The sequence below is a fragment of the Acidovorax sp. 69 genome (genome assembly GCF_002797445.1).
Classification (GTDB): Bacteria; Pseudomonadota; Gammaproteobacteria; order Burkholderiales; family Burkholderiaceae_C; genus Acidovorax.
Genome location: NZ_PGEP01000001.1, coordinates 281,255 through 337,270 on the forward strand (window position 1 = coordinate 281,255; position 56,016 = coordinate 337,270).

The window sequence follows — 56,016 nt, forward strand, 5'->3', positions numbered from 1 at the left end:
ATTTTGAAATTATCTATTCTTGAATTCTCATAGACATATGAATTGATAGATGATTTTGTAAAAAATATCTATTCATATAATGATTCATGAGCCGTCTCAATGATCTGCCCCCCAAAGCCCTGCAAGCCCTGCGCCGCCAGGGTGGCGTGCTGACCAGTGCGGAGCTGCAGGAGCTGCTGGGCGTGAGCCAGCCCACCGTGTCGCGCGCGCTGGCGCCGCTGATCCAGGCGGGCCAGGTGCAAAAGGTGGGCGCAGCGCGCTCGCAGCGCTATGTGCTGCCCCGCACCGTGCCCGGCGTGGGCAACGAGGTGCTGGTGATGCACATTGATGCGCAAGGCCGCCCTTCGCCGTTTGCGCGTTTGGTGCCGCTGGAGGGCGGGGCGTTCTGGGTGGACGAGGTCGATGGCGAACATCGCCGCCATGATGGCCTGCCCTGGTTTCTGGACGACATGCGGCCCCAGGGTTTCATGGGCCGCACCTTTGCCCATGCCCACCCCGAGCTGCAGCTGGGCCATGACCCGCGCCACTGGAGCGACGACGACGTGCTGCGCGCCATGACGCTGTATGGCGACGACCTGCCGGGCAACCTCATCATGGGCGAGGCCGCGTTCCAGCGCTTTCACACCCTGCCCGCGCGCGCATCGCGGGTGGCGTCTGCCGCGGACTACCCACAGCTGGCCGAGCAGGCCATGCGGGGCACCCACCCTGGCTCATCGGCGGGCGGCGAGCAGCCCAAGTTCTGTACCATCACCGCCGGGCGGCATGTCATCGTCAAATTCTCGCCTGCGGGCGACGCACCCGCCGACCAGCGCATGCGCGACCTGCTGGTGTGTGAGCACCTGGCACTGCGCACGCTGGCACAGGCGGGCCTGCCCGCTGCGCCCACGCAGATCTTCACCGGCGCGGGGCGCGTGTTTCTGGAGTCGGAGCGTTTTGACCGTTCATCGCTGCCTGCGAACGATCCGCAGGGTCTGGGCGGACGCATCGGCATGGTGTCGCTGCAGGTCTACAACGCCGAATACGTGGGCGAGATCGACAACTGGGCCGCCACCGCCAACCGCATGGCCGCGCGCCATCTGCTGACGCAGGCCGATGCCCGCACCCTGCGTTTGCTGGAGGCCTACGGCCAGCTCATCGCCAACACCGACCGGCATTACGGCAACATCTCGCTGGTGCTCCAGGGCGACGACTGGGCGCTGTCCCCCACCTACGACATGCTGCCCATGTTGTATGCGCCGGTGGGCGGCGAACTGGTGCCGCGCGATGTGGCCAGCCGCCCGCAGCAGCCCTCTGCCGCCACGCTGGGTGAATGGACCGAGGCGCAGGGCCTGGCGCTGGCGTTCTGGCAGGCGGCGGCGCAGGACGAACGGGTGTCGGCAGACTTCCGGGCCATTGCAGCCCAGAATGCGGGCCATATCGGCCGCTAGCGCTGATTCATAAAGCGCTGGTAGCTATCATTATTGAATATCTGGGGGCTCAGCGCCCCACCACCGACCAACCGGCCTTCTGGTTGTTCTTGTCGTTTTCATACTCCCACCCCGTGCCGCAGCGGTCGCACACGTAGCGGGTGATGGTGACGTTGCCGTCGTCGCGCTCTTCCTTGCGGTTGCCGCGCTGCACCAGCTCGGCGTGGCCGGGGGCTTTGCGCCAGTTGCGCTGGATGCCCTGGCAAGGCTCGCACAGCACCATGGGTTTGAGATCGTTCTGTCGGACTATGTCTTTGGTCAGCATGTGGGGGCAGCCCTGGTGGGCTGTAGTGTGTGGACGAGCGGGCGGGTTTGCGTGCTGCGGGCGGCTACTGTAAGGCACCTGCGCCCGGAATGACACTGCGCGGCCATGAGAAATCAAGCCAAATTGGCCTCTAGCGCTTTATCCGTAAGCGCTGTCAGCTATCAAATCAGGACTCAGTCTCCTGCAGGAGCCAGGGCCTTGGCCATGCACGCATTGCGCAGCACCGCGCCCGCACGCACCCCTGGTGGGCGCTCCCTGGCCCGCTGCACCGGACCAAACGGCGTCAGGCCGCTGTTGCCATGCGCAGCCTGCGCGCGGCGTCCTCATCCCGCGCGTCGTCGATCTCGCGCATCACGGCTTGCATGTCCACGTCGGCATGTGTGGGCGCGTACACGCCGCTCAACGGGGTCTCGTTGCTCAGCAGGCCGCTTTGGTACAGGCTCCAGATCTCGGGGCCGTATTGCGTGCTGCGCAGCTCGGGGGCGAACTGGCCGAAGAAGTCGCGCAGGTTGGCCACGTCGCGCAGCAGCATGCGCTGCGCGTGGTTGTTGCCCGCCGCGTCCACCGCCTGGGGCAGGTCGATGATGACCGGGCCGGCGTGGCCCTCTTCACCGTCCACGCCCGGCAGGTGCGCCAGCAGGATGTTGAACTCCGACAAATCGCCGTGCACCACGCCCGCACACAACATGCGCACCACCTCGGCCACGAGCGTCGCGTGGTGCGTGCGTGCGTCTTCGGGGGTAAAGCTCACATCGTTCAGGCGCGGGGCAGCATCGCCGTGGGCGTCGGTCACCAGCTCCATCAGCAGCACGCCGTCGTGAAAGTTGTAGGGCTGTGGCACCCGCACGCCGGCAGCGGCCAGGCGGTACAGCGCATCGACCTCGGCGCTTTGCCAGGCGGCTTCTTGCTCTTGGCGGCCAAACTTGCTGCCCTTGGCCATGGCGCGGGCCGAACGCGAGTTCTTGACCCTGCGGTTCTCGGTGTAGTCCACCGCTTGCCGAAAGCTGCGGTTGTTGGCTTCTTTGTAAATCTTGGCGCAGCGGGTGTCGTCGCCACAACGCACCACAAAAACCATGGCTTCCTTGCCGCTCATGAGCTGGCGGACCACGGTGTCGATCAGGCCTTCTTCGATCAGGGACTGCAGGCGGGGAGGTGCTTTCATGCGTGCATTTTGCGCCCGGGGCGCATTCCCCTCAGCCGCCAGCGGTCAGGCTGCGCAGGCGCTCATGCTCGGCCCCTTGCCAGTCGGGTGGCAGCTGGTGCTTGGCCTGCAGGTAGTGGTGGGTGAACACATCGAGGTAGGCCTGCAGCGTCTGCGCGGCCAGCGGCTCACCGGCCAGATCCAGGCACAGGCCCGCCACCTCCGAGGTGCAAAAGTGGTCGTCCCGGCGTGAGCGGCGCAGCCGATAGCGTGAGAGCTGCTCGGGCTCCAGGCTCAGCACCGGAAAGCGGTCGATGTAGGGGCTTTTGCGGAACATCTTGCGTGCCTCGGGCCAGGTGGCGTCGAGCAGGATGAACAAAGGGCGCTTGGCCAACGCAGGTTCGACCCCGGCTCGGGGCACCGCCACACTGTCCATCGCCACTTCGGTCACCACCCGTTCAGGCGCCACGAACTCACCGGGAAAGACCACATACGGCTGCCATTGCGGGTCGGCCAGCAGTGTGAGCAGTGCCGGGTCTACCTCGGTGCGGGCCCAGCCAAAGGCGAAGGTATCGGGCACCACATCGGCAATCAGCCAGCCGGTGTTGCTGGGCTTGAGCGGTTCGATGTCGGCCATCAGCAGGCACACACCGGCGCGCGTGGGCACCATGGGGTGCACACCACACAGGCAATGGCTGGGCACCAGGCGGCAGCCGGGGCAGCGCTCGCCGCGCGGGCCGCCGCGCGCCAAAAAGGGCTTGGCGCTGCGCGCCAGCCGCGCTGCACGCAGGCGCGAAACGGCATGGGGAAGGGCGCTGGAGGTGGCGGGTGGCATGGCTCGGGCCGCTGCGTCGGGCACAGACGGGCTCACTGCCCGCCTGCCCGTTCCAGCGCAAACAGCGGTAGCTCGGCCCGCTTGCTCAGCCACACGCCACCGCCCAGCTCGGTAAACCCTTCGCCCAGCGTGCGGCGATAGAGCTGCGCAGGGTGTTTGAACATGCGCGGGTCGGTCACTTCTTCGTCCACCACATCCTGCTCCCAGTCCTCGCGCGCCACGGCCTCCACATACAGCGCGCCCCGGCTCAGGCGGGCCAGGTTGCGCAGGGCCTTTTGCACGTCAGCCTCGTTCAGGTAGGGCAGCACGCCCTGGCAGATCACCAGGTCATAGGGCGTGCGGGCCTTGTAGTCCACCACCGAGCCGCGCTCCCACCCAAAGCGCCCACACAGGTATTCGCTGAACTCCACGCCATGGAACTGCGCCTGCGGAAAATGCCGCGCAACCACATCGCGCCAAAGCCCAATGCCGCAGCCCACATCCAGCACGCGCAGCACCGGCACGCGCAGGTATTGCAGGTAGCTGCACACAAACGCGCCCAGCCGCTCGGTGTGCGCCGGGTCCACCACGCTGGTCTTCTTGTCGAAGTAAAACCGCTGGTAGTACGCCTCGTCAAAAAGGGTTGCTTGCGCACTGGCCGGGGCGTTGCCCACGCCTTGCCCGCCCGCGCTGCTCACTGGTTTCACTGGCTGTTCCTTCCGCCACGGCCCGCCCTGCAAGGGCAGGCGCCGGGCACCTGTTGTTCATTGCGGGGGAGTATCGCGCAGTGGGTGCCCGCCCGGTACCGGGTGCCCGGAGGTGGTGTGTGTGGTGTGGCCCGAAGGGCGCCATGCCGCACCGCTGTGGCAGCGACCCGGGCTGCGCCCTTGAGGCCTGCGCCCCTGTGTTTACTGCGCAGGCCGGTGCAGCGCGCAGATCTTGTTGCCGTCCGGGTCGCGCAGATAGGCCAGATAGAGCTTGCCACCAGGGCCTTCACGCAAGCCCGGTGGGTCTTCGCAGGTTGTGCCGCCGTTGGCCACGCCGGCGGCATGGAACGCATCGGCCTGCTCGGGCGACTGCATGGCAAAGCCGATCGTGCCGCCGTTGCCAAAGGTGGCGGCCTCGCCGTTGATGGGGGTGGTGATGCCAAACGTGCCCGTGGGCCCACGGTAAAAGTAGCGGTTCCTATTGGCCACACCGGGGGGCACACCCAAGGTGCCCAGCAGCGCGTCGTAAAACTTTTTGGACACCTCCAGGTCATTCACACCGACCATCACATGACTGAACATATTGCTTGTCTCCATTGGGGCCCAGGTAGGGCAGTTGAAAGGCGAAGCGATGTTACCGGCTGGCCACCGGCGCGCTGTCGCACAACAGACGGCCGCCAGCGCCACATCACCGGTGCGGCACCACCACGCAGGGTGTGTTTTGCGCCAAAATGCCCCGGAGCGCTTGTTCAATCTTCGCTGTTAGCTATCAAATACAGAGTAATCGCATTCCTCCAGACGAAATCTGCGGCGTGCAGACATCCGCCTTCGCACTGAACACACCATGCCTTCAGCCACCCATCCCGCGCACTTCACCCCCGTCCCGCTCGACAAGGCTTACCGCCTGCTCAACCACGGCCCCACGGTGCTGGTGTCGGCCACGCACGCAGGCCAGCACAACGTGATGGCCGCATCGTGGGCCTGCGCGCTGGACTTTGCGCCGCCCAAGGTGACGGTGGTGCTCGACAAAGCCACCCGCACCCGCGAACTGGTGGAGGGCAGCGGCACCTTTGCGCTGCAGCTGCCCACGCTGGCCATGGCTGCGCTCACCGTGGCCATCGGCACCGACAGCGCCAAAACCCACCCCGACAAACTGCAGCAACACGGCGTAGAGCTGTTCCACACGCCCGGCCACGCCGTGCCGCTGGTGCAGGGCTGTGCCGCCTGGCTGGTGTGCCGCGTCATCCCCGAGCCCCACAACCAGCAGACCTACGACCTATTCATTGGCGAAGTGGTGGCCGCCTGGGCCGACGCGCGCGTGTTCCGCCACGGGCACTGGGAGTTCGACACCGCCCCGACGCACTGCGCACGCTGCACTACGTGGCGGGCGGGCAGTTTTATGCGACAGGCGCTTCGGTGAGGGTATGAAGGTGCGGTGAACGTGCGGTGCACATCCGGGTGAAGGCCCGCGTGTGAGGGCAATGGCAGAAACTTCAAGCCAAATCGGCCCTTGGCGCTGATCCATCAAGCGCCAGCAGCTATCAAACCATGAGCATTCGGGCGCAGCATCGTGCGCCCCTCAACCGCCCAACCAGCCCCCTCCCACCCCCTGGTGAACGGGTGTGTCTTTCACCGCCCTGTGGGGGGCTGGCTGACACAGCCGGGCAAAAAGCAGCCTGCGGCGCAGCGGCATCTACCCGCCAATCGACTGGGGCGGCCCCCGGCATCACTCCATGTCTGACAGCCCCACCTGCTTCAATTCCGCAAACTGGGCTGCCATCGTCGGGTTGCCACGTGTCAGCTTCTTGATCGTGAGGTCTTCGGCCTTGTCGTTGGCCAGGCGCAAATTGTTGGCCGATTTGTGCAGGGCCTCCTTGGTCTTCTCCAGGTCTTTGATGGCCTCGTCAATGCGCTTGACGGCCTCTTCGAACCCGTCCGACGCCAGGCGCCAGTTGCGCCCAAAGGCGCCCTTGAAGTCCTCCAGTTGCGCTTCAAACTTGGTGATGTCCAGGTTTTGCGCCTTCACCAGCGCCAGCTCTGACTTGTACTGCAGCGACTTCATGGCGGCGTTGCGCAGCAGCGTGATGATGGGGATGAAGAACTGCGGCCGCACCACATACATCTTGGGGTAGCGGTAGAACATGTCCACGATGCCGGTGTTGAACAGCTCGCTCTCGGGCTCCAGCAGCGACACCATCACGGCGTACTCGCAGCCCTTTTCGGTGCGGTCCTTGTCCAGCTCTTTCAAGAAGTCTTCGTTGCGCTTTTTGGTGGCCGTCTCGTCGCTCTCGTTCTTCATCTCGAACATGATCGAGACGATCTCGTTGCCCGACTCGTCCACGTCGCGAAAGATGAAGTCGCCCTTGCTGCCGCTGCGAGCGTCGTTGTCCTTCTCAAAGTACGCGCGCGGAAACGCCGTGGCGCGGATGCGGTTGAACTCCGTCTCGCAGTGCTGCTCCAGCGTCTCGCCCACCATCTTGGTCGACAGCCGCGCCTTCATGTCCCTGAGGCGCGCAATCTCGCCGTCGCGGTCACGCAGCTGCAGGGCGTACTGCTCCTTGATGGCGTTTTCTTCCAACTGCTTTTTCACGACCACCAGGTTCAGATTGTTTTGGAGCTCGTCACGCTCGCGCGCCACCACCGTCACCGCCTCAGACACCGCCAGCCTGCGCGCCACCTCGCCCGCATCCAACTGTGCTTTCAGGTGCTGGATCTCGGCGTCTTTTTTGGCCGCCACGCCTTGCAGCTCCTGCGCCAGCCGGGCTTGCGCCAACTGATCCGCCGTTTGCTGCGCTTGCCGCACGCGATCCAGCTCGTTCGCCATGGCATCGCGCTGCTTTTCCACCGCGCTCAGCGCCTGCGCCACCGCCAGGTCGCGCTCCACCGCGCCCGCACCCAGCTGGGCCTTCAGGGCTTGAATCTCGCTGTCTTTGGCGGCCGCCGACTTCTGCAACTCATTGGCCACCTGGGCTTGCGCCAACGCCACCGCATTGCGCTTGTCCTGCTCGGCCAGCTCCAGCCGCTCGTGCAACTGCGCGCTGAAATCCGCGTCGCGCACCTGCTTGAGGATGTCGGCATACCCGGTCTCGTCTACCTTGAAGGCTTTGTTGCAATGGGGGCAGATGATGTCGTGCATGGCGGCTACCGTGTGTCGTGTTTGGTTGGTGGGGGAGCATAGCGGGCACCAGGCAAAGCGACGTGGCGCCGGACACGCTCACGCCCTCGGGCGATGACGCTTTCCGGTCAGCCTACTCTGTGGCACCGCGTAAAGCGGTGAAAGGCACACCTATTCGCCGCACAATTTGCGGTGAATAACCATCATAATCGCCGCATGTGGACCGACAAAGCCCCCCGCCGCCGCACCTACCTGTGGCAACGCCCTGACTGGCCGCAGTGGCGTTTTGACGCGGCCGCACTGGCCGCCCCCCTGGCAGAGGTGCACCGCGCCCAAGGCCACCTGGCAGGGCGCATGGCTGACGTGGGGCTGGCGCAGCGCGACCACGCCACCCTGCAAGCCCTGACGCAAGAGGTCATCACCACCAGCGCCATCGAAGGCGAGGCGCTGGACTTGGACGCCGTGCGCTCCTCCATCGCCCGCAGGCTGGGGGTGGACATTGGTGCGCTGGCCCCGGCAGACCGGCATGTGGACGGCGTGGTGGACATGGTGCTCGACGCCACCCAGCACTACAGCCAGCCACTGACGGCAGAGCGCCTGTTTGGCTGGCACGCCGCTCTGTTCCCCACCGGCTACAGCGGCCGCACGCGCATCCAGGTGGGCGCGTGGCGCAACGATGCCGCAGGCCCCATGCAGGTTGTCTCTGGCCCTGTGGGCCGAGAAAAGGTGCACTACGAAGCCCCACCCGCTGCGCAACTGCCCGCAGAGACCGCCGCCTTTTTTCAATGGTTCAACGCCGCGCCCACCGGCGACCCGCTGATTCACGCCGGTCTGGCCCACCTGTGGCTCGTCACGCTGCACCCCTTTGACGACGGCAACGGCCGCATCAGCCGCGCCGTGGGCGACATGGCACTGGCGCGCGCCGAAGGGACTGCACAGCGCTTTTACAGCCTGAGCGCCCAGATCCAGCGCGAGCGCAAGCACTACTACGACCAACTGGAAACCACCCAGCACGGCCCGCTGGATGTAACGCCCTGGCTGAGCTGGTTTCTGGGCTGCCTGCTGCGCGCTGTACAAGGCGCAGCAGGCTTGCTGGCCGGCGTGCTCGGCAAAGCACAGTTCTGGCAACGCTGGGCCGACGTGCCAATGAACGCCCGGCAGACGCTGGTGCTGAACCGCGTGCTCGATGGCATGGAGGGCAAGCTGACCAATGCCAAGTGGGCGGCGATGGGCAAGTGCTCATCGGATACGGCGCTGCGGGATATCAACGACCTGTTGGAGCAAGGTGTGCTGGCGCGGCTGGAGGGTGGTGGACGGAACACTGCCTATATTTTGGTCAAATAGGCCGCTAGCGCTTATGCAGAAAGCGCTAGCAGCTATCAAAATGATATTCGGCGTACTGCCTGCGTCTTCCACGCCGCAAACCCCGACGGCCGCAGACCGTACCGCGCCAACACCCCTTCATGCAAGCGACACAGTTCATCCACGATGAGCAAATGCACGGCAGCGCCGCCGGGCTCGGGCACCCGCGCGGCTACGGCGTGGGCGATAGCGTGCAAGGCGTCTTTGCCCGAGTGCATCACCACCGCGTGGGTGGTCTGCTTGATCAGATCGGGGTAGGCCAGCCGCAACGGCTCGGTCGGGGTCAAATTGATCGGCTGCCTTGGCTGGTTTGCACTAACTGTCGGTTAGCAGGCTAGTTGATGCATGTGGCGCGATTTCAGACGTTGTGGCGCGATTTGGCGAATTGCGCCATTGGCAGCTCTGCGGAGGCGGAGCCTTACAGATACGGCCGCATGACATTGGCCACGCGGCACACGTTATCAAACCACGACGGGTCGCCTGCGGTGGCGACATGCTTGGCCTCCGCCAACTGCGCAGCAGCTTGCTGCGCGTCGCGCGCATGATCCAACGCGTTCGCCAACCCATCGCGCTCGTTGCTGACCGCGCCCAAAGCCCCCAACACCGCCAGCTTGCAGGCGCACCTCACCGGCAGCGGGCTGGGCCTGCAAGGCCTGAATCTCTGCATCTTTGCGGGCCGCTGCGCTTTGCAGCTCATGGGCGAGCTTGGCCTCAGCCAAGGCAATCGCGTCGCGTTTTTACCGCTCGGCCAGCTCCTGCCGCTCGTGCAACTGCTTGGCAAAATCGCCATCGCCCACCTGCTTGAGGACTTTGGCGTATTCAGCTTCGTCGCTCTTGAAGGCTTTGCTGCAGTGAGGGCAGATGTTTTCACGCATGGCGACTGAGCCTTTTCTTGTTGAACGGACTGGCAGAGGTTGTCACTTAATCATCAGCGCGAGGCGGCGTACAAAAGCTATTCTTGAGAAATTTGCGTCTACCTCTCGCCGAATATTTATAACCAGCGATCAAAAGCGCCGTGGTTAAGCCACGTGCCCGCAGAATTTGACCAGAAAGTCATTTTTATCGGCCACATAGGCACTCGTATGGACCCTGTACACCATCTTCAGATACGCGTAGGCGTGGCAGTCTGCGGGTTCTGGAAAAGCTATTGCCTTTGTATGGGACCGACTAAAAGTCCAAGATCACAAACACACTCTTTGCAGTGTCATAGAGGACGAGAATCGAGTAAATAAATGAAGCCGTCAATGCTGCTTGAAATACATCTGAAGATACTAGGATAGGTAAATTCTTCGCGGACTCGAGCGCAAGAATTAATAGCGAAATCGCTATCAAAGTGACTTGCTCTTTGATCGATAGAAACATCTCTCTCCTAGTGGAATTGAAAATTTCTCGCTGTCCGGTTTTATCAATTATTTCTCTAATTTTTGTGAGTACTATGCCGAGTGTTGCCGTGTTAACAGCCAGAAGCGCAACTTGTATATTTGTAATATTTGATTTCAAAAAATCAAATATAAAACTTGACTGCACATAATTTAATAAAAATTGCACTGCGCATGCAATTCCCAAGCAAGCAAAAGCCGTTTTCAACACATTAGCGCTCATTTCAAGGCGGCTCGAATTATTTCGACAATTTCATTGGCATCGGCTGTTATCTCAATTCCCGATAGATGTACTTCTCGTCTCGAAGTAGACGTTTGAAATCGCTTTCTAATACCCTTAATTTTCAGCTTTATATCCCCAGCACCCTTACTGGTGTATTCGACTAATCCTTGAATAGTCTCGTTTGATTGGTCTATGTCAAGTGAAGATGATGGATCGGATCGGAGTGTAAGCTGCTCCTTTACTGCATTTGTTTGCTTTCCTAAGTTTTTTAACGTATTGGCCAGAGTTTTTGAAATATTGGCCATGTTGGGCGTTATAAATTCAAATTCGACCCAAGTTATTCGATTGCTGTATTGATTCACAAGCCCCCAAAAATAGGACTCGTTAAACATTGATTCTATTTGGAGGCTCAGCCCAATTTGGTCTAGGGCGACTCTTGTCCCCCGGAGAATGATGTTTGCTACTGTATCGGTGTTAGCAAAGGCGGAGACACGCTCTTGAATAATTAAAAGTTGATCGTCCGGGTTGTTCAAAATGTAGGCTTCTATGTGCGGCCAATTTTCAATCTTCTCACGTCGGGAGTCCGCCGTTTCCCTGGTTAATGGCCTGCTAGGGGCAAGCTTTACACGAAAAAAATCTTGCTGAACTTCTTCAATTGAAATATTCACCTCTACCCGCTTGTGACTGATTTTGGGCAAATGAGTAAGTGCCTCTGCAAAAAAGTCATTCTTACGCGCAACTATTTCCTCAACCGAAAAATTGAGATAAAGATCTTTAGTTTCATTTCGATCCAAGGGCAGCAGCTGATAGCGGTACGCTCTAAATATAGTATGTGTGCTCATATTTTTACCCTTGAATGATTTTTTGGTTTGGTCGAGCGCAATTGATTAAATAGTTTCTAGTGCAACCGCTCAGTCGGTTAGCTCGAACGCTGCTGAGAAGTTTTTTTAACGTCGCAGGTTCGACAAAATCTCTACGTGGATCACAGTTGCCTTCCGAACATTGATGGACCGCACACTCCTACAACCAACCTCTGCGTAGCCCGCGTCGCCGCCACATAAAACACACGCGCCGCCTCTTTCTCATCCTCCCCCGCCGCAGGCATATGCCCCACGCCAGGTAGCGCCACCACGGGGAACTCCAGCCCCTTGCTGACCTTCATGGTCATGACCTGAATGGCGTTGGCGCCGGGGTTGAAGTCGCCCGACCGTTTTCGCACGTTGAAGGGCAGCTTGCGCTGCGCCAGCGCATCGGCGCACAAGTCCATGTTTTTCCAGTCTGCACAGAGGATGGCCATGTCGCCCCACGCAAAGCCTTCTTTGTGCGCGCTGGCCAAGTGGTCCGCAATGGCAAAGGCTTCGTCGCGCAGGGTGGGCAATTTGATGATGACGGGGGCTTGCCCGTCGCGCCCGCAGCTCACGGGTTTGAGTAGCGGGATGCCGTCGTCGTCTTTGTCGTCCGCCGTCAGCAGGTCGGCGGCGACCAGGCTGGCGGTTTGCAATATCTGCCGCGTGTTGCGGTAGTTGATCTTCAGGATGGTGGTGCGGCCCTGAGCCTGGATGCCCACGCTCTTGAAGCTGAACTGTTTGCTGCGCGCGCGTTCGTAAATGCTTTGCGCGTCGTCGTACAGCACCAGCAGGCTGTTGGTGGCGGGGTCCACCATTTGGGTGATGAGCTTGAGCCATTCGGGCGCGAAGTCGTGGCCCTCGTCGATCATCACGGCCTGGTATTGGCCACCGGGGATTTGGCAGCGCTCTACCGCGCGGATAACGCGGTCGACCATGTCCATCATCTTGGCGCCCACGGGCATGTTTTGCGGCGGCAGGCTTTGCCCGTAGGCGGTGAGTTGCCGGTGGCACCAGCTGTGAAAGTGCCGCACATGCACGCGGTCGCTCAGGCCTTTGGCCTCCATCACGCTGTGCAGCTTGACGCCCAGTGGTTCGTTAAAGCAGAGGATGAGGATGGGCTTGCTGGTGGGTGTGCAGGCCTTGGCCAAATACTCGGCGCGGTAGCCCAGGATCATGGTCTTGCCGGAGCCCGCCACGCCGTGGATGACACGATGGCCGTCGCCCAGGCTACGGGCCAGCTGCTCTTGCTGCAGGTCCATCACCCGCATGATGTTGGGCATCTCGGCGTCTGCATCGTTGTCGTCAAACAGGTCGCCGGTGGTTTGCACGCGCACTTGGGGGAACATGATCCAGCGCACGCGGTCTAGCTGCGGCAGGCTCATGGCGCCGCCAAAGCTGTGGGCAAACATGTTCCACAGCCGCTCTTGAAACGCTTCGGGGTCGGCCGACTCTTCCATCTCGTCTTTGCAGATGATGTAGTTGGCGGCGATGGTTTCGCCCAGGCCTGCGGCGTCAAACTGTTTGCGCGTGATGCGGGTGAACACCACGCCGTGCCCCCACGGGAAGGCGAGCTTGCCTTGGTGCGGGCCGCTGGTTTGCACCAGCTGCGGGTCGCGCTCTAGCGCGTTGACCACTTGAATGGCGCAGTGGCGCGCTTGTGCCAGCGGGTTGATGACGACCTTGGGCTGGCCGTTGGCAAGAATCGTCCAGGCCTGTCTGGTGGCGCTTTGAACGGTCTCCAGGTGCCAGTCCTTGGTCTCTAGCACCAGCAAGCCCCGGCGCGGGTGCAGCACCACAAAATCAGGGTGGGTTTGTTTGGGGCCGATGGGCACGTTGTGCCACAGCAGGTAGTCGTCATCGAGCTTTTGCTCTAACCGCTCGGCCAGGCGACGCTCGCCGGTGGAATCAAATGCGGACGAGCCTATCGCCGGTATCAATGTCGCCATGCCGCCAGTTGCCCCCCTATGTTGTGCGCTGCATATCTTTGTATGCAGTTGTGAATGCACTTTAGGGGGTGTGGAAGCGCTGCGCAACTTTTGGATGCCAAACATGTTGGCGAGCGGCGGGTGGGTGAGCCGCAGCAGAAAGACATGCATCGCCCAGACCATTCAAGCCTAAATGGCCTCTAGCGCTTATCCAACAAGCACTGGCAGCTATAAAAATCATATCGATCAAGTCACTGCGCCCCTTGCGCTCCGTGAGGACTGACGCCGCCCTGTAAGTCCCTGCAGTGCCGTGGGGTAAATTGCCCCGCATGCCGAACACCTCTTCGCCCACCTCCACCGCCGCCCCGGCATCCCTCATCGACTCGCGCCAAGCAGCGTGGCGCCTGCTGATCACCCTGGGCCTGGTCGTGCTTGGCAACAGCAGCATGTACGTGGTGTCGGTCGTTCTGCCCGCCGTGCAGGCCGAGTTTGGTGTGGGCCGCGCGGATGCGTCGCTGCCTTACACGCTGATGATGGTGTGCCTGGGGATTGGCGGGCTGTGGACGGGGCGGCTGGCTGACAAGCATGGGCTGATGCCGGTGCTGTGTGTGGGGCGGTGGGGGTGTGCGGCGGGTTTGTGTGGGCGGGGCTGTCGGGCAGCATTTGGATGTTTGGGCTGGCCCACGGGTTGATGGGGCTGATTGGTGCGTCGGCCACGTTTGCGCCGTTGTTGGCCGACACGGCGCTGTGGTGGAACAAACGGCGCGGCATTGCGGTGGCGATTTGTGCCAGCGGCAACTACATCGCCGGGGCGCTGTGGCCGCCCATCGTGCAGCACGGTGTGGAGACGATGGGCTGGCGCACCACCTATGTGCTGATGGGGCTGGTGTGTGGCGCGGGCATGCTGCTGTTGGCGACGCGCATGCGCCAGCGGCCACCGTTGGTGGTGTTGGCGCCGGTGGGCGGTGCGGCTGCAGGTGCGGGTGACGCTGGTGCTGCCCCGGCAGTAGACCGCAGCCGCCCGTTTGGCCTGCACCCGGCGCATGCGCAGTTGCTGCTGTGTGTGGCGGGCGTGGCGTGCTGCGTGGCCATGGCAATGCCGCAAGTGCACATCGTGGCGTATTGCACCGACCTGGGTTTTGGCGCGGCGCGCGGGGCCGAGATGCTGTCGCTGATGCTGGCGTGCGGCATTGTCAGCCGCCTGGTGTCGGGCGTGGTGTGCGACCGCATTGGCGGCATTCGCACGCTGCTGTGGGGCTCGGCGCTGCAGGGCGTGGCGCTGGTGCTGTTTTTGCCGTTTGACGGGCTGGTGCCGCTGTATGTGATCTCGGCGATGTTTGGCTTGTTTCAGGGCGGCATCGTGCCCGCCTACGCGATCATCGTGCGCGAGTATTTCCCGCCGCAAGAGGCAGGCGCGCGGGTGGGCGCGGTGATCATGGCCACGCTGGTGGGCATGGCGCTGGGGGGCTGGATGTCGGGCTGGGTGTTTGACGTGACGGGCAGCTACCAGGCGGCGTTCATCAACGGCATGGGGTGGAACCTGCTGAACCTGTCGATCACCGGGTGGCTGTATTGGCGGGTGCGGGGGCAGGCAGCGGCAAGGCGGTTGCAGCCGGGTGCGGGCTGAAGGCGTTGATTGGCTTGGGCAGCCTGTGCGGGCTGATTCTCAAGCCAAATGGGCCGCTGGTGCTTATGGATCATGCGCCAGCAGCTATCAATAGGTGAGCAAAACAGCCACTGACAGCGGCCACTGGCAGCATCCACCGCCACCATCACACTGCTTGCAAATACCGCCCTGCCAGCTCTTTCTGCGCGGCGGCGTCCACGCCCAGCACGTCGATCAGGTATGCCTGCACGCCGCCAAAGTCGTTGTCCACCCTGTGCAGCGCGGCGTCCAGAAACTCTTCTTGCACGCGCCACAGCACGGCCAGCACTTCTTCGGGCGCGTGGCTGCCCATGCCGGCGGGGCGCTGGTAGAGGCTGTTGGTGAGCAGGTAGTCGTGCATGACCACGTCGCGCGGCACACCCAGGGCCAGCAGGATGAGGGCGGCGGCAAAGCCGGTGCGGTCTTTGCCTGCGGTGCAGTGGAAGACGGTGGGCGCATCGCTGGCGAGCAGCAGCCTGAACAGCTCGGCAAAACGCGGGGCGTTGTTGTGCACAAAGCCGCGGTAGGTGTCTTGCATCAAGTCCACGGCGTCTTGCGCGGTGAGCTGGCGGCCGGTGCGTTGCAGCTCTAGCGCACGCTGCACCACGGTGGGCTCGATGGCGAGCGGGTGGTAGGTGATGCCGGGCAGTGCGTAGGCGTAGGCGGCGCTTTCGGCTTGGCCCCGAAAGTCCACCGCGCGGGTTACGCCCAGCTCGACCAGCAGGGCCTGGTCTTGCGCGGTCAGCCCCGCCAGGTGGTCTGACCGAAAGATGCGCCGCCACTTCACCTGCTGCCCGCCCTGGCCGATGTAGCCGCCCAGGTCGCGAAAGTTGGTGGCGCCCATCATGGGCAGGGATCGGGTGGGTGCTGGCAGCGGCATGGTGGTGCGAGGGGCGTGGTCGGTGGGTGAGAGGTACAGGATAGTCGCGCTGTGTGGCTGCTGCCTGTCGCGCGGGTGGCTGATTGCTGGTGGGTGGCCTGATGAGAATGGCTGGACGGGTGCGTTGGCACTGCGCCTGTGTCCCGTGGGTCGTCTGTGTTTTCCACGGAAGTTGGCCCGTGTGCAAAATTGCGGCATGCCCCACTCACGCTTTGTACCCGCCCCGCCCGACCTGCAGCCCTGGCTGGAGGCCGCCGTGGTGGTGGACTCCCCTGCCGAGCTGGCGCAGTCGCAGTTTCCGGCGATGGTGTCGAGCATGCTGGTAGTGCGGCTGGCAGGGCAAGTGACGTGCCAAGGGGTGGCAGTGCCCAAGGCGGCATGGATGAGCGCCAGCACCTGTGCCACCGCGTATGCCCACCAGGGCCGCGTACACGCCGTGGGGCTGGTGCTGCGGCCCGAGGCGGCAGCAGCGCTGTTTACCAGCGCACGCGGCGCCGCCAATGCCATGCGCCCCATGGCCGACCTGGCAGGCGCGCCGTGGGCTGCGGCAGAGCGCAACGTGCGGACAGCGGCAGACGATGACGCCCGGATAGACGTGTTGTGCCAGTTCATCCGCGCCACCGCTGCACCCCCGTCTGACTGCGAGGCACGGCGGCGGCACGCGCTGGCACTGCTCACCGCAGCCTGCAGTGCCGATGAAGGCACGGGTCTGCACATGGGCTTGAGCCAGCGGCAGTTTGAGCGGCGCTTTGTGGCGCACTGGGGCATGGCGCCCAAGCAGTTTCAGGTGATTGCGCGGCTGAACAGCACGCTGTGGCACGCCCTTGCTAACGAGCCAGCCACCCACAATGCCGAACTGGCGGTGGCCCAGGGCTACTACGACCAGTCACACATGGGGCGCGATGTGCGCAGGTTGGCGGGCCAGCCGCTGCAAATCCTGGTGCAAGACACACGCACGCCCCTTAGCACGCACTGGCCGCTGCAGATGGGTGCGCAGACGCCGCCGAAACCGCTGCACCAGCCACCCCAGCCAACTTAGTTCGCAGCCACAGCGCGCAACCGGTAAGCCAGATACAGCGGCATCGCAAACGCCAGCCCGATGCCAAAGCAGGCCGCGATGCAAGCCCAGCGCCACGGGCCCAGGCTGCGGTCTGCCGCGACCCAGACTGCAAACGCCACGGCAGCCAGGTACACGTCGATGGTGATGCCGGTGGTCAGGGGGTTGGCAAAGGCGTCGCGCCAGAAGACATCGGGCATCACGCTGCCACCCGCCAAGAAGTACACCGCGTTGAAGTACCAGGGCACGGCCAGCCCCACAACGGCCAGGAGCAGGAAGAAGGCGCGCAAGTGCTTGTTTTGCATCGGTTCGATCAGCCCCACGAATGGGCTGGGTGGTTGTGAATCAATGCAGCAATTGGACGCGGGGAGCCCAGCGGCTGGATAGGAAAAAACCGACATGTGCGCCGTGGCCGCGCGTGCACAAGGCCTTGCCCGCCCTGGACATGTCCTATCCGCGGCCCGTGCGTGGCCTGTGCGCTGATTCAGCGTGCCGCCGCAGCCAAGCCACCGGCGGCACTCCCTCGGGCCCGCTTTACTTGCCCTGCACGTAGGCGTTGCGCGTGGTCACCGCCAGGTCGGGGTAGTTGGCAAACATGCCGTCCATGCCCATGTCGAGGTACTTGCGGAACTCTGCAGCGGCCAGGGTGGCGTCGGCCTGGGCAAAGGTCCAGCCGTGTACCTTCAGGCCTGCGGCGTGGGCTTGGTCGATGAAGGTTTTGGTGAGGGGGTAGGTGCTGTTGTTGATAAGCACGCCCACGCCTTCAGTAAAGGCAGCCACTTCTTTCAGCGTGAGCACGCTCACACCCGTGGCGCCCGTTACGCCCATGCGCGCGCTGCCGTCGGCCGCAGTGGTGGCCACGCCCAGCAGCACCAGCGGCATCTTGTTGTTCTGCGCGATTTGTTTGGTGCGCAGGCTGCGCAGCGTGGCGTCGCTGAACGACTGGATGAAGAGCTTGCTGCCTGCGTTGTAGCCGCTGGCGTTCAGCGTCTTCAAGATGCCGTCTTCCATCACCGGGTCGGCCTGTTTCGCTTCGGGGTAGATGCCCACTTCGCGGCCCACGACGCTGCTCTGCTTTTTGGCAAAGTCCACCACTTCCTGAAAGGTGGGCACGCCAAACGGGTTGGCGGCGCTGGGGGTAAAACTGGGGTAGGTGGTTTTGCCCGTGCCTGTGGGCACCACGGTCAGGGTTTTGATCTCGGCCAGGGTGAAGTCAGCCACTTTGTAGGCGCCATTGCGCTGCGCAAAGAGCGTGGCCACGTTGGTGGTGCGGTTCAGCGTGTCGTCGTGGATGGCGACCAGCGCGCCGTCTTTGGTGATTTGCAGATCGGGCTCGATGAAGTCGGTGCCCATGCGGATGGCCAGCTCGTAGCCGCCCAGGGTGTGTTCGGGCAAGTAGCCGCTGGCGCCCCGGTGGGCAATCACCTGGGGCTGTGCGGGTGCGTCATCGTTGCCGCCACATCCGGCAAGGACGAGGGCGGACAGGCAGACTGCGGCGAAGGAAAAAGCGTTCATGGCGGGCGGGTCCAGTGCTTGAAAAAGAGGCCGACTCTATCGGCGCACCATGGCAGTCTGGTGACAAGGGCCAGCAGGTAGACACCTGCGCGACGCCCGTGCAAAAGCAGGCCCATCGCCCACATCAGGGCAGCGCAACCAAGGGGGGTGCCATCCATGTGACGGCGTCCGTCAAGTGCCTGGGGTGGAAGCGTTGTGCTGACGCAGGCCACCCTGGGCACTTGCAGGCGGCTGCGGCCCAGCGATGCTTGCTAAGGCGGCAGGGAAGTGACGGCGCCGTACACCGGCAGCTCCTGGCTGCCTTTGGGGCAAGGCTGGTCGGTGTAGCTGATGCGGCCGTCTTGCACACACTTGCGCGGCTGCGGGGCCACGGGTGCAGACGCACCGCCCCGCGCAGCGCGGGCCTGTGCCGCAGGCCGCTTGTCAGGCGGCAGGGTTTCGGGGCCGGGGCGGGTGACTTTCTTCCAGGCCTGCTCGGTCCACGGCCCTGCATGGGGCAGCCACTGGTCGGATGTCCACCAGGCGGCCGCGGCGGCGGCAACCACGACCACCGCAATGGCGGTGAGAACGGTGCGTTCGGTGCGGCTGCGCATGGGGTGGGGTGCTGTAGAGGTAGCAGGTGCCTGCGGGGTGCGCGGACGTGCCCTAGCGCGTGCGCTGCTTAGTGACGTTCACGTCGATGTCGCCAAACACGGTGACACCGCTTCCGCCCGGCTGCGTGGGCGCAGCAGGGTCGCTGGAGCGCGCCGAACCCGGCGTGCTGCCGCAGCCCACCAGCACCCCGGCAACGCCCAAGGCGGCCAGCGCCGACAGCACGCAGCGCCAACGGGCACTGGCCGTGGTGCGGTGTACAGGGCGCGGTGCCGTGGTCACTCGCCGCCCAGGTGGTTGCCCAAAATGCCCGCCAGCTCGAACATGCCTGCGCTGTCCTTGCCGAACACGGCGCGCAGCTTGTCATCGGCGACGATGGTGCGCTTGTCTTTGGGGTCTTGCAGGTTGTGGGCCTTGATGTACTCCCACATCTTCTTGACCGCCTCGGGCCGGGCCACGGGCTCGGCGCCGATCACGGCGGCCAGCGCGGCGCTGGGGGCCTTGCCTGCGGCGGCCTTTCGCGGGGCCTTGGCAGCGGCGGTTTTGGTGGCTGGCGCTTTCTTGGCGGCGGCAGGTTTGGCGGCTTTTTTGGCTGTAGCGCTTGTCCTGCTTGCGCCAGCAGCTCCTGTTTTTGCAGCAGCGCCAGGGCGGGGCGGAAACTTGGATGGCGCAAACTCAAAGTTGACCTTGCCCGCTTCCTTGTCCCACGCCAGGTGGGCCTTGAACGCGCGGCGGGTGCGCATGCTCACAAACTTGTCGAGCAGGTCGGTCTTGCCGGTGGCCAGCAGCTTTTGCATCTGCTCACGCTCCACAGGCTGCTGCAGGATGATCTTGCCGCTCTTGAAGGTGCAGCTCGGTGTGGGTTGCGCAGCGGTGGGCACGGCCTTGCTGCACACAAAGTTGCTGCCGTGCTCGTGCACCTCTGAGCCGCAGATGGGGCAAGGGCCGAGCGCGGCGTCTTCGAACTCCACGATCTCGCCCGACTCTTCGCCCTTCTTGTCGTCGCCAAAGTCGAATTCGAGCTTGTAGTTGTGCGCCTCGTCGTCGTACTTGATGATGATCTCGGACGTGAAGGGCCAGCCCGCCTTGGAGCGGAAACCTTCCAGCGGGCCGATCTTCTTGGTCGCCAACAGGGCATTGGCCTCGGCAGTTTCAAACGTGCGGCCTGCGGGCGACTTGCCAAAACTGAAGCCGCAGCCTTCCGAGCCGGGCTTGCCCACGCAGGCAAAGCGGCGGTAGTTTTCCTTCACCACGCCACCGCAATTGGGGCAAGGGGATTCGAGCGTGGCGTAGTCGCCGGGGATGGTGTCGCGGTCGTATTCCTTGGCCTTCTTGACCATGCGCTCGGTCATGCTGGCAATGCCCGCCATGAAGTCTTCGCGGGTGAGCAGGCCCTTTTCCATTTGCGAGAGCTTGAACTCCCATTCGCCGGTCAGGTCGGCGCGGCACAGTTCTTCGACCTCCAGCCCGCGCAGCAGCGTCATGAGCTGAAACGCCTTGGCCGTGGGGATGATTTCGCGGCCTTCGCGCAGCATGTACTTTTCGGTCAACAAGCCTTCGATGGTGGCTGCGCGCGTGGCAGGCGTACCCAGGCCCTTTTCCTGCATGGCTTCACGCAATTCTTCGTCGTCGATCTGCTTGCCGGCGCTTTCCATGGCGCCCAGCAGCGTGGCTTCAGAGTAGCGTGCGGGGGGCTTGGTCTTGAGCCCCTTGGGGTCGACGGCCAGGGTGTTGACCATTTCGCCGGGCTTCACCGGCACCAGGTTCTGGCCCTTGTCACCCTCTTTGCCGCCCTCGACTTCGTCGGCCGCTTCCTTGCCGTAGATGGCCAGCCAGCCGGGCTTGACCAGCACCTTGCCTTCGGTCTTGAAACTGTGGGGCGCCACGGTGGAAATGCGGGTGGTGACCGTGTATTCCGCACTGGGGAAGAACACGGCCATGAAGCGGCGCACCACCAGGTCGTACAGCTTTTGCTCGGCTTCAGACAGACCACTGGGCGCCTGCAGCGTGGGGATGATGGCAAAGTGATCGCTCACCTTGCTGTTGTCAAAGATGCGCTTGCTGGGCCGGATGTAGTTGTTGTTGAGCGCGGTGAGCGCGTGCGGGGCCAGGTGGCGCATGCCACTGTCGGCCAGCATCTCGAAGGTCTGCTTGGCCACGGGCAGGTAGTCTTCCGGCAGCGCGCGCGAGTCGGTCCGCGGGTAGGTCAGGGCCTTGTGGCGCTCGTACAGGCTTTGCGCCAGCGCCAGTGTGGTCTTGGCACTGAAACCGAACTTGCCGTTGGCCTCGCGCTGCAGGCTGGTCAGGTCAAACAACAGGGGCGATGCCTGCGTGGTGGGCTTGCTCTCTTCGGTGACCGTGGCTTGCTTGCCGCGCACGGCGTTGGCAATGGCGGTGGCTTCGGCGGCGGACCATGTGCGGTCGGCGCGGGCTTCGACGTCTTCGCTTTTCTTCCACTTGGGGTCGAACCACTTGGCGGGGTATTCACCGGCCTGCGCGCCAAAGGTGGCGTGGATTTCCCAGTAGTCGCGGCTGATGAACTTGCGGATCTTTTCTTCACGCTCCACCACCAGCGACAGTGTGGGCGTCTGCACGCGACCCACGGTGGTGAGGAAGAACCCGCCGTCGCGCGAGTTGAACGCCGTCATGGCGCGCGTGCCGTTGATGCCCACCAGCCAGTCGGCCTCAGACCGGCTGCGCGCGGCGTGGGCCAGGCCTGCCATCTGCTGCTCCGTGCGCAGGGCGTCAAAGCCGTCGCGGATGGCCTGGGGCGTCATGGACTGCAGCCACAGCCGCTTGACGGGCTTGCCCAGAGGCTTGGCACCACCGGCGTACTGCTCGATCAGGCGGAAGATCAGCTCGCCCTCGCGGCCCGCGTCACAGGCGTTGATGAGTTGCGTGACGTCCTTGCGCTTGGCCTGCTTGACCACCGCGTTCAGGCGCGTCTTGGTCTTGTCCACGGGCTTCAAATCGAAGTACGGCGGGATGACGGGCAGGTGCGCAAAGCTCCACTTGCCGCGCTTCACGTCGAATTCTTCGGGCGCCTGGATCTCCACCAGGTGGCCCACGGCGCTGGTGACTACATAGCGGTCGTTCTCGAAGTGGTCGTCGTGCTTGTCGAACTTGCCGGCCACGGGGGTCAGTGCGCGCACGATGTCTTGCGCGACGGATGGTTTTTCTGCAATTACCAGGGTCTTGGTCATTTTGGGGCTCTCGCCAGTCAATCTGGTTGCCCGGGTTCCGGGCGCTTCTACAATTCGGTTCTTACGCGCACGTACACGCATACACGCGCACGCACACATGTGTGTGCACTATCAAGTTAACAGAGTTTTTGCCATGCCCCGCTCCGCATCGCCTTCTACCCCTACCCCCGTGCCGGGCCGCCGCATCCAGACGCGACGCTCGGGAGTGCATGGCAAAGGGGTGTTTGCGGTGCAGGATATTGCAGAGGGCGAAGTCCTTGTGGAGTACACGGGCGAGGTGATTGGCTGGCAGGAGGCGCAGGACCGCCACCCGCACGACCCCCTGCAACCCAACCACACGTTTTACTTTCATGTGGATGAAGACCACGTGATCGACGCAAAGTTCGGCGGCAACTCGTCGCGCTGGATCAACCACAGTTGCAACCCCAACTGCTACGCCGACGAACAAGGCCACCGCATCTTCATCACGGCGCTGCGCAACATCAAGGCGGGTGAAGAGCTGAACTACGACTACGGCCTGATCATTGAAGAGCGCTACACCCCCAAGCTCAAGGCCGAGTACCCCTGCTGGTGTGGCAGCAAGAACTGCCGGGGCACGTTGCTGGCTCCCAAGCGTGGCTGGGCGCCGCCGGTGCCGCTGCCGCCGTCCAAGCCCGCCGCCAAGGCGCGCAAGGCCACGGGCACTGTGCAGACAACCGGTGCCAAGCCCGGCGCCAAGGTCTCTACAAAGACCCCCTCCCGAGGTCCGTCCCGGTGAGCGCCGCCCTCATCCGCTGGCCTGCAGAGGCCATCTGGGAGGCTGTGGCGCCCCTGCTGCCCGGTTTTACAGTGGAGGTGTTGCCCACCATCGATTCGACCAACACCGAGCTGATGCGCCGTGCGCGCGCCGGGCAATGTGAACCCACTCTGCTGGTGGCCGAGCAGCAGACCGCAGGGCGGGGGCGGCTGGGGCGGGTGTGGCAAAGCGATGTGGGCGCGTCGCTGATGATGTCGCTGGGCTTGCCGCTGGCGCCCGTCGATTGGTCAGGCCTGTCGCTGGCCGTGGGGGTGAGCGTGGCTGAAAGCCTGCAGCCTGTGTTGCCTGCCCTGGGCGCAGGGCAGCCTGCGCGCGTGGGGCTCAAGTGGCCCAATGATTTGTGGCTGGGTGGTGGCAATGCAGCGGCGGGCGACCGCAAGCTCGGCGGCATCCTGGTGGAGACGGCCAGTTTTGTGACGCCCCAGACGGCAGCCTCGCAGGCCATCACCAGTACCGGTACAAGTACCAGCATCGCGCGGTATGTGGTGGTGGGCATTGGCATCAACGTGCTGCCGCGCAGCCCCGAAGGCATGAGCATGCCCCCTGGCAGTCTGCAGGATGTGGAGACCGGCCTGGACGCACCCACGGCCTTGCTGCGCATCGTGCCGCCGCTGGTGGCCATGCTGCAGTCGTTTGCGGGCTATGGATTTGCGCCCATGCAGCCCCGCTTTGCGGCGCGCGACGTGCTGCAGGGCCGGGCCGTGACGCTCAGCGACGGCCACACGGGCACCGCGCACGGCGTGGGCGACGATGGTGCGTTGCTGGTGCACACGGCTGGCGGCATGCAGGCCATCACCAGCTCCGAAATCAGCGTGCGGCCCAGCGCCGTGCCCCCGGTATGAATCCCCTGCGAGACCGTCATCAGGTTCTGATGACCCGACCATCGAAAGGCCCTGCCCCATGTTGCGTCTTGCCGTGATGGCACTGCTGCTGGCCAACGCGGGTTACTACGCGTGGTCGCAGGGCCTGCTCAAGAATTGGGGATTTGCCCCTGAAGAACAGGCCGAGCCGCAGCGCATGGAGCAGCAGATCCGCCCCGAAACGCTGCAGATCCTGAAGGTGAACCCGGGCAAGACCTCGTCCATCACCCCAGCCCCCCCGCCTCCGCCGCGCTCGCAGCAACCACCGCCAGCGCGGCGGACGCAGTCCCCTCCCCGCCCGCCGATTTTGCCGAATGCCTGCAGGCCGGCGTGTTTGACGACCGCCAGGCCGAGGCCCTGCGCACCGCTGCCGCAGGCCTGCCTCAGGGCAGCTGGGCACTGGAGTCCACACCCATTGCGGGCCGCTGGATGGTTTACATGGGTCGCTTCGACGATGTGGAAACCCTGGACAAAAAGCGCGCAGAACTGCGGGCGCGCAATGTGAACTTTGACCGCGCGGGCGGCACGCTGGAGCTGGGCCTGTCGCTGGGCCGCTTTTCGTCCGAAGAGGCGGCCAAGCGTGAGTTGGTGAACCTGGGCAACAAAGGGGTGCGCACGGCCCGCGTGATCCAGGAGCGCCCCGAATCCCCTGGCTTCACGTTGCGCCTGCCCTCCGTGACCGACGCGCTGCGGCCGCAGCTGGACGCCCTGCGCTCCGCCATGGCCGGCAAGACGCTGCGCACCTGCGGCTGAGCCCGCCCCGCTTGCCACATCGGCCACTTGCTGGCGCGCCGTTGTACTGCCCCCCAAGCGCCCCTACCGCGCGTTCCCTGGCCAGATGGAGCGCACCTGTTCACCATGACCGAAGAAGCCTCCTTGCTCCACCGCGATCAACACGGCGAGTCGTATGCCACCTGTGCGTGTGCGGTCACTTGTGCAGGCACCCCTTGCAGCGCTGCGGGAGATGCCGCATGCGCTGGAGCTCGACTACGGCATTTCGCGTTGTGGGCAGTGGGACCATGACCCCGTCAGCGGGAACGCTGACCTTCTCGGAGGCGGGTGTGGTGGCCGAGGTGCTGGGTGCGCAAGGGGGGTATCGCGTGCCCAAGGCCCGTGGTTTTCTCTCCATGGCGCTGACGTCGGTGCAACGGGTGGGCTGCACCGTGCGATCAGCCTGCGCACCGATCAGCGGGTCAGCTGCCCGCCACCACCTCGCGCGCTGAAAAACGCACGCTGAAACGTGCACCGGGTGGCAGCTGGCCGGGGCGGGCATCTTCGAGCGTGACCTCGGCGCCGTGTTTGCGCGCGATTTCCAGCACGATCGGCAGGCCCAGGCCTGAGCCGTCGGCCTCGCTGCCCAGCGCACGGTAAAACGGCTGGAACACCAGTTCGCGCTCGGCCTCGGGCACACCGGGGCCCGAGTCTTCGACCTGCAGCAGCAGCACATGGCCAAAGGTATCGGCCAGCACGCGGGCGGTGACCACGCCGGGCTTGTCGGGCGTGGAGGGGGTGTAGTTGATGGCGTTGTCCACCAGGTTGCGCACCAGCTCCTTGAGCAAGGTGGGGTTGCCGTCGATCAGCACACCGGGCGAGCCCGGTTCGGCGCCGTCGTAGCCCAGGTCGATTTTCTTGTCGAGCGCGCGGGGCACCGAGTCGCGGACCACCTCGATGGCCAGGCGCGCCAGGTCGCAGGGCTGGCGTGCGATGCCCACGCCACTGCCCTCGGCCCGTGCCAGCGCCAGCAACTGGTTGACGGTGTGCGTGGCGCGGATGCTGGAGCGGCCGATCTGCTGCAGCGAGCGCTTGAGTTCTTCGGTGCTGGTGCCTTCGCGCTGGGCCAGGTCGGCCTGCATGCGCAGACCCGCCAGCGGGGTCTTGAGCTGGTGCGCGGCATCGGCCAGAAAGCGTTTTTGGGTGGCCAGCGAGTCGTTCAGGCGCGTGAGCAGGTCGTTCACCGATGCCACCAGCGGCGCCACTTCGAGTGGCACGGTGCGGTCGTCCAGCGGCGAGAGGTCGTCGGGGTTGCGCGCGCGGATGCGCTGCTCCAGCTGGTTCAGGGGCTGGATACCGCGCGCCAGCGCCAGCCACACCAGCAACACGGCCAGTGGCAGGATGACAAACTGCGGCAGCATCACACCCTTGATGATTTCGGTGGCCAGCACACTGCGCTTCTCGCGCGTCTCGGCCACCTGCACCAGTGCCACGGGGGTGTCCTGCAGCGGCAGGCGCACCCAGATGTAGGCCACGCGGATGTCAATGCCGCGCATCTCAGCGTCGCGCAGCCGCACCTCGCCCGACATGGGGACTTCATCGCTCGGGGGCTCGGGCAGATCCCGCTCGCCGGAGAGGAATTCACCACCCGGGCCGATGACCTGGTAATAAACAATGTCCGAGTCATCGGCGCGCAGGATCTCGCTGGCGGGCTGGGGCAGGTTGAACTGTGCCTTGTCGCCCACCACGCTCACCAGCTGGGCCAGCGCATGGGCGTTGTATTCGAGCGCGCGGTCGAATGGCTTGTTGGCCAGGCCCTGTGCCACCAGCCAGGTGAGCGCCAGGCTCACGGGCCACAGCAGCAGCAGCGGCGTGAGCATCCAGTCGAGGATTTCGCCGAACAGGGAGCGCTGCTCTCGCTGGAATATTTTCAAGGCGTTCGCCGCAGTAATTTTTGAATGAAAATGGCCTCTAGCGCTTATCCATCATGCGCTAACAGCTATTTTCTTTATAGTATTCAACCAGCACGCCATGCCCGTCTACAGCCTGTGCGACTGACGCGACCAAGGCCAGTGCACCCGTGGAACTGGCTCTGCCAGGCCACCGGGTGCGTCCACCTCCCGAAGGAGAGGGGAACGGCGCGAAGCGACTCAGGGGGGGCTTCATATCATCCGGGGATTTTTTCGAGGCAGTAGCCCAGGCCGCGCACCGTGGCGATGCGGATGGGCCCGCCCTCGATCTTCTTGCGCAGGCGGTGGATGTAGACCTCGATGGCGTTGTTGCTCACTTCTTCGCCCCATTCGCACAGGCGCTCCACCAGTTGCTCCTTGCTCACGAGGCGGCCCGCGCGCTGCAGCAGCACTTCGAGCAGGCCCAGTTCGCGGGCCGACAGTTCGATCATCTTGCCGTCGATGGTGGCCACGCGGCCGGCCTGGTCGTACACCAGCGGGCCGTGTTTGATGGCGCTGCTGGTGCCGCCCATGCCCCGGCGCGTGAGGGCCCGCACGCGGGCTTCCAGCTCCTGCAGGCTGAAGGGCTTGGCCATGTAGTCGTCGGCGCCAAAGTCCAGGCCCTTCACGCGCTCTTCCACGCTGTCGGCGGCGGTGAGGATGAGCACCGGCAGGGCCGATCCCCGGCCGCGCAGCTTTTTCAACACCTCCAGTCCGTGCATCTTGGGCAGGCCCAGGTCCAGGATGAGCAGGTCGAACTCGTTGTTGGTCATGAGGGCGGCATCGGCCTCGCTACCGCTGGCGACATGGTCCACCACGGCCCCCGAGGCGCGCAGCGTGCGCAGCAGGCCATCGGCCAGCACCTGGTCGTCTTCGGCAATAAGGATGCGCATGCGGGAGTCTCCTGGTGGGTGGCTGCGGTCTTGCGCCGCGCCTGTGCCGCGATTTTAGGCGGCGCGGCGCCTTGCTGCGCCGCAAGCGGGCCGCGTGCCATGGCTTGGCCCCGCGCCTGCGCACCGCCGCCGTCTTCAGCGCGGGTCGGTGACCAGCAGCCTGTGCACCAGCGCGGTCAGGTCGGCCTGCAGGCGGGCCATGCCCTCGGGCAGCTGGGCCAGCGTGTGCTCGTCCATATAGAGCTTGCGGTTGATCTCCACCTGGATGCTGTGCCGGTGTTGCGCGGGCTTGCCGTAGCGACGCACCAGTTCCACGCCCTTGTAGGGGTGGTTGTATTCGACGCTGTATCCGCAGCCGCGCAGGTGATCGCAGATCAGTGCCGACAGGGCGGGGCTGGCCGTGGTGCCGTCGCGGTCGCCCACCACAAAGTCAGCATGCTGCAACCCCGGATATTCGGTGGCAAAGCGCCCCGCCACGGCGGGCATGGAGTGGCAGTTGAGGTGGATGCTGTTGCCGTGGCGCGCATGGGCGGCGTCAATGGCGGTTTCCACCGCCGCGTGGTAGGGGCGCCAGCAGCGGTCGATGCGGGCGCGCACCTCGGCCACGGAAAGCAGCCGGTTGTAGATGGGCTCGCCCTCGTCGGTGAACTTCCAGATCAGGCCCTTGCCCAGCCGCACCTTGCTGAGCACCTGGGGATCGGTGGAGATGGGGTCGGGCCAGTCGCCGTCGAGCAGGCTGGTGTCCAGCTCGGTCGTGTCGCGGTTGGCATCGAGGTAGATACGGGGGAAGTGGGCTTCGACCCAGGCCGCACCCAGGGCGGGTGCGAAGGCGTAGATCTTTTCGACGTGGGTGTCTTCGGCGCGCCGCAGCGTGGGCAGGTCGCAGGCGGAGCCGAAGTCGCCGGGGTACTGGGTACCGCTGTGTGGCGAGTCGAGCACGAGGGCGGTGTTGCCCGGTATGGATGTCACCGTGCGGGTGGCCGGTTCAGTGGCTAGCCCCGGCGAGCCGGTGACGCCCGGCTGGGCTTGCAGGAATCGGCGGTGGATCAGTTTCAAGGCTGCGTGCATAGGCAGAGTGTGCGCAAAGTGGGGCGGCTGGCCTAGCCGCCCAGACCGGTTGAAGACCATGGTTATCCCTGAGATGGTCTTCCCCAGCTATGGCCGCCGGGCCCGCAGGCCCGGTGTGGGTGTCAATCCAGCGCGATCTTGGCGTAGGCCGCCACACGCTTCATCTTGTCGATCTCGGTGACGATCTGGGCAGTGAACTCCTTGGGTGTGGTGCCCGAGGGGTAGAGGCCCTGGCCCGCCAGTCGCTCGCGCACGGCGGGTTCCTTGAGCGCCTGGGCCACGGCCTGCTGAATGCGCTCGACCGCTGCGGCGGGTGTGGCGGCGGGGGCCACCAGGCCAAACCATGAGGGCTCGTTGGCCTGTTTGAAACCCAGTTCGGCGTAGGTGGGCACATCGGGCAGCACATCCAGTCGCTCATGCCATGACACGGCCAGCGCCTTGAGCTTGCCCGACTTGACGTGGGGCAGCGACGAGGCGACCTGGTCAAAGTACACCGCCACCTGGCCCGCCAACACGTCGTTGATGGCCGGGCCTGCACCACGGTAGGGGATGTGCACCATCGAGGTGCCCGTGCTGCTCTTGAACAGCTCACCCCACATGTGGCCAATGGTGCCGTTGCCGGGCGTGGCGTATGACACCTTGCCGGGGTTGGCCTTGAGGTGCTTCACAAGGTCCGCGAAGCTCTTGACAGGCAGCACGGCCGGGTTGATGACGATGACGCCAGGCGCCTTCACGATCTCGGTCACACCGACAAAGTCTTTGGTCGGGTTGTAGGGCAGCTTGCTGTACACGGCGGGGTTCACGCCGTGCGTGGAGAGCGTGGCCACGCCAATGGTGAGGCCATCTGCCGGGGCGCGTGCCACTTCGGCCATGCCAATGGAGCCGCCTGCGCCGCCCCGGTTTTCCAGCACCACGGGCTGCTTGAGGATGCGGGCCAGCGACTCTTGCAGACTGCGGGCCGTGATGTCTGTTGCACCCCCGGGAGGGAATGGGACGATGAGGCGCAGAGGCTTGCCTTCTTGCGCCAAAGACATTCCAGGAACGAAAGATACGGCGGCCAATGCGGAAAGCAGGTGACGGCGTTGCATGGGGATTTCTCCTATGAAGTGCGTTGAGGTTAAATGAATTGATGTGCTCTACCAAGCAATGGATATGCCTGATAACATTCCAATTTGGAATGATTTGATGACTTACTATGTCCTCGCTGCGCCGTCTCTCACCCCCTTTGCATTTGTTGCGGGCGTTCTCCACCGTGACGCGGTTTGGCGGCGTGTCGCGCGCGGCTGAGGCGTTGCACCTCACCCAGAGCGCGGTCAGCAAACAAATCAAGGAGCTGGAAACCTGGGTTGGCGTGCCGTTGTTCGAGCGCAGCCGCAAGCGCCTGGCGTTGACCCCGGCGGGTGAGCGCTATGAAAAGGCCGTGCGCGGGGTGCTGGCGCAACTGGAGGCTGCCACGCTGGAGCTGATCACCAGCGACGACGGCGGCGGCGCACTGCACCTGTCCAGCTTGCCCACGTTTGCCGCCAAGTGGCTCATTCCACGGCTGCCGCAGTTCCAGCAGCAGCACCCGCAAATCACGCTGCACTTTGTGCCCTACGTGCACAGCTACGACTTCACGCGGCCCGAGCTGGACTGCGCGATTTTGTTTGGCGACGGCCACTGGCCGGGCGCCCATGCCCACCACATAACGGGCAACGATGTGGCGCTGATCGCACCGCGCGCCAAAGTGGCTGACTGGGCCATCCATACCCCGCGCGACGTCGCCCAACACACCCTGCTGCGCCATGTCACGGTGCCCGAGGCCTGGCTGCGCTGGAGCGAGACCCATGCCGTCGAAGGCGCCATCGACCCCCTGGCGGGCCCGCAGTTTGACCAGTTTCAGACCATGATCCGCGCGGTGCAAGCAGGCATGGGCCTGGCGCTGGTGCCCCGTTGCCTGGTGCAAGACGAGATCACGGCGGGCCTGGTGCGCGAGCCTTTGGCCGATGCCGCCCTGCGTGGTGGTTATCAAAGCGACATGGGCTACTGGTTTTGTTACCCCGAAGGGCGCACGCAGTTGCATGCGCTGCAGTGCTTTCGGCAGTGGCTGCTGGCCTGCGCCGAGCCTGTGGGGGCTATCGACGCAGCAACGCTGCTTCAACCACCGGCTGCACCGGCGTAGGCCTCCAGCCCAATGGCCACCACGGTGGCCACGTCCTGCCCTACCTCCTCGCGAAACTCGGCTTCGGCCTGCGCCACCGCATCCCGAAAGGCCTGCAACCAGGCCAGGCCCGTGGGCGTGAAACACACCCGGCGTGCCCGCGCATCCAGCGGGTCGGCTGCACGGGTGACCAGCCCCCAGGCCTCGCACTGATCCACCAGGTTGGCCATGGCCTGCTTGGTCATGCCCGCGCGCTGGGCCAGATCGGTCAGCCGGTCGCCTTGCAGCGCCAGGTGGCGGGTGATGTGCACGTGCGCAGCCGTCACCTGGTCGCGTGCCGCCAAGTTAGACAGTGCCAGTGGCACCTCGACATTGCGCGCCATGAGCTGCAGCACCCGCGCATCAAAGCGGCGCATGGCGTGGCCGAACAGGCGGCCCAGGTGGGTCTGGCGCCAGCCATCTTCGGCGGTAGATGGGGGGACAAATTCAGGCATGGTCAATTGTCAGGCAAACTGACTAAATTATCCTTGAAAGCCCCACAACAGCTCGCATAAACTACTGTTCAAGCATCCAGCCTGTGATTAACCGCAGAGCGATGCAACCATCTAACCTGTTGTTTCTCAAGGAGTTTTCTCATGGACGTCGCAGTCAAAGGCACCAACCCCGCATTGCCAGTGAACACCGAAAAGGCCAAGGCCCTGGCCGCCGCGCTCGCTCAGATCGAGAAACAATTTGGCAAGGGCACGATCATGCGCCTAGGCGAAGGCGAGGTGATCGAGGACATCCAGGTCGTCTCCACCGGCTCGCTGGGCCTGGACATTGCGCTGGGCGTGGGCGGCCTGCCCCGTGGCCGCGTGGTCGAAATCTACGGCCCGGAATCGTCGGGCAAGACCACGCTCACACTGCAAGTGATCGCCGAAATGCAAAAGCAGGGCGGCACCTGCGCGTTTGTCGACGCCGAGCACGCCCTGGATGTGCAATACGCCCAGAAGCTGGGTGTGCAGCTGTCCGACCTGCTGATCAGCCAGCCGGATACCGGCGAGCAAGCGCTGGAGATTGTGGACAGCCTGGTGCGCTCCGGCGCCGTGGACCTGATCGTCATCGACTCGGTCGCCGCACTCACCCCCAAGGCTGAAATCGAAGGCGAAATGGGCGACAGCCTGCCCGGCCTGCAGGCCCGTCTGATGAGCCAGGCGCTGCGCAAGCTGACCAGCACCATCAAGAAGACCAACTGCATGGTCATCTTCATCAACCAGATCCGCATGAAGATTGGCGTGATGTTCGGCAGCCCTGAAACCACCACCGGCGGTAATGCGCTGAAGTTCTACGCCTCGGTACGCCTCGATATCCGCCGCACCGGCACCATCAAGAAGGGCGACGAGGCCATCGGCAACGAAACCAAGGTCAAGGTGGTCAAGAACAAGGTGAGCCCCCCGTTCAAGACGGCCGAGTTCGACATTCTGTTTGGCGAGGGCATCAGCCGCGAAGGCGAAATCATCGACATGGGCGTGAACGCCAAGATCGTTGAAAAGGCCGGCGCTTGGTACGCCTACAACGGCGAAAAGATCGGCCAAGGCCGCGACAACGCCCGTGAGTTCCTGCGCGAAAACGCCGACCTGGCCCACGAGATTGAAAACAAGGTGCGCGAAAGCCTGGGCATCGCCTTGCTGCCGCCTCTGGCAGGCGCAGCGCCTGTGGCCAAGCCCGCCAAGGGCGAGAAGGCGGACAAAGCCGACAAGGAAGACAAATAAGCAGCCGGCAGGGGCACGCCAATAATTGGAGTCAAATTGCCCTCTAGCGCTTATTCAATAAGCGCTGGCAGCTATTGATTTCATACCCATTGGCTGCCATGACCCATGGGCTTTGACACCCTCTCCCTCAAAGGCCGCGCGCTGCGGCTGCTCAGCCAGCGCGAGCATTCGCGGGCCGAGCTGATCAAAAAGCTGGCCCCGCATGTGCAAGACGGTGAAGACCTTTCGGCCGTGCTCGACGAACTACAGGCCAAGGACTTCATCAATGAAACCCGGGTGCTGGAGTCGGTGGTGCACCGCCGTGCCAGCCGCCTGGGGGGAGCGCGCATTCGCCAGGAGCTGCAGGCCAAGGGACTGGCGGGCGAGGCCATTCAGAACGCCGTGGCGCAGTTGCAGGCCAGTGAACTCGACCGCGCCCGCAGCGTGTGGGCGCGCAAGTTTGTGCAACCCCCCCAGACGCCCCAGGAGAGCGCGAAGCAGACCCGTTTCCTGCTCACGCGCGGCTTCTCGGGCGACGTGGTGCGGCGTGTGCTGCGTGGCACGGTGGATGGTGATGACACCTGACCCCACCTGCCACTCACTCGGATATTTCAGTCTTTTTAGATGCCTGCGCTTGTTGACTAAGCGTGAGCAGCTATCAAACAAGAAGCAAAACCGGCTACTGCAGCACCAGTTCGACGCGGCGGTTCTTCGCCCGGCCACCGTCGCTGCCATTGGATGCCACCGGCGCCAGGCTGGCCACGCCGTTGGCGGTCAGGCGGTCGCGGGCAATGCCGTAGTCCTTGGCCAGCGCGGCCGCTACGGCATCAGCGCGGCGCCGGCTCAGGTCGAGGTTGGCGGGCAGGTTGCCCACGTTGTCGGTGTGCCCCACCACGTGGAGCTTGAGGCCCGTTTGCTGTTTGAGCAGGCCGCCGATCTGGTCGAGTGAAGCCTTGCTCTCCGCCTTGATGTCGGCCTTGCCGGTATCAAAAAGAATGCCGTAAATGGCGACCTTGCCATTGGCGTCGAGCCCCTTGGCGATCTCGCTGGAAGACAAGGTTTCCATCTGCTGCTCGCGCGCCTTGGGCTCCACGCGCACGACGGCAATGGTGGTGCGTTTCTGGAATTCTTTCTCGTCGCAGTAGACGGAGGTGATATCTGGGTTCCAGGTCAGCACGGCCAAGGTAGCGCCGGTGGCCTTGTTGTCCAGCAACGCATAACGCAGGTCGCTTGCCGTGCCGCCTGCTGCACAGGCTGCGGGGCTGTTGTCGCCCACCTTGCCCGACCATCCTGCCGGCAGCAGCGAGCGCGGCAGGCTGAAGGTAAAGATGTTGGAGCCTCCGCAGGCGTCGCCCGCGCATTCGAAGGCGGTCTCGAATCCTGCCGCTTTCAGCTCTTGCTGGTAGCCCCGCAGCACCTCCAGCGAAGATCGCCCTGCGGGCGCCACATACTGCAGCGCCGTGCGCTGGCCCGAGCGATCGAGGTTGCGTGCAGCCACCAGTTTGTCGTTTTGGTCAACCACCTTGGCCAGCGGAAACCGCACTTCGTCGTAGGCAGCGTCGTCGCGGTACACGAGCACGGAGCCGCTGTAGCGCTTGAGGCCCGTAGGGTCGGTGAATCCCTTTGCATCCTGTGTCGGGACGCGTGTCTGAGCCCCTGCAGGGGCCGCCAGGACAACGAGCAGTGTGGCCGCCGCCATCCACCCGGGAGATGCCATGTTCTTCATGCCAGGCCTTTCGGTGCCGGGCACCGGCCCGGACTGGCGCGATTATGGGTGCAGGTGCCTGGCGCCCGCCGCCGCGCAGGCAGCGCGGCCGCAGCGGGGTGTGCAGGATGTCACAGACCCAGCATGAGCTGCAGGTTCTGCACTGCAGCGCCGCTGGCGCCTTTGCCCAGGTTGTCCAGGCGTGCAATCAGCACGGCGTGGCGGTATTCCTCGTTGGCAAACACGCGCAGCTCCAGCTTGTTGGTGTCGTTGAGCGCCGTGGCGTCGAGCTTGCCGTCGGCGGTGGCGGGGAGCACGCTCACCCATTGCTCAGGCGTATTGCTCTTGGCATAGTGGGCGGCCAAGGCGTCGTGCAAATCTGCGGCCTTGGGCGCGCCCGGCAGCAGGTCCAGGTGCAGTGGCAATTGCACCAGCATGCCCTGGCGGAAGTTGCCCACCGACGGCACGAAGATCGGGCGCCGTGTGATGCCGGTGTAGCGCATGATCTCTGGCAAATGCTTGTGTTGCAGTGTGAGTGCATAGGCTTCGAACAGGGGGGCAGCGCCTGCTTCGTAGGCTTCAATCATGGTGCGCCCGCCGCCCGAGTAGCCGCTCACCGAAGGCAGTGCCAATGGAAAATCCGGGGGCACGAGGCCCGCATCCACCAGCGGGCGCAGCAGTGCAATCGCGCCTGTGGCGTAGCAGCCTGGGTTGGACACGCGCTGCGCTGCAGCCACGGCCTCACGCTGGCCCGCCGCCAGTTCGGGGAAGCCAAACACCCAGCCCGAAGCGGTGCGGTGCGCAGTGCTGGCATCAATCACCTTGACCTTGCGGCCCGAGCTGCGCTCGATCTCATCGACCATGGCCACCGTGTCACGCGCAGCATCGTCGTGCAGGCACAGGATGACCAGGTCCACCCCTGCGATCAGGCCCCGTTTGGCGCCAGGGTCCTTGCGCAACTCGGGGGCGATGCTGACCAGTTCGATCTGCGGCATGGCCTGCAGGCGCTCGCGGATCTGCAGGCCTGTGGTGCCGGCTTCGCCATCGATAAAAACTTTGGACATGGGGGAGCTCCTGCAAAAAGGCGGCAGCATCTGCCGGATAGAAAAGACGAATGGACAGGCCGTGATGCCCACCGGGGCGTCAGTGAGGCACAAGGATGGTGCGTTGCAGCATGATACAGTCGCAGGTTGCCATGTCCCAAGCCCGCGGCCAGACAACTGTTCATGGTAAACGGGTAAATACCACCCTTCCCTGAGAGAGACCTCATGAAGATTCACGAATACCAAGGCAAGGAAATCTTGCGCAATTTTGGTGTGCCCGTTCCGCGCGGCATCCCTGCATTCACGGTGCAAGAAGCCGTGGAAGCTGCCCAAAAACTCGGCGGCCCCGTGTGGGTGGTCAAGGCCCAGATCCACGCCGGTGGCCGTGGCAAGGGTGGTGGCGTGAAGGTCGCCAAGACCATTGACGACGTCAAGCGCATTTCTGGCGAAATCCTGGGCATGCAGCTCAAGACCCACCAGACCGGCCCCGAAGGCCAGAAGGTCCGTCGCCTGTACATCGAAGACGGCGCTGACATCAAGAACGAACTGTATGTGTCCCTGGTCACCGACCGCGGCACGCAGAAGGTCGCCCTGATCGCTTCGAGCGAAGGCGGCATGGACATCGAGGAAGTGGCCCACTCCACGCCCGAGAAGATCATCACCGAGATGATTGATCCTATCGTCGGCATCACCGTCGAGCAGAGCAAGAAGGTGGCTGCAGCCATCGGCCTGACCGGCGCTTCCATCGACCAAGCCGTAGACATCTTCGCCAAGATCTACAAGTGCTACATGGAAACCGACGCGTCGCTGGTGGAAATCAACCCACTGAACTGCGACTCCAAGGGCAACCTGATGGCCCTGGACGCGAAGTTCAACTTTGACGCCAACGCCCTGTTCCGCCACCCAGAAATCGTGGCCTTCCGCGATCTGGACGAAGAAGATCCGGCCGAAGTGGAAGCCTCGAAGTTCGACCTGGCCTACATCAGCCTCGATGGCAACATCGGCTGCCTGGTGAACGGCGCTGGCCTGGCCATGGCCACCATGGACACCATCAAGCTGTTCGGCGGCGAGCCTGCCAACTTCCTGGACGTGGGCGGCGGTGCCACCCCCGAGAAGGTGACCGAAGCCTTCAAGATCATGCTGAAGAACCCCAAGGTCGAAGGCATTCTGGTCAACATCTTCGGCGGCATCATGAAGTGCGACACCATCGCCACCGGCGTGATCACCGCTTGCAAGGCCGTGAACCTGAACGTGCCGCTGGTCGTGCGCATGAAGGGCACGAACGAAGAGCTGGGCAAGAAGATGCTGGCCGAATCCGGCCTGCCCATCATCGCTGCAGACACCATGGCCGAAGCTGCGACCAAGATCGTTGCTGCCGTCAAGTAAGCCCGGAGAACACACATGTCGATCTACATCAACAAAGACACCAAGGTCATCACCCAGGGCATCACGGGCAAGACGGGCCAGTTCCACACCGAAAAGTGCCAGGAATACGCGAACGGCAAGAACGCCTTCGTGGCCGGCGTGAACCCCAAGAAGGCTGGCGAGTCCATCTTCAACATCCCGATCTACGCCTCCGTCAAGGAAGCCGCTCACCAGACTGGCGCCACCGTGTCGGTGATCTACGTGCCTCCAGCAGGCGCTGCAGCTGCCATCTGGGAAGCTGTCGAAGCCGACCTGGACCTGGCCATCTGTATCACCGAAGGCATCCCAGTGCGCGACATGCTGGAAGTGCGCAACAAGATGAAGGCCAAGGAAGCTGCCGGCGGCAAGCGCACCCTGCTGCTGGGCCCCAACTGCCCCGGCCTGATCACGCCTGATGAAATCAAGATCGGCATCATGCCCGGTCATATCCACCGCAAGGGCCGCATCGGCGTGGTGTCCCGTTCGGGCACGCTGACGTACGAAGCCGTCGCCATGCTGACCGAAGTCGGCCTGGGCCAGTCGAGCGCTGTGGGCATTGGTGGCGACCCCATCAACGGTCTGAAGCATATCGACGTGATGAAGGCTTTCAACGACGATCCAGACACCGATGCCGTCATCATGATTGGCGAAATCGGCGGTCCAGACGAAGCCGAAGCCGCCCAATGGTGCAAGGCCAACATGAAGAAGCCTATCGTGGGCTTCATCGCTGGCGTGACTGCCCCTCCGGGCAAGCGCATGGGCCACGCAGGCGCCCTGATCTCTGGCGGCGCCGACACGGCCGATGCCAAGCTGGCCATCATGGAAGAGTCGGGCTTCATCATCACCCGCAATCCGTCGGAATTGGGCAAGCTGCTCAAGGCTCAGCTTAAGTAAGCAGCCCCACCTCGGCACGGGCATTCGTAAGCACAATTACGGACGCCCACAGCCGCAAGGCCGGATAAACTGGCCGCTCCAATAAAAAGAGAAGCGCTTGGAACCCTGGTTCCCGGCGCTTCTTGCATTCATAACAGTGGAGTTCAGTATGGAGTTTGTGCAAAGTGCCGATTTCTGGATCGGCCTGATGAAGATCGTCTGGATCAATATCATTCTGTCGGGTGACAACGCGGTGGTCATCGCGCTGGCAGCCCGATCTCTCCCTCCCCATCAGCAAAAGAAAGCCGTCTTCTGGGGCTCGGGCGCTGCTGTGGTGCTGCGGATTTTGCTGACCGTCGTGGCAGCCAAGCTGCTGGAGTTGTCCTTTCTCCAGATTGTGGGCGGTTGCTTGTTGCTGTGGATCGGGTTCCAGTTGCTCAGCGAAGAGGATGAGGACGAAGGCGAATCCAAGACCTATGGCAGTCTGATGGCGGCGGTTCGCACCATCCTGATTGCCGATCTGGTCATGAGCCTGGACAACGTGATTGCCGTGGCCGCTGCCGCACAAGGCAACGTGATTCTGCTGGTACTGGGCCTTGCCATCAGCATTCCCCTGGTGATCTTTGGCAGCACGCTCATGATCAAACTCATGGAGCGTTTCCCCTTCATCGTGGTGCTGGGCGCTGCGCTGATCGGTTGGGTGGGCGGTGAAACCATCGTCAGCGATGCCATCTTGCATGACTATGCTGTGGCACATCCTGCACTCCATTACGTCGCTGCTGCCCTGGGTGCGGCACTGGTGGTGGGTGTGGGCAAGTTCTGGCCGTCGAAGGCCCGCAAAGAGTCTGCCACCTAGGTCTGGAATACAAGTCACATGGACAGCCATCGCTGTCCATGTGACAAAAATGGCACCATCCTCTGCGCAGATCTGTGCCAATCCGACAAGAACGACATGGAGCCTGGGCTCCAGCATCGCTTTGGGCCACTGGCGGTCTCTGCGGGGCTTGAATAACCTGGGCGTAGATATTGCTTGATTGACTGCTCATTACCTGAGTGGAACAACAGCAAGTGGGCAGAAAAACCTCGGCGCGGCGGCTTGATTTATGGCGTACCGATGGCTTTTTGAGCGCACTGGCGGCGCTCGCAGTGGCGGCCGTCTGCTTGGCCACAGGCATGTCCCAGCGCCTGGACAACGCGCTATACGATGCTGCCGTCAGCACCTCTGCCCCGCCCCCCCTGGCTGAAATAGCGATTGTTGGTATCGACGATGCCAGTCTGGCTGCTTTGGGCCCCTGGCCATGGACACGCGACATTCATGCGCGGCTGATTGACCAGCTGGCAACCGCTGGCGCTAAAACCATCGTTTACACCCCGTATTTCACTGAGCCGCAAGGCGATCGTGGGCTGGGATACGTCCGCAAGATCCGGGAAACATTGGCAAGTGCGGGGGATGGCTCTGCGCTGGCTGCGGAACTCAGCCGCATTGCTGCCGAGGCCGATATGGCACTCGACACCGACACACGCCTTGCCAGTTCGATCCAGCGGGCTGGCAATGTGTTGCTGGCCTCGCGCTATTCGAACACCGGGGTGCCCACGCCTCTGCCGTCTTATGTGCGCCGCAGCGCACTGCCCGACCTCGGCAAATCTGCGACACCGGTTCAGTCGGCCCAACACCCCATCGCCATGCTTGGCGTGGTGGCTACCGGGGTCGGTCACCTGTATATCAATCCTGATCCGGATGGCCGGGTCCGTGAGGTGCCCCTGATCCTGCGATACGACAACGTGGGCGTGCCGTCCCTTGCGTTGCTGGCAGCCCAGCACAGCCTGCACCTGGGGCCCGGTGACATACGTCCCCTGGATGCATCAGGGGGTCTGCGGCTGGGCGGACTGAACGTCGCCACAGACAGCGCGGCTGTTTTGCGCCCGCGAACGCAGGCATTCCCGGATGGTTCGCCCCCATTTCCGGTGGCATCATTTGTCAGTGTTCTAGAGGGGAAAACCCCAGCCAGCCGCTTCAAGGACAAGATCGTGTTTGTGGGCGAGACCACCGAGGCTCTTGCGCCGGGCATGGTTCTGCACGCCGGGCGGGCAATCTACCCCGTCGATGTTTTGGCGCAGACCGTGTCTTCCATCCGTCTGGGTCTCAGCGTGCATGCGCCAGGCTGGGGTGTCATGGTCTCCTGGATGGTCTTTGCCGGGGCACTTCTCAGTGTGGCTCTGCTCGCGCCAAGAGCGCGTGGCCTGAAGGGCCTGGGCATCGGTGCAGCGTTGCTGCTGGTGCTTGTTGGCGCGCAGTGGACTTTGCTGCGCTACGTCGGCTTGTGGATTTCGGTGGTGCTGCCGGTCATGGTGCTGCTGGCGGGCTTCGTAGTCGGAGTCCTTCTTCAGGGCAAAAGCGGGTGGGGTGCATCGCCATCCGCTGAAGCTGCCGAAGCGGACCGGATGATGGGTCTTGCCCTTCAAGGTCAAGGTCAGTTGGACATGGCTTTTGAGCGTCTGCGCAAAGTGCCTGCCAGCGACGCCCTCTTGGACAACCTGTACCACCTGGCGGAAGACTTCGAGCGCAAGCGTCATTTCGCCAAGGCCAAGGCTGTGTACGAACACATCCTGCGGCACAACCGCCAGTACAAAGACACCCGGAGTCGCTACAAGCGTGCATGCGCCCGTGCCCAGGGTGCAGACACAGCCAACAGCCAGCCGCCGACGCTGCCGCCGGTGGGTGCCAGCCTCCGGCTTCCCGGGGATGCCACATCCAGCGTACCCATGCTCGGCCGCTATCAGGTTGACCGCGAAATAGGCAAAGGGGCCATGGGGGTCGTCTATCTGGGGCGGGATCCCAAGATCGGTCGCGTGGTCGCCATCAAGACCTTGGCGCTGGGCCAGGAATTCGAAGGCGACGCGCTGATCGATGCCCGTTCCCGCTTTTTCCGCGAAGCAGAAACGGCAGGGCGCTTGCAGCATCCGAACATCGTGACGATCTTTGATGCCGGCGAGGAGCATGACCTGGCCTATATCGCCATGGAGTTCCTCAAGGGCCAGGACCTGACCCATGCCGCCAACAAAGAACACTTGTTACCCGTGCCTACCGTGTTGTCAGTCGCTGCCCGCGTGGCGGATGCGCTGGACTATGCCCACGCCCACAACGTGGTGCACCGCGATATCAAGCCAGCCAACATCATGTTTGACGGAGCCACCGACGCCGTGAAAGTGACCGACTTCGGTATTGCGCGCATCACCGACTCCAGCAAGACCCGCACAGGGTTGGTCCTGGGCACCCCAAGCTTCATGTCGCCGGAGCAACTGGCGGGCAAGAAGGTGGATGGCCGGTCGGACCTGTATTCACTGGGTATCACGCTGTTTCAACTGCTCACGGGCACCCTCCCGTTGCGTGGTGAATCCATGACAGAGTTGATGCACAAGATCGCGAACATCGAGGCGCCGGACATTCGCCAGCTGCGGCCTGATCTTTCGCCCGCCATTGCCAAAGTGGTCACACTGTCGTTGCAAAAACGCCCCGAAGCCCGCTACCAGACCGGCCGTCAGTTTGCCGCTGATCTGCGACAGGCCGCCGCTGGCCCGGCTCGCTCTGACAGTGCGCCCACGCCCAGGGCAGTGGTCTATGATGCGGACCGCGATGCAACAGGGCATGAGATGGCGGATTTTCAGGAAACCGTGATGGAGCCCCCCGCAGTTCGGGGAGCGGCAGTCCCGCCGATTTCAGGCGCCCAATGACGCTCGCCATAACATCCATGACCTACGAATTTACCGCTCGGACCGACAAGGGCCGCGTGCGCACCAACAATGAAGACGCTGTGGCGGTGGATCGCGACGCACAGATCGCCATTCTTGCCGACGGCATGGGCGGATACAACGCTGGAGAGGTCGCTAGTGGAATGGCCACCACGTTCATCCGTACCGAGATGGCCCGCTGGCTGGCACAAGCCGGGGCCACGCCACAATCCACCGATGTGCGCCGGGCTCTGGAAATTTGCGTGGAAAACGCCAACCACGCCATCCTGGGCGCGTCACTGTCCAACCCCCAGTATGCGGGCATGGGCACTACGCTGGTGGTGGCGGTGTTCCATGGCAGCCGTCTCATACTCGGGCACATCGGCGATTCGCGTTGTTACCGACTGCGCGACGGTGCATTGCAGCAAATCACGCGGGATCACTCGTGGCTGCAGGAGCAGGTCGATGCGGGGCTGCTTACCTCCCAGCAAGCGGCCCTATCTTCGAATCGCAATCTGGTGACCAGAGCATTGGGCGTTGAGCCCAATGTGATGATGGAAGTCAACGAGTTCCAGGTGACACCCAGCGACCTTTTTCTGTTGTGCTCCGACGGGCTCACGGACATGGTGTCGGACACCGACATCGCGGAAATGATGCGCGCTTCTCTGCCACTGGAGGAAAAAGCCACACTGCTCATCGACACTGCCAATGCGAACGGTGGCCGTGATAACGTGAGCGTGCTGCTGGTGCAGGCTGCGGCGGGAGGCAAGAAACGCAGCCTCATGTCCCGATTGCTAGGGGCCTCTTGAATGGCTCAAACCACAACAATTCATCACATCAGGAGTAGATCATGCCCAGAATGATCGTTTCAATCGACGGGGTCGTCATCAAGGAAGTGCAACTCACGAAGGAGCGGACAACGCTCGGTCGGCGTCCCTACAACGACATCGTGATCGACAACCTTGCTGTGAGTGGAGAGCATGCCGTGATCCACATGGAAGGGCATGACGTAGAGATTGAAGACCTGGGGAGCACGAACGGCACCTACGTCAATGCCAAGGCCGTCAAGCGCCAGGAACTGCGCAATGGCGACACGGTAGAAGTGGGCAAGTACAAAATTCGATTCTTGCAGGAAGCCGAGGGTCAGAATTTCGAAAAAACCATGATCTTCAAGCCCGGCATGGTTCCGCCCATCGGCGCCGCCGCGCGGCCTTCGCCTGCTGCTTCTGCTCCCGTGTCCATCTCCGCGTTGATCCGGGTGATGTCGGGTGCGGCAGCCGGGCGCGAAGTGTCTCTACAAAAAGTGGTCACCACCATTGGCAAGCCGGGTCTTGCTGTGGCTTCGATCACGAAGAGGCATCAAGGCTTTGTGTTGGCGCACGTGGAAGGTCCAGACATGCCCCTGCTCAACGGAGCCGCCATTGGCGCCTCTCCGGTCCCGCTCAAAAACGGTGACCGACTGGAGTTGGCGGGTACCGAAATGCAATTCGAACAAAGCTGACAAGCGGTGGCGGTTGGCGCCTTGTCGGCGTCAACTGTCAACCCCTTCACTCCATCACTCGCGGCCGGACTTATGCGACAGCAGTTATCGCACTTGTTCCAGCGCCGCTGGCGGCGAATTGCTTTCACGCTGATTCCGCTCGTTTTTGCACTTCTGCACGTTGCGGATATCCTTCACCTTCAGGTCTTGGAGCGGTTGGACAACATCATTTACGACACCCGGTTGCGGGTCACGATGCCCCGGACGCTGGATGAACGCATCGTCATTGTCGACATCGACGAAAAGAGCCTAGGCCAGATAGGGCAGTGGCCTTGGAGAAGGGACAAGCTGGCGACCCTGGTGCGCGAATTGTTCGAGAGGCAGCAGGTGTCTGTGATCGGGTTTGATGTCCTGTTCGCCGAAGCGGATGAAAGCTCGGGCCTTTCCACACTCCAGCAATTGGCTCAAGGGCCACTCAAAGGGCAGCCAGGCTTCAAGGAACAACTGGCCCGCATCGCTCCGTCTCTGAACTACGACGCACTTTTTGCGCAATCGTTGCAAGGGCGGCCGGTGGTACTGGGCTATTACCTTTCGGGCGACGACCGCGACGGAATCACCAAGGGAACATTGCCAAATCCGGCACTTCCCTTGACACATCTGAGGGGATTGCCGCTCATATCCACGTCCTGGAAAGGCTACAGCAGCAATATTGAAGGCTTGGCCAGTGCCGCGCCAGCGGCGGGTTTCTTCAACTCCATCACCGACGAAGACGGTGTGGTGCGATCCCTGCCATTGCTGGCCGAATACCAAGGGCAATACTACGAGTCCCTCGCTTTGGCCATGTTCCGCACCGTCATCGGCTCGCCGGAAATTCATCCAGGTTTTGCCAATGCCACACCCGGTGGCACCCATGACGCATTGGAAAGCATCGTGTTGCGGGCAGATGGTCGTACGCTGGCGCTTCCCGTGGACCACCAACTTGCAACGCTCGTTCCTTACCGAGGCCCTGGCGATGCCAAGGGGGGATCGTTCCGATACATCTCAGCCTCCGATGTCCTGGAGGGCAGGCTGCGCGCAGGGCAGCTGAGAGACCAACTTGTTCTAGTGGGTTCTACCGCACCTGGCCTCCTGGACTTGCGCGTTACGCCTGTGGGCAGAGCGTACCCCGGTGTAGAAGCACATGCCAATGTCCTTTCCGCATTTCTTGACGGCAAGAACATGGTTCGACCTGACTACGCGGTGGGATTTGACGCTTTGCAATTGCTTTGCGCGGGCATCCTTCTGGCGGTCACCCTCCCCCTGCTGTCCGCACTGGCTGCGGTGTTGTTGAGCGCGGCGGTTGTGGGCACGCTGGTCGGCGTTAATCTCTGGCTTTATCTTGCACACGGACTGGCACTACCACTCGCCACTGCTGTGGTGATGGCGCTGTTGGCGTTCGCGCTGAACATGGCCTACGGTTACTTTGTGGAAAGTCGCTCCAAGCGGGAATTGGCGGCATTGTTTGGCACCTATGTTCCGCCGGAGCTGGTGGACGAAATGGTCAAGCAACCCGAGCACTACAGCATGCAGGCCACCAATCGCGAGCTGACCGTGATGTTCTGCGACATGCGTGGATTCACCGCGATGTCAGAGCGCATGGAGCCGCTGCAACTGCAGGCGCTGCTCAACGAGGTCTTCAGCAAACTTACCCATATCATTCGCAGGCACAAGGGCACCATCGACAAATACATGGGGGATTGCGTCATGGCGTTTTGGGGTGCCCCTGTGGCGACACCGGAGCATGCCCAACTCGCAGTTTCGGCTGCCATGGAAATGGCGAACGCTATCGGAGAGATCAATGCAGATCACCGACAACGTGGTTTGCCCGAAATAGGGGTCGGTATAGGACTCAATACGGGTGTCATGTGTGTGGGCGACATGGGCTCTGACATAAGGCGCGCCTACACCGTCATCGGCGATGCCGTGAATCTCGGCTCGCGCCTGGAGGGGCTGTCAAAATACTACGGCACCTCCATCGTGGTGAGCGAAAGTGCAAAATCGCTGGCGCCTCAGTTTGCCTGGCAACAAATGGACTGTGTCCGCGTCAAGGGTAAAGCGCAGGCAGTGCCAATTTACCAGCCCTTGTCAAAGCTGTCCGACTTGCCGGACCGCCAAGTCCAAGAGCTTTCCGTATGGGCGCAATTTCTCACAGCCTATGGAGCGCAGGAATGGGCACAATGCGATGTACTTCTGACGCAGCTAAAAGAGTTTCAGCCCCATTCTGTCCTCCACGAGTTGTACGCATCCCGAATCGCCCACCTCCGATTGCAGCCTTTCAACGCGGCATGGGACAGCGCGACCAATTTCGACACCAAATAAATCAGCAAGGCACTACATGAAGGTTCGCGTGCTGGGTTGCTCCGGCGCTATCGCCAAGGACTGTCGTACGACATCGTTCTTGATTGGGGACCGCATCCTGATCGATGCAGGCACTGGGGTCGGTGACCTCACGCTGGATGAAATGGGCAAGATTGACCATGTGTTCTTGACGCACTCGCACCTTGATCACATCGCCGCCCTGCCTCTCATGCTGGATGCAGTGTCGTCCCTCAGGAAACACCCTGTCCAAGTTCACGCACTGCCCGAGACCGTTGAAGCGCTCCAGGCGCATGTATTTAACAACGTCATCTGGCCGGACTTCAGTGCCATTCCCTCTCCGGCGTCGCCGTTCCTGAAATATCAACCTTTCTGCACTGGCGAATCATTAATTGTCGAAGGTATCGAGATCGAAGTGCTGCCCGCCCGCCACACGGTACCGGCCGTTGGTTTTGCTGCGCGAGGAACTACAGGTTGGTGGGTATTCAGCGGTGACACCGAGCGCAATCCGCTTTTTTGGGACCGGATCAATCAGATGACTGTGGCTTGCCTCGTCATAGAAACCGCCTTCAGCAACCGCGAGTGCGACCTGGCTCGCCGCAGTCTACATTTGTCACCCGACACGCTGGCTCAGGAACTGGCGAACATCTGCCTCGCAAGTCGCTACCCCATCTATGTGACGCACACCAAGCCGTCAGAAACCGGCCTAATCATGCAAGAGATTCGTCAATTTGATGCTGGCCAGGGCCGCGCCCATGACATACGCTGGCTGAGCGCGGGGCAGGCGCTGGAGGTGTAACTCAATGCTGCTGCTGACATTCCTGACCGACAAAAATGTAAGTGACAACCATCAGCAGATGAAAGGCACTCCTGGCTGAGAATGACCAATCCAAATTTTTCGGAACGGGCAAGCGCAATGTCGCACAGACACTCTCACACCGTGCGCGCAATCAATGCGCTCCACGCCTCAAAATGCCCTCAGCATGCTTGGATCGTTTTTTTGGCTTTGGTAAGTGGGCATGGCACTTGCTTGGCTACTGTGCATTTGCAACTTTTCCTAGGAGTTTTTCATGAAGCGCACTCTGCAAAAGGGTTTTACCCTGATTGAATTGATGATCGTTGTTGCGATCATTGGTATTTTGGCCGCCGTGGCTCTGCCTGCTTACCAGGACTACACTATTCGCGCTAAGGTGTCGGAAGTAATTTTGGCAGGCTCAGCATGCCGCACGAGTATTACGGAAACTGTTCAAACTATTTCGAGTTCAGTACTTCCAGCTGCCAACGCTTGGGGCTGCGAGCAGAATACTGCAGAAAGCACCTCCAGCAACCCAACCAAGTATGTGATGTCAATTATCACCACTGATGCTGGTCTTGTAACTATTCACACGACGGCTGAAGCCAGCCTGAAGGAAGCCGGCGATAAGGAGGTCATCATGACCCCTTTTAAGAAAACCGGCGCGACGACCTCCGCCGCTATCACCAATACAGATGTTAATATTACCGTCTATGAATGGAAGTGCGGTCCTGGCGGTGCAAAGCCAATGCCTGCGAAGTATCTGCCAGGTTCTTGCCGTGGTTAATATCTTGTTTCTGCTTAACTAGCAAAAACTTGACTAAACGGTGCGCTTAACAGCGCACCGTTTTTTTTTGTGAATGTCAGTTATTTGAATATGAGGATTCTGGTGAAAGAAAAATTGCTGATGTGGGCAGGAGTGGTGTTATTTTTGAGCTATTTGCTGCCTAACCACTATTCACCTTGGCTGAGCTTTCATCAGGAATTGACGGCCGCAGTAGCCTTTGCGCCATTGCTTGCTTGGGCATGCACTCGGGTTGCTCCATTTCCCAAAATGGCCATGGGAGTAACAGCGTTAGCCGTGGTCCCCCTGCTGCAGATAGCAGGTGGACAAATCTATTTCGCCACCGATGGGTGGATGTCGAGCCTTTATCTGCTGGGGTTTGCTCTGGCTATTTACGCAGGCGCTTTGTACTACCGCACCGACGGGACCCACTTTGCGCCAGGCTCGCCAGGAAACATCCATGTGGAGCGTTCCCTTGGCTCCATTGAGAACCTGTGGGTTGCGATACTGATGGCAGCGTTGTGCTCGGCAGGGCTGGCTTTTCATCAATGGCTCATACCGAGCTACCAAGGCATTTACATCGTAGAAATACCGCCACAAAGCCGTCCGTTTGCCAATCTGGCCCAACCAAATCAGCTGGCTACCTTACTGATGTTAGGTATTGCGGGACTTATGTTTGTATGGGAGACCCGCCGACTGCGCGCACCTTTTGCAATGGCTGCAGCGTTCCTACTTTTGTGGGCCTTGGTAATGACCGGATCCAGGACGGTTCTAATGGCTCTGCTTTGGCTGCTGCCAGCATATGCGCTAATGCGGTGCCGGTGCAAACTGCGAACGACACCAGCAGCGATTGCGGCGGGTGTCGTTTTTTACTTCGTAATGACATGGCTATGGCCATTATTGAGCGAATGGCTGCTCCTCAATTCAGGCAACAACACAGCTTTAGAGCGAATGGGCTCTATCGGAATTCGGAAAGTATTTTGGATCTCCATGCTGGACGCCATCGGCCGCGCGCCGTGGCTTGGTTATGGGTGGGGACAAGTCAGCATTGCCCAAGTGACAGTGGCACTCGACCATCCACCCACTTACTCGCTATTCGAAAGTGCCCACAATTTGTTTATTGACCTGGCCCTTTGGAATGGGCTACCAATAGCGCTATTGATTTTTCTCGGAATCGGGGCCTGGTTTTTGGGACAAGTGCGCAATTGCAACAACGCGATGAAATGGGCCACATTGGTGGGAGTGGCGTTAGTCTTCAACCACGCCATGGTGGAGTACCCTTTGAACTACGCATATTTTTTATTGCCCGTTGGGTTTTTTATAGGAGCGCTGTCCACTTCGAATAATATGCCGATGCAGACATACGCGGTTTTTCCAACAGCGAAGAGACTTGGACTTTTGACCATGGGTGGCTTGATGTCTGCAGCGACGGTTTTAGTGGTCGTGGAGTATTTTCCAATAGAAGAGGACTGGAATCTGATGCGGTTTCAAGAAGCTCGAATTGGGAATCTTGAAGTCAAAGACACCCAATCATCCGCATTGGTCCTTACAGGGCTTCAACAATTCTTACGTTTCTCACGCACGGAAGCACGACCTGGAATGTCAGTCGATGAGCTAGACGCTATGCGTCGAGCATCGGAGCGATTTGCCTATGCAGCACCTATGTTCAAGTATGCATTGGCCCAAGCTCTCAACCAGCAACCAGAAAATGCACTCATAACACTGCGAACAATGTGCTCCATGCAAGTCGAGAGCGTGTGCCTCAGCGCAAAGCGCCAGTGGGATGAGCTTGGAAAGACCGATTATCCAGAATTGGAAAATTTACCGTTTCCAAGCTTCGGTACAAGCCGCTGACTGACGATTTATATTTTTCGCCCCAGTGAAGTCACCTTTTGCGCGAAGGCTGCGACTGCATGGGGATCGCTAAAAAGACGAGATCTGCGCGTACTGATTTTTTGTCTTACGCTGTCTCGTCGTGCGCTGCTTGCACACAGATTCTCAACCAGCGCTGCATAATCACTCATCGAATCGGCAATCCATTCATCAAGCTCAAGTTGCCGCAAGATACCGCTTGCAAATCTGCCTCGCATAAACTGCCCATCCCATGCGACGATAGGAGTACACCGCTCAATCGCTTGCATTGCGGTGTTAAATCCGGAAAATCCGACACTATCAAGGTAAACATCTGCTCGATCCAGCAATGCGAAAAATTTCGCCTGCGGTAGCCACGGGATGAACCGTACATGTGCGTCGAAATCAAGGCAAGCCTCCGTGAATTTTTTGCGAAGGCGCGCTTCAAGTAACGCAGTCAGAGGCTCAGGTTGTGCGCGAAAGAAGACCAGCTTGCAAGGCTGGCAGCGTTTTGCAATATCGATCCACAATACATCGTTTTGTGGTGCATATTTAAAAGGCGTACCGGCACACAATAAAATTCGATCAGCGTTTCCAATACCCCATTGCGTTAGATCAATTGGGGTAGGTGACTGGGAGAATGGGTGATAGCAGCATCCAATACCAGGCAATTCGATAAGTTCCTCTGAATAGTTTGCATAAGCCGCTTCGGGCTCTAAAGCCTCGGCACTGACAAATACATCCATGGTGGGTAAACCAGTAGTAATGGGATGCCCCCAGCTGGCAAGCTGTACCGGCGCCAATCGCAAGGAGGCCAACCTCACAGTCGTTGAGTCCATGCCAATCTCTGGATACGCCAAGATATTCAGACGAGCGTCTGAAATCACCTTGGCCCATGCGACCCAATCTCCTTCAGCATAATAAAAACGGGTAGCCCTTCCCGCCGCCATTTCGGTCTGAGCATCCCGTCCAGTGCCCGTATGAAAAATATGAATCTCAAACTCAGTGGGATCGAGGTGCTCCACCCACCCTCGCACAATGGCACGCCAGACAGAATGCTCATGAATATGCGCCGACACAATACCGATTTTCAATTTGGAGCCAATATTCCGGACGGGTGTCGGCACCCCCACCTTGCGCGCCCATGTTCCCATGAGAGATGTGCATAAATCACCATACTGGGATAATACGGCGCGATGGTCCTGCGGAATATAAGCCAGATAATAAGGCTGCTGCGCACCGACTGCCCTGTACCCGTCAGCCGGGCGATGAGTGCGAAACCAAGCTTTTAACTTGTCCAACTCACTCTCAAATGCTCTTGGCGCTGTGTTTTGTTCCTCATCAGACTGTGGCACGGCAGGTAACTGAGCCATGGCATGGCCCCATCGGGCCTGCACGTAGTTGGCATTGATCCGAAGAGCTGCCTGGTAGGCTTTTCGTGCTGTAACTGCGTCGCCAAGCCCCATTGATGCATTGCCCAGCCAATACTGCGCATCTGCCTGCTTGGGATCTGTGGCCAGCGTACTTCGAAGCCAGTGGCTGGCCTCTACCCACATCCTCTGATTCACACGAATCATCGCCAGATTGAACGTGGCCTCGGTGATATCCGGTTTCAGCCGCAGAGCATGTTCCAGATGCTGAACAGCCTCCTCATTGCGACCTCGGTCTTTCAAGAAACTCCCCAGATTGACCAGAGCATCGACATAGTCAGGGCGCGATGAAACAGCGTTGCGATAGTGCTTCTCAGCCAGATCCAGTTCGCCACGAACACGCATTAAGTTACCGAGATGAAACTGCGCTTCCGCCAAAGAAGGATCGCGGGTCACTGCCGACTGCAACAGGTTCATGCCATCTTCCTCTTGCCCACTGGCCAGCGCTAGTTTGGCGAGATTCAAATTGGCCATCGCGTGACCTGGATCCACCGCAAGTGCCCGGTGAAAGGCAGCGGCAGATGCTTTGCCACGACCTGCAATCAGCAGCGCTCGACCGAAAGCGACATGTATCTCTGCGTTAGAAGGGTGCAAGGATGCAGCTCGCTCCAAAATACGCAGACTATCGGCCTTGTGCCCCCGCTCCAGGGCGATCAGGCCTTGCACCAGAAGGCCATCTGCATGGTCCGGTTCAATCGCCAGTTGCGCCAATGTCGCTTGCTCGGCGGCGGCGCCTTGCCCCGCCAAGTACAAGGCCCAAGGCCCCACGGGCGCCAACACTGGTGAGTGCTCGGAGGCGATGCGCGTCGTCTGCGTTGCGGCCGATGAATCTGCACTATGGGGAGAAGCCCATTTCTTTTTGAGCCACGCCAGCATTATTTTGGTAGCGTCTGCGTCGACGCCAGTGCTACGAGCCGAACAACGTCATATGCAAAAGGCTTGCTGAAGCTTTCAGGGTAACCAGCCTCTTGAAGAACATCCTGCAGCCGACTCCCCAACTTGGCCTTTTGATAAATGTTCAATCGATGGGTATCGACAAGTTGCCGCGCATGATTTCGGATCTTTTCATCAATGCGGGTACGAGCCTTCTCTGCTTGCTTGGACTGCGTGTCCAATTGCTGCGGAGGGAGTCCTTTCACCAATTCTCGCACTACGAGAATTGCAAAGGTATCGACGGGGACGGTATTGAAAAAGTTACCAAACATTGAAACTGATCTCGTGCATGACTACCAACTTTACGAAACTGGCGACCCGAGAAATTTGACCGTGAGCGTCGCTGCTTGCTCTCATGAAACAGCCGGTGCAGGTCACAGCCCTTGTTTACCAGAACGAGCGGCGCTGAATTTTCGGTCACATTATGTTTGCTGCCGGTGACCCTCAAAGTCCGACATAGCTCCCCGACTTGCCACCATGTTTTTCCGCAACGTGCACGCCATGGATGGACATCCCCCGATCCACGGCCTTGCACATGTCGTATATGGTGAGCAGTGCGATCTGCACAGCGGTGAGGGCCTCCATCTCGACGCCAGTGGGCCCCACCGTTTCTACGGTTGCGGTGCAAAATATACCGATGGCGCTTGATTGGCGTGCGCTGGCAGCTTCAAATTCAATAGCAACACGGGTCAATGCAATAGGGTGGCACAGCGGAATCAGGTCGCTGGTTTTTTTGGCGGCCTGAATGCCGGCAATGCGTGCGATACCCAGTACATCGCCCTTTTTGGCGGTTCCTGCCTCAATCAACGCCAGCGTTTCTGGCTGCATCTCAATGCGCCCGCTGGCAATGGCGATACGGTGGGTGGCGGGTTTTGCAGCCACATCGACCATGTGGGCCTGGCCTTGGGCATCAAAGTGGGTAAGTGCGGACATGCGGTAAAAACACGGTTGGCGGCAATCGCTCATGAACATTCATCAGACAAAGGCATCATAAGACCATGCAGAACTGGAAAGGGCGCTTGCGCGCCGGTAGCATTCACCTGGGCATCAGCCTTTGCATTGCGGCTTTGGCTGCGGCGCTCGTTTTTGGATTGTGGTATCCGTATCCCTACCGCGAAATATCGGGCGGGCGCTCACTCTTTATGTTGGTGGCCGGTGTGGACGTCATCATGGGGCCCCTGATTACGTTGATCATCTTCAACCGCGCCAAGCCCCGGCGCGAGTTGGTGATGGATTTCACCGTCGTGGGCTTGCTGCAGGTGGCCGCGCTCAGCTACGGCTTATGGACCGTGTTCGTTGCCCGCCCTGTACACCTGGTCTTTGAGTACAGCCGCATGAGCGTGGTCCATGCCATCGATATTGATACTGACCTGCTGGCCAAAGCACCGGCAGCGCTGCAAAAACTTCCTGTCACTGGTCCCACAACCATTGCGCTGAGGCCTTTTAAGGACGCTGCGGAGGAGTTTGACGCCACGATGGCTGCTATCGGCGGCCCTTCGCTCTCTGCCCGAAGCGACCTTTGGCAGCCCTATGCCAACAGCACTACAGACATCCTCAAGGAGTCCAAGCCCGCGTCCGACCTGCTTACGAGGTTTGCTAGCCAGACTGTATTGATTGATCGCACCATTGAAAACACCGGTAAGCCAGTGGCCCAGTTACGCTATCTGCCACTGGTGGGGCGTGACAACGCGTGGACCGTGTTACTGGATGCGACCACGGCAGAACCTTTGGGATTTCTTCCCATCGACCCTTTCTGACACAGGTTCTCATGCGCCACGGAGGCCTAGCGCCCTTACCACGAGCACTGCTTGCCATCATTTTGGGAGCGAATTTGCTCACCTGCGGTGTATCAGCCAATGCGCAAACCGCACTCCCCACCCTGGGCGATGGAAGCGATCTGACCACCAGTGCCGAACGTCGTCTGGGCGACCGCATCATTCGCGAGCTCTACCGGGACCCTGACTACATTGATGACCCGGTGGTCGCTGACTACCTGCAGGGCATATGGCGACCTCTGCTGGCGGCCGCCAGGGCCCGTGGCGAGCTAGCCCCCGAGCTGGACGAGCGTTTCGCATGGGAAATTTTGCTCGGGCGCGACCGTACCGTGAACGCCTTTGCCTTGCCTGGTGGCTACCTGGGAGTCCATCTGGGCCTGATTGGTGTTGTCACCTCGCGTGATGAACTCGCCTCTGTGCTGGCGCACGAGTTGAGTCATGTGACCCAGCGTCACATATCGCGCTTGATCACACAACAGAGCAAGCAAACCCCGCTTTTGCTGGGCGCCATGGTGTTGGGTGCCCTGGCAGCCAGCAAGAATCCCGGCGCCACCCAGGCCTTGGTGGTTGGCGGCCAGGCATTGGTCATGCAAAACCAACTGAACTTTTCACGCGACATGGAGCGTGAGGCTGATCGTGTCGGCTACGGGTTGATGGCCCCTGCCGGGTTTTCCCCCAACGGCTTTGTGAGCATGTTTGACAAGTTGCAACAGGCCAATCGACTCAATGACAATGGTTCATGGCCGTATCTGCGCAGCCATCCGTTGACTACCGAACGCATGGCAGATATGCAGGCGCGCATACCGCCTGGGAGGGCGACCCCGGCAGGAGTGCCCTCCACTTTTGAACACGCCATGGTGGCAGCGCGGGCCAGGGTGCTCTCTAACCCAGGTGTGGACACCTTGCGCCAGTGGATAGCCGAACCGGGAGGCCCCGGATTCGCCAGCCAACCGGTCTTTCGACGGGCTGCGGCGCTGTACGCGGCCGCCCTCGGCAGCAGTCAATTACGCGACGCAACCGGAGCACGCGCTGCCGCCAAAAAACTGGAGGATCTGGTCCGCTCGGACCTGGTGGCTTCGCGACTGGTGCAGTTGTTGAACGCCGAGATTGAGCTGGCTGCGGGCGATGCCATCGCCGCGATAACAGCGATGCCCATGTCCGATGGCAGCTCCCGCAGGCCCGCGTTGGTACTGCATACCCAGGCCTTGCTGAAGGCGGGTCGGGCAAGCGAGGGCTCGGAGGCGTTGCAAACCTGGGTGGCTAACCACCCCAAGGATGCTACTGCATGGCAACTTCTGGCTTCTGTATGGCAGGCCCAAGGGCAAGGCCTGCGGGCAGTGCGTGCCGAAGCCGAAGCGCACGCGGCGCGTTACGACTACGCCGCAGCGGTGGACCGGTTCAAAGCGGGCCAGGACATGGCGCGCCGCGACGGCACAGCAGGGGATCACATAGAGGCCTCCATCATCGACACCCGGTTGCGCGCCATGGAGTCACTCCTTCGTGAACAGGCCGCCGAGCGCTGATTCGATCAGTACGCCCAGCACCGAATATATGAGCGATCCGAGCAGGGCGGCACCAAAGCCCGTGACGTGAAAACCGTCCAGCACACTGGCCGCTGCCCAGAACATGAGCGCATTGATCACAAACAGGAACAGCCCCACGGTGACGATGGTGACCGGCAGTGTCAGCACCACCAGCACTGGCCGTAGCACCGCATTGAACAGCCCGATCACGAAGGCAGCGATCAACGCCGAGGTAAAGCTCTTTACCTCAACCCCGCTGTAGATGTAGGCCACGAACAGCAGTGCTGCGGCGCTGAGCAGCCATTTGAGAAGCAGTTTCATAGCCGCAGAATAGCACCGGCCCGCCGCAAATAAAAAGGGCCCCAAGGCCCTTTCCGTAAAAAATCTGCAACAGGCAGGGTGACTACCAGATCACTCTAGTGCCAGCACCCATAAAGCACCAAAGCCTGTCAGCAGACTGCCCAACAGCGTTCCGGGCCGGGGTGATGACCAGCGTCCGCCTGTCTGATTTAGCTCTTCAGGCGTGTCCGACTTTGGTCGGCGAGCATCCACCACCTGGGCGCATGAAGGTTGTCCTGCCTGCAGTTGCTCGGTCAGTTCAAGCAGCGGGCCCTTTGCCACGACCGTGGTCACACTGCTCTTAGGCGTCCGCAGGGCGGGCAGGATCTGGGCAAACAGTTTATCGGCCCACTTGGTGCGCCAGTTCTCGCGCGCGCTGTGGCTCACCCACTTGCTGATGCGATGGGTCATGCGGGGAGCACAAGCCACCAGCACCCATTGGGTCTGCACGGCAGTATCCCGGGCAAACAAGGGCGCAAGCACCTGTTGGGCATACGCTGCGTCGTCCACGTACACGATGACTCTATCCATACCACCTCCAGATGAACGACGGAAACTTGCTGCAAGAGGCCCGGGGCCCCTTGCGCTTCTACCTTTGATTGTGCAATCCGATCGACGAGAGGGTTAGTGACCCGCTGCCGCCGATTCCGTCCCGGCACGGCGCGCCAGAATGATCTTTCCAGCCAGCAACACCAGCAGTGCGCCCGCCACGCTGGCGCCATACTTGATCATGTCGGTGACTTCACCGGTGGTGCTGTCGAGCGGCATTTTCAGCATCCACAGCCATTTGTCGTGGTTGGCCAGTACGGGGTCGGTCACCAGCATGCCACCTGCAATCCAGCCCAACAGCATGCCGCCCAGCGTGATGATCATGGGGAAGCGTTCCATGAGCTTGATGACCAGTTGGCTGCCCCAGACGATGATCGGGATCGAGATCAGCAGGCCGAGCACGACCAGCAGGAACTGGTGCTCACCGGCATTCTGCGCGGCACCTGCAATGGCGATCACGTTGTCCACGCTCATCACCAGGTCGGCCACGATGATGGTCTTGATGGCGGCCAGCAGCTTGTCGCTGCCCTGCACATCGCCATGGCCATCCTCATCCGGGGCCAGCAGCTTGACGCCAATCCACACGAGCAGCACCGCACCCACAAACTTGAGGAAGGGCAGCGCGAGCAATGTCATCGCAAACGCAATCAGGATCACGCGCAGCACAATGGCGCCGGCCGTGCCCCAGATGATGCCCTTGGTGCGCTGAGCCGGTGGCAGCTTGCGGCACGCCAGCGCTATAACCACAGCGTTATCGCCACCCAGCAGGATGTCGATGATGATGATCTGGCCGAGTGCGAGCCAGAATTCGGGCGAAGCCAAAAAGTCCATAAATTCCTCAATATCAGTGGCGCGAAAGGAGGATCTCGTCGCCACTGTAGCGCCGAGTCCATCCCAGGGATAGAGGGCCTGCTGTCGGAGGATCAAGGATTTCTTGCGCCTCCAGGGAGACATGGCAAGCGAAGGGACGGCCTTGATCAGCCCACAGAGGGCCCATCAAAGGTCTTGCTCAGTTCAGCACACAGCCATGTGCGAGAACCCGGAACGCCGGAAGCGATGCTTCGTATTGACGACGAATCCGATGCCTTGTGCTGTTGTGCATGCCAGAAGCTGGCCTTGCTGCAGTACAAGTCGGGAGCTACTCCCCTTCGAGTTTTCGATTGGAAC

The 56,016-nt window shown here is 61.7% G+C and carries 51 protein-coding genes and 3 pseudogenes; 25 read left to right on the forward strand and 29 right to left on the reverse strand.

Annotation, left to right across the window (positions count from 1 at the left end; genetic code table 11):
* The first annotated feature begins 86 nt into the window (after positions 1–86).
* Positions 87–1,427, forward strand: coding sequence for a type II toxin-antitoxin system HipA family toxin YjjJ (gene yjjJ, locus CLU85_RS01300; RefSeq protein WP_100408705.1), 1,341 nt, complete (start codon positions 87–89; stop codon positions 1,425–1,427).
* Between the two features lie 49 nt (positions 1,428–1,476).
* On the opposite strand, the gene CLU85_RS01305 is transcribed toward yjjJ, so the two are convergent.
* The 5 genes from CLU85_RS01305 to CLU85_RS01325 form a co-directional block, all read right to left on the reverse strand.
* Complete coding sequence (locus CLU85_RS01305; protein ID WP_100412314.1) at positions 1,477–1,728, reverse strand: hypothetical protein; 252 nt, start codon at positions 1,726–1,728, stop codon at positions 1,477–1,479.
* A 286-nt stretch (positions 1,729–2,014) separates the two neighbouring features.
* Positions 2,015–2,893: a PA4780 family RIO1-like protein kinase gene (locus tag CLU85_RS01310; RefSeq protein WP_100408706.1), complete on the reverse strand. Its 879-nt coding sequence runs from the start codon at positions 2,891–2,893 to the stop codon at positions 2,015–2,017.
* A gap of 31 nt (positions 2,894–2,924) precedes the next feature.
* Positions 2,925–3,707 (reverse strand): tRNA-uridine aminocarboxypropyltransferase, encoded by a 783-nt coding sequence (locus CLU85_RS01315; RefSeq protein ID WP_100412315.1) that lies wholly within the window; start codon positions 3,705–3,707, stop codon positions 2,925–2,927.
* Between the two features lie 32 nt (positions 3,708–3,739).
* Positions 3,740–4,393, reverse strand: coding sequence for a trans-aconitate 2-methyltransferase (locus CLU85_RS01320; protein WP_369858142.1), 654 nt, complete (start codon positions 4,391–4,393; stop codon positions 3,740–3,742).
* 201 nt (positions 4,394–4,594) lie between these two features.
* Positions 4,595–4,975, reverse strand: coding sequence for a VOC family protein (locus CLU85_RS01325; protein WP_100408707.1), 381 nt, complete (start codon positions 4,973–4,975; stop codon positions 4,595–4,597).
* Between the two features lie 262 nt (positions 4,976–5,237).
* Here CLU85_RS01325 and CLU85_RS01330 point away from each other — a divergent pair.
* Positions 5,238–5,821: pseudogene (locus tag CLU85_RS01330) on the forward strand (flavin reductase family protein).
* A gap of 298 nt (positions 5,822–6,119) precedes the next feature.
* Here the strand turns inward: CLU85_RS01330 and CLU85_RS01335 are convergent.
* A complete protein-coding gene (locus CLU85_RS01335) occupies positions 6,120–7,529 on the reverse strand; it encodes a DUF2130 domain-containing protein (RefSeq protein WP_100408708.1) in 1,410 nt (469 codons plus the stop codon).
* A gap of 195 nt (positions 7,530–7,724) precedes the next feature.
* Here CLU85_RS01335 and CLU85_RS01340 point away from each other — a divergent pair, with 195 nt between their 5' ends.
* Entirely contained in the window at positions 7,725–8,852 is a 1,128-nt protein-coding gene (locus CLU85_RS01340; protein ID WP_100408709.1) for a Fic family protein, read from the forward strand.
* Between the two features lie 35 nt (positions 8,853–8,887).
* Here CLU85_RS01340 and CLU85_RS01345 read toward each other — a convergent pair whose 3' ends face one another.
* On the reverse strand, positions 8,888–9,157 hold the full coding sequence (locus CLU85_RS01345) for a hypothetical protein (protein ID WP_100408710.1): 270 nt from the start codon (positions 9,155–9,157) through the stop codon (positions 8,888–8,890).
* A gap of 131 nt (positions 9,158–9,288) precedes the next feature.
* On the reverse strand, positions 9,289–9,432 hold the full coding sequence (locus CLU85_RS23545; RefSeq protein WP_157803900.1) for a hypothetical protein: 144 nt from the start codon (positions 9,430–9,432) through the stop codon (positions 9,289–9,291).
* Between the two features lie 13 nt (positions 9,433–9,445).
* On the opposite strand from CLU85_RS23545, the gene CLU85_RS23550 reads away from it, so the two are divergent.
* Positions 9,446–9,754: a hypothetical protein gene (locus CLU85_RS23550; protein WP_100408711.1), complete on the forward strand. Its 309-nt coding sequence runs from the start codon at positions 9,446–9,448 to the stop codon at positions 9,752–9,754.
* A 714-nt stretch (positions 9,755–10,468) separates the two neighbouring features.
* Here the strand turns inward: CLU85_RS23550 and CLU85_RS22885 are convergent.
* The gene (locus CLU85_RS22885; protein WP_157803901.1) at positions 10,469–11,314 is read right to left on the reverse strand and encodes a hypothetical protein; all 846 of its coding nucleotides are present in this window, start codon (positions 11,312–11,314) and stop codon (positions 10,469–10,471) included.
* A gap of 140 nt (positions 11,315–11,454) precedes the next feature.
* Positions 11,455–13,266, reverse strand: coding sequence for a DEAD/DEAH box helicase (locus CLU85_RS01365; RefSeq protein WP_100408714.1), 1,812 nt, complete (start codon positions 13,264–13,266; stop codon positions 11,455–11,457).
* Between the two features lie 308 nt (positions 13,267–13,574).
* Here CLU85_RS01365 and CLU85_RS01370 point away from each other — a divergent pair.
* Positions 13,575–14,872, forward strand: a pseudogene (locus tag CLU85_RS01370) (MFS transporter).
* A 145-nt stretch (positions 14,873–15,017) separates the two neighbouring features.
* Here the strand turns inward: CLU85_RS01370 and CLU85_RS01375 are convergent.
* Entirely contained in the window at positions 15,018–15,770 is a 753-nt protein-coding gene (locus CLU85_RS01375) for a tyrosine-protein phosphatase (protein ID WP_198509123.1), read from the reverse strand.
* A 196-nt stretch (positions 15,771–15,966) separates the two neighbouring features.
* Between CLU85_RS01375 and CLU85_RS01380 the strand changes: the two genes are divergently transcribed.
* Positions 15,967–16,809, forward strand: coding sequence for a helix-turn-helix domain-containing protein (locus CLU85_RS01380; protein ID WP_100408715.1), 843 nt, complete (start codon positions 15,967–15,969; stop codon positions 16,807–16,809).
* On the opposite strand, the gene CLU85_RS01385 is transcribed toward CLU85_RS01380, so the two are convergent.
* From CLU85_RS01385 to CLU85_RS01405, 5 genes are all read right to left on the reverse strand, one after another.
* Complete coding sequence (locus CLU85_RS01385) at positions 16,806–17,132, reverse strand: DUF2834 domain-containing protein (protein ID WP_100408716.1); 327 nt, start codon at positions 17,130–17,132, stop codon at positions 16,806–16,808. The genes CLU85_RS01380 and CLU85_RS01385 overlap by 4 nt on opposite strands.
* 229 nt (positions 17,133–17,361) lie before the next feature.
* Entirely contained in the window at positions 17,362–18,342 is a 981-nt protein-coding gene (locus tag CLU85_RS01390) for a glycerophosphodiester phosphodiesterase family protein (protein WP_100408717.1), read from the reverse strand.
* A gap of 251 nt (positions 18,343–18,593) precedes the next feature.
* A complete protein-coding gene (locus tag CLU85_RS01395) occupies positions 18,594–18,935 on the reverse strand; it encodes a DUF4124 domain-containing protein (protein WP_100408718.1) in 342 nt (113 codons plus the stop codon).
* 52 nt (positions 18,936–18,987) lie between these two features.
* Positions 18,988–19,215, reverse strand: coding sequence for a hypothetical protein (locus CLU85_RS01400; RefSeq protein WP_100408719.1), 228 nt, complete (start codon positions 19,213–19,215; stop codon positions 18,988–18,990).
* On the reverse strand, positions 19,212–22,136 hold the full coding sequence (locus CLU85_RS01405) for a DNA topoisomerase III (protein ID WP_100408720.1): 2,925 nt from the start codon (positions 22,134–22,136) through the stop codon (positions 19,212–19,214). Before CLU85_RS01405 ends, CLU85_RS01400 begins: the two co-directional genes overlap by 4 nt.
* Before the next feature lie 133 nt (positions 22,137–22,269).
* Here CLU85_RS01405 and CLU85_RS01410 point away from each other — a divergent pair, with 133 nt between their 5' ends.
* From CLU85_RS01410 to CLU85_RS01425, 4 genes and pseudogenes are all read left to right on the forward strand, one after another.
* Complete coding sequence (locus CLU85_RS01410) at positions 22,270–22,893, forward strand: SET domain-containing protein (RefSeq protein ID WP_232727693.1); 624 nt, start codon at positions 22,270–22,272, stop codon at positions 22,891–22,893.
* Entirely contained in the window at positions 22,890–23,774 is an 885-nt protein-coding gene (locus CLU85_RS01415; protein WP_100408721.1) for a biotin--[acetyl-CoA-carboxylase] ligase, read from the forward strand. The genes CLU85_RS01410 and CLU85_RS01415 overlap by 4 nt, the downstream gene beginning before the upstream one ends.
* Before the next feature lie 58 nt (positions 23,775–23,832).
* Positions 23,833–24,545: pseudogene (locus tag CLU85_RS01420) on the forward strand (SPOR domain-containing protein).
* 266 nt (positions 24,546–24,811) lie between these two features.
* Positions 24,812–25,015, forward strand: a complete 204-nt coding sequence (locus CLU85_RS01425) for a hypothetical protein (RefSeq protein ID WP_157803902.1) — start codon at positions 24,812–24,814, stop codon at positions 25,013–25,015.
* On the opposite strand, the gene CLU85_RS01430 is transcribed toward CLU85_RS01425, so the two are convergent.
* The 4 genes from CLU85_RS01430 to CLU85_RS01445 all read right to left on the reverse strand — a co-directional run bounded on the left by CLU85_RS01430 (position 24,986) and on the right by CLU85_RS01445 (position 29,501).
* On the reverse strand, positions 24,986–26,437 hold the full coding sequence (locus tag CLU85_RS01430; protein ID WP_100408723.1) for a sensor histidine kinase: 1,452 nt from the start codon (positions 26,435–26,437) through the stop codon (positions 24,986–24,988). The two genes, CLU85_RS01425 and CLU85_RS01430, sit on opposite strands and share 30 nt — an antisense overlap.
* 233 nt (positions 26,438–26,670) lie before the next feature.
* Entirely contained in the window at positions 26,671–27,345 is a 675-nt protein-coding gene (locus tag CLU85_RS01435; protein WP_100408724.1) for a response regulator transcription factor, read from the reverse strand.
* A 135-nt stretch (positions 27,346–27,480) separates the two neighbouring features.
* The gene (locus CLU85_RS01440) at positions 27,481–28,413 is read right to left on the reverse strand and encodes an N-formylglutamate amidohydrolase (RefSeq protein WP_100408725.1); all 933 of its coding nucleotides are present in this window, start codon (positions 28,411–28,413) and stop codon (positions 27,481–27,483) included.
* 122 nt (positions 28,414–28,535) lie between these two features.
* Positions 28,536–29,501 (reverse strand): tripartite tricarboxylate transporter substrate binding protein BugE, encoded by a 966-nt coding sequence (locus CLU85_RS01445; RefSeq protein ID WP_100408726.1) that lies wholly within the window; start codon positions 29,499–29,501, stop codon positions 28,536–28,538.
* Between the two features lie 107 nt (positions 29,502–29,608).
* Here CLU85_RS01445 and CLU85_RS01450 point away from each other — a divergent pair, with 107 nt between their 5' ends.
* Positions 29,609–30,574 carry a LysR substrate-binding domain-containing protein gene (locus CLU85_RS01450; RefSeq protein WP_100408727.1) on the forward strand — a complete coding sequence of 322 codons (966 nt, stop codon included), beginning with the start codon at positions 29,609–29,611 and terminating at the stop codon, positions 30,572–30,574.
* Here CLU85_RS01450 and CLU85_RS01455 read toward each other — a convergent pair.
* Positions 30,550–31,047 (reverse strand): MarR family winged helix-turn-helix transcriptional regulator, encoded by a 498-nt coding sequence (locus tag CLU85_RS01455; RefSeq protein WP_100408728.1) that lies wholly within the window; start codon positions 31,045–31,047, stop codon positions 30,550–30,552. The two genes, CLU85_RS01450 and CLU85_RS01455, sit on opposite strands and share 25 nt — an antisense overlap.
* Before the next feature lie 141 nt (positions 31,048–31,188).
* Here CLU85_RS01455 and recA point away from each other — a divergent pair, with 141 nt between their 5' ends.
* Together recA and recX are read left to right on the forward strand one after the other, a co-directional pair.
* The gene (recA, locus tag CLU85_RS01460; protein ID WP_100408729.1) at positions 31,189–32,304 is read left to right on the forward strand and encodes a recombinase RecA; all 1,116 of its coding nucleotides are present in this window, start codon (positions 31,189–31,191) and stop codon (positions 32,302–32,304) included.
* Positions 32,305–32,409: 105 nt separating this feature from the next.
* Complete coding sequence (gene recX, locus CLU85_RS01465) at positions 32,410–32,868, forward strand: recombination regulator RecX (protein WP_100408730.1); 459 nt, start codon at positions 32,410–32,412, stop codon at positions 32,866–32,868.
* A gap of 94 nt (positions 32,869–32,962) precedes the next feature.
* Here recX and CLU85_RS01470 read toward each other — a convergent pair whose 3' ends face one another.
* Both CLU85_RS01470 and argC read right to left on the reverse strand, forming a co-directional pair.
* A complete protein-coding gene (locus CLU85_RS01470) occupies positions 32,963–34,009 on the reverse strand; it encodes an OmpA family protein (protein ID WP_100408731.1) in 1,047 nt (348 codons plus the stop codon).
* A gap of 110 nt (positions 34,010–34,119) precedes the next feature.
* Positions 34,120–35,052, reverse strand: a complete 933-nt coding sequence (gene argC / locus CLU85_RS01475; protein WP_100408732.1) for an N-acetyl-gamma-glutamyl-phosphate reductase — start codon at positions 35,050–35,052, stop codon at positions 34,120–34,122.
* A 204-nt stretch (positions 35,053–35,256) separates the two neighbouring features.
* On the opposite strand from argC, the gene sucC reads away from it, so the two are divergent.
* The 10 genes from sucC (at position 35,257) to CLU85_RS01525 (ending at position 48,303) form a co-directional block, all read left to right on the forward strand.
* Positions 35,257–36,417 (forward strand): ADP-forming succinate--CoA ligase subunit beta, encoded by a 1,161-nt coding sequence (gene sucC, locus CLU85_RS01480; protein WP_100408733.1) that lies wholly within the window; start codon positions 35,257–35,259, stop codon positions 36,415–36,417.
* A 15-nt stretch (positions 36,418–36,432) separates the two neighbouring features.
* Positions 36,433–37,329: a succinate--CoA ligase subunit alpha gene (gene sucD / locus CLU85_RS01485; protein ID WP_100408734.1), complete on the forward strand. Its 897-nt coding sequence runs from the start codon at positions 36,433–36,435 to the stop codon at positions 37,327–37,329.
* A gap of 148 nt (positions 37,330–37,477) precedes the next feature.
* Positions 37,478–38,164 carry a TerC family protein gene (locus tag CLU85_RS01490; RefSeq protein ID WP_100408735.1) on the forward strand — a complete coding sequence of 229 codons (687 nt, stop codon included), beginning with the start codon at positions 37,478–37,480 and terminating at the stop codon, positions 38,162–38,164.
* A gap of 290 nt (positions 38,165–38,454) precedes the next feature.
* Positions 38,455–41,040 carry a CHASE2 domain-containing serine/threonine-protein kinase gene (locus tag CLU85_RS01495; RefSeq protein ID WP_255409684.1) on the forward strand — a complete coding sequence of 862 codons (2,586 nt, stop codon included), beginning with the start codon at positions 38,455–38,457 and terminating at the stop codon, positions 41,038–41,040.
* A 17-nt stretch (positions 41,041–41,057) separates the two neighbouring features.
* On the forward strand, positions 41,058–41,846 hold the full coding sequence (locus tag CLU85_RS01500; RefSeq protein WP_100408737.1) for a Stp1/IreP family PP2C-type Ser/Thr phosphatase: 789 nt from the start codon (positions 41,058–41,060) through the stop codon (positions 41,844–41,846).
* A gap of 41 nt (positions 41,847–41,887) precedes the next feature.
* Positions 41,888–42,538 (forward strand): FHA domain-containing protein, encoded by a 651-nt coding sequence (locus CLU85_RS01505; RefSeq protein ID WP_100408738.1) that lies wholly within the window; start codon positions 41,888–41,890, stop codon positions 42,536–42,538.
* 72 nt (positions 42,539–42,610) lie between these two features.
* Positions 42,611–44,875 carry a CHASE2 domain-containing protein gene (locus CLU85_RS01510; RefSeq protein ID WP_100408739.1) on the forward strand — a complete coding sequence of 755 codons (2,265 nt, stop codon included), beginning with the start codon at positions 42,611–42,613 and terminating at the stop codon, positions 44,873–44,875.
* Between the two features lie 16 nt (positions 44,876–44,891).
* Complete coding sequence (locus CLU85_RS01515) at positions 44,892–45,671, forward strand: 3',5'-cyclic-nucleotide phosphodiesterase (RefSeq protein ID WP_100408740.1); 780 nt, start codon at positions 44,892–44,894, stop codon at positions 45,669–45,671.
* A 271-nt stretch (positions 45,672–45,942) separates the two neighbouring features.
* Positions 45,943–46,452 (forward strand): prepilin-type N-terminal cleavage/methylation domain-containing protein, encoded by a 510-nt coding sequence (locus CLU85_RS01520; RefSeq protein ID WP_100408741.1) that lies wholly within the window; start codon positions 45,943–45,945, stop codon positions 46,450–46,452.
* A gap of 102 nt (positions 46,453–46,554) precedes the next feature.
* Positions 46,555–48,303, forward strand: coding sequence for a PglL family O-oligosaccharyltransferase (locus CLU85_RS01525; RefSeq protein ID WP_198509124.1), 1,749 nt, complete (start codon positions 46,555–46,557; stop codon positions 48,301–48,303).
* A gap of 8 nt (positions 48,304–48,311) precedes the next feature.
* Here CLU85_RS01525 and CLU85_RS01530 read toward each other — a convergent pair whose 3' ends face one another.
* The 3 genes from CLU85_RS01530 to moaC all read right to left on the reverse strand — a co-directional run bounded on the left by CLU85_RS01530 (position 48,312) and on the right by moaC (position 51,596).
* A complete protein-coding gene (locus CLU85_RS01530) occupies positions 48,312–50,606 on the reverse strand; it encodes a tetratricopeptide repeat protein (protein ID WP_100408743.1) in 2,295 nt (764 codons plus the stop codon).
* Positions 50,606–50,935 carry a hypothetical protein gene (locus tag CLU85_RS01535; RefSeq protein ID WP_100408744.1) on the reverse strand — a complete coding sequence of 110 codons (330 nt, stop codon included), beginning with the start codon at positions 50,933–50,935 and terminating at the stop codon, positions 50,606–50,608. Before CLU85_RS01535 ends, CLU85_RS01530 begins: the two co-directional genes overlap by 1 nt.
* A 172-nt stretch (positions 50,936–51,107) precedes the next feature.
* A complete protein-coding gene (gene moaC, locus CLU85_RS01540; protein ID WP_100412318.1) occupies positions 51,108–51,596 on the reverse strand; it encodes a cyclic pyranopterin monophosphate synthase MoaC in 489 nt (162 codons plus the stop codon).
* A gap of 65 nt (positions 51,597–51,661) precedes the next feature.
* Here moaC and tfpZ point away from each other — a divergent pair, with 65 nt between their 5' ends.
* Both tfpZ and CLU85_RS01550 read left to right on the forward strand, forming a co-directional pair.
* Entirely contained in the window at positions 51,662–52,420 is a 759-nt protein-coding gene (tfpZ, locus tag CLU85_RS01545) for a TfpX/TfpZ family type IV pilin accessory protein (protein WP_100408745.1), read from the forward strand.
* 11 nt (positions 52,421–52,431) lie between these two features.
* Positions 52,432–53,961 carry a M48 family metalloprotease gene (locus CLU85_RS01550; protein ID WP_100408746.1) on the forward strand — a complete coding sequence of 510 codons (1,530 nt, stop codon included), beginning with the start codon at positions 52,432–52,434 and terminating at the stop codon, positions 53,959–53,961.
* On the opposite strand, the gene CLU85_RS01555 is transcribed toward CLU85_RS01550, so the two are convergent.
* The 3 genes from CLU85_RS01555 to CLU85_RS01565 all read right to left on the reverse strand — a co-directional run bounded on the left by CLU85_RS01555 (position 53,929) and on the right by CLU85_RS01565 (position 55,680).
* On the reverse strand, positions 53,929–54,282 hold the full coding sequence (locus tag CLU85_RS01555; protein WP_100408747.1) for a phage holin family protein: 354 nt from the start codon (positions 54,280–54,282) through the stop codon (positions 53,929–53,931). The two genes, CLU85_RS01550 and CLU85_RS01555, sit on opposite strands and share 33 nt — an antisense overlap.
* Positions 54,283–54,372: 90 nt before the next feature.
* On the reverse strand, positions 54,373–54,831 hold the full coding sequence (locus tag CLU85_RS01560) for a hypothetical protein (protein WP_100408748.1): 459 nt from the start codon (positions 54,829–54,831) through the stop codon (positions 54,373–54,375).
* Between the two features lie 93 nt (positions 54,832–54,924).
* Positions 54,925–55,680, reverse strand: coding sequence for a TerC family protein (locus CLU85_RS01565; RefSeq protein WP_100408749.1), 756 nt, complete (start codon positions 55,678–55,680; stop codon positions 54,925–54,927).
* Positions 55,681–56,016 lie beyond the last annotated feature (336 nt).

What these genes read in the sequence shown, in the direction of transcription:
- CLU85_RS01500 (WP_100408737.1), top strand. Translation starts at nt 41,058, where the DNA reads ATGACCTACGAATTTACCGCTCGGACCGACAAGGGCCGCGTGCGCACC.
- argC (WP_100408732.1), bottom strand. Translation starts at nt 35,052, where the DNA reads ATGTCCAAAGTTTTTATCGATGGCGAAGCCGGCACCACAGGCCTGCAG.
- CLU85_RS01555 (WP_100408747.1), bottom strand. Translation starts at nt 54,282, where the DNA reads ATGAAACTGCTTCTCAAATGGCTGCTCAGCGCCGCAGCACTGCTGTTC.
- CLU85_RS01505 (WP_100408738.1), top strand. Translation starts at nt 41,888, where the DNA reads ATGCCCAGAATGATCGTTTCAATCGACGGGGTCGTCATCAAGGAAGTG.
- CLU85_RS01520 (WP_100408741.1), top strand. Translation starts at nt 45,943, where the DNA reads ATGAAGCGCACTCTGCAAAAGGGTTTTACCCTGATTGAATTGATGATC.
- CLU85_RS01550 (WP_100408746.1), top strand. Translation starts at nt 52,432, where the DNA reads ATGCGCCACGGAGGCCTAGCGCCCTTACCACGAGCACTGCTTGCCATC.
- CLU85_RS01535 (WP_100408744.1), bottom strand. Translation starts at nt 50,935, where the DNA reads ATGTTTGGTAACTTTTTCAATACCGTCCCCGTCGATACCTTTGCAATT.
- CLU85_RS01390 (WP_100408717.1), bottom strand. Translation starts at nt 18,342, where the DNA reads ATGAACGCTTTTTCCTTCGCCGCAGTCTGCCTGTCCGCCCTCGTCCTT.
- CLU85_RS01435 (WP_100408724.1), bottom strand. Translation starts at nt 27,345, where the DNA reads ATGCGCATCCTTATTGCCGAAGACGACCAGGTGCTGGCCGATGGCCTG.
- sucD (WP_100408734.1), top strand. Translation starts at nt 36,433, where the DNA reads ATGTCGATCTACATCAACAAAGACACCAAGGTCATCACCCAGGGCATC.
- moaC (WP_100412318.1), bottom strand. Translation starts at nt 51,596, where the DNA reads ATGTCCGCACTTACCCACTTTGATGCCCAAGGCCAGGCCCACATGGTC.
- CLU85_RS01315 (WP_100412315.1), bottom strand. Translation starts at nt 3,707, where the DNA reads ATGCCACCCGCCACCTCCAGCGCCCTTCCCCATGCCGTTTCGCGCCTG.
- CLU85_RS01405 (WP_100408720.1), bottom strand. Translation starts at nt 22,136, where the DNA reads ATGACCAAGACCCTGGTAATTGCAGAAAAACCATCCGTCGCGCAAGAC.
- CLU85_RS01455 (WP_100408728.1), bottom strand. Translation starts at nt 31,047, where the DNA reads ATGCCTGAATTTGTCCCCCCATCTACCGCCGAAGATGGCTGGCGCCAG.
- yjjJ (WP_100408705.1), top strand. Translation starts at nt 87, where the DNA reads ATGAGCCGTCTCAATGATCTGCCCCCCAAAGCCCTGCAAGCCCTGCGC.
- recX (WP_100408730.1), top strand. Translation starts at nt 32,410, where the DNA reads ATGGGCTTTGACACCCTCTCCCTCAAAGGCCGCGCGCTGCGGCTGCTC.
- CLU85_RS01515 (WP_100408740.1), top strand. Translation starts at nt 44,892, where the DNA reads ATGAAGGTTCGCGTGCTGGGTTGCTCCGGCGCTATCGCCAAGGACTGT.
- CLU85_RS22885 (WP_157803901.1), bottom strand. Translation starts at nt 11,314, where the DNA reads ATGAGCACACATACTATATTTAGAGCGTACCGCTATCAGCTGCTGCCC.
- CLU85_RS01410 (WP_232727693.1), top strand. Translation starts at nt 22,270, where the DNA reads ATGCCCCGCTCCGCATCGCCTTCTACCCCTACCCCCGTGCCGGGCCGC.
- CLU85_RS01425 (WP_157803902.1), top strand. Translation starts at nt 24,812, where the DNA reads ATGACCCCGTCAGCGGGAACGCTGACCTTCTCGGAGGCGGGTGTGGTG.
- CLU85_RS01445 (WP_100408726.1), bottom strand. Translation starts at nt 29,501, where the DNA reads ATGCAACGCCGTCACCTGCTTTCCGCATTGGCCGCCGTATCTTTCGTT.
- CLU85_RS01385 (WP_100408716.1), bottom strand. Translation starts at nt 17,132, where the DNA reads ATGCAAAACAAGCACTTGCGCGCCTTCTTCCTGCTCCTGGCCGTTGTG.
- recA (WP_100408729.1), top strand. Translation starts at nt 31,189, where the DNA reads ATGGACGTCGCAGTCAAAGGCACCAACCCCGCATTGCCAGTGAACACC.
- CLU85_RS01335 (WP_100408708.1), bottom strand. Translation starts at nt 7,529, where the DNA reads ATGCACGACATCATCTGCCCCCATTGCAACAAAGCCTTCAAGGTAGAC.
- sucC (WP_100408733.1), top strand. Translation starts at nt 35,257, where the DNA reads ATGAAGATTCACGAATACCAAGGCAAGGAAATCTTGCGCAATTTTGGT.
- tfpZ (WP_100408745.1), top strand. Translation starts at nt 51,662, where the DNA reads ATGCAGAACTGGAAAGGGCGCTTGCGCGCCGGTAGCATTCACCTGGGC.
- CLU85_RS01380 (WP_100408715.1), top strand. Translation starts at nt 15,967, where the DNA reads ATGCCCCACTCACGCTTTGTACCCGCCCCGCCCGACCTGCAGCCCTGG.
- CLU85_RS01340 (WP_100408709.1), top strand. Translation starts at nt 7,725, where the DNA reads ATGTGGACCGACAAAGCCCCCCGCCGCCGCACCTACCTGTGGCAACGC.
- CLU85_RS01450 (WP_100408727.1), top strand. Translation starts at nt 29,609, where the DNA reads ATGTCCTCGCTGCGCCGTCTCTCACCCCCTTTGCATTTGTTGCGGGCG.
- CLU85_RS01365 (WP_100408714.1), bottom strand. Translation starts at nt 13,266, where the DNA reads ATGGCGACATTGATACCGGCGATAGGCTCGTCCGCATTTGATTCCACC.
- CLU85_RS01530 (WP_100408743.1), bottom strand. Translation starts at nt 50,606, where the DNA reads ATGCTGGCGTGGCTCAAAAAGAAATGGGCTTCTCCCCATAGTGCAGAT.
- CLU85_RS01510 (WP_100408739.1), top strand. Translation starts at nt 42,611, where the DNA reads ATGCGACAGCAGTTATCGCACTTGTTCCAGCGCCGCTGGCGGCGAATT.
- CLU85_RS01440 (WP_100408725.1), bottom strand. Translation starts at nt 28,413, where the DNA reads ATGCACGCAGCCTTGAAACTGATCCACCGCCGATTCCTGCAAGCCCAG.
- CLU85_RS01490 (WP_100408735.1), top strand. Translation starts at nt 37,478, where the DNA reads ATGGAGTTTGTGCAAAGTGCCGATTTCTGGATCGGCCTGATGAAGATC.
- CLU85_RS01560 (WP_100408748.1), bottom strand. Translation starts at nt 54,831, where the DNA reads ATGGATAGAGTCATCGTGTACGTGGACGACGCAGCGTATGCCCAACAG.
- CLU85_RS01375 (WP_198509123.1), bottom strand. Translation starts at nt 15,770, where the DNA reads ATGCCGCTGCCAGCACCCACCCGATCCCTGCCCATGATGGGCGCCACC.
- CLU85_RS01310 (WP_100408706.1), bottom strand. Translation starts at nt 2,893, where the DNA reads ATGAAAGCACCTCCCCGCCTGCAGTCCCTGATCGAAGAAGGCCTGATC.
- CLU85_RS01565 (WP_100408749.1), bottom strand. Translation starts at nt 55,680, where the DNA reads ATGGACTTTTTGGCTTCGCCCGAATTCTGGCTCGCACTCGGCCAGATC.
- CLU85_RS01395 (WP_100408718.1), bottom strand. Translation starts at nt 18,935, where the DNA reads ATGCGCAGCCGCACCGAACGCACCGTTCTCACCGCCATTGCGGTGGTC.
- CLU85_RS01325 (WP_100408707.1), bottom strand. Translation starts at nt 4,975, where the DNA reads ATGTTCAGTCATGTGATGGTCGGTGTGAATGACCTGGAGGTGTCCAAA.
- CLU85_RS01470 (WP_100408731.1), bottom strand. Translation starts at nt 34,009, where the DNA reads ATGAAGAACATGGCATCTCCCGGGTGGATGGCGGCGGCCACACTGCTC.